The following is a 49,492-nucleotide window of genomic DNA, read 5'->3' on the forward strand; positions in this document are numbered from 1 at the left end:
CCGATTGTTCTCGCTTGTGCAGCCGGTTTCGTGCCTGCGGGGTCATGGGTGGGCTTGGGCCTACTATCGAGATTCCCAACACCATGGCTGAGCCCACGGCTAGGCCACAGGAGATGTATGCATGGCCAGTGTCCGCCTCGACAAGCTGCGCAAGGTCTACCCGAACGGCCATGTCGGCGTCGACGATGCCAGCTTCGAGATCGCCGACGGCGAATTGCTGGTGCTGGTCGGGCCCTCGGGCTGCGGCAAGACCACCTTGCTGCGGATGATTGCCGGGCTGGAAGCCATTAGCGGTGGCAGCCTGAGCATCGACGGCCGCGTGGTCAATGAGGTGGCGCCGAAGGATCGCGACATCGCCATGGTGTTTCAGAACTACGCGCTGTATCCGCATATGACGGTGGCCGAAAACCTGGGCTTTGGCCTGCGCCTGCGCGGCCAGCCCAAGGCCGAGATCGAGCGTCGGGTGCGCGAGGCTGCGCAAACGCTGGAGCTGGAGCAGCGGCTGGATTCGCGCCCCGCCGCGTTGTCCGGCGGCCAGCGTCAGCGGGTTGCCCTGGGCCGTGCCTTGGTGCGTGACCCCAAAGTGTTTTTGCTGGATGAGCCGCTGTCCAATCTCGACGCCAAACTGCGCTTGTCGATGCGGGTAGAAATCGCGCGGCTGCATCGCCAGCTCAAGGCCACGATGATTTACGTCACCCACGACCAGATCGAAGCGATGACCTTGGGCCAACGCATCGTGGTACTCAACGGCGGGGTGATCCAGCAAATCGATACGCCGATGAATCTCTACGATCATCCGGCCAATGTATTCGTCGCGGGTTTTCTCGGCAGCCCGGCCATGAACCTGCTGCGCGGCACGCTGCAGCTCGACAACGGCTTCCAATTGATGACGGCGCAAGGCGTGTTGCAGCTTGGCGAACCGCCGCAAGCCAAAGCGCTGGAAGCATGGCGCGGCCGGGAGATCGTGCTCGGCTTACGCCCCGAGGATTTACAGCCGCGCGAAAACGCCGATGGCGCGTTGCTCAGCGCACAACTCGAAGTGCTTGAGCCGGTCGGCAATGAAGTCTTTCTCAACTTGCGTTACGGCGATCTGGCGCTGGTCTCACGCACACCGCCACGTCTTTTGCCGACACCGGGAAGCACCATCCATATCGGCTTTCAGCCCGAGCGATTGCATTTTTTCGATGCAGAGCAAGGCTTGCGCATTCAAGTCGGCGGAGCTGGCGCGCGAGCCTGAGTACGTGCATTGGGCTGTTGAAGTGGCGCAGCGGTCCAGCCTAAGGTCGATCGACCCGCGCTGGGCGATGCCATAAGGCGCCGGCATGAATCAGCTGACTGTTGCCATGAAGCCGTGGGCGTTCGTTGGGTCGATCCAGCCTGGAAGATCTGCCCCCATCGCAATGGGCGTTGCCGGCATGGGCGCATCGTCGTGCGATGTTGTCGCAGCAGGGGCAACTGGGCTTCGCATTTCGCGTTGCCTTTCAATGCGATGAGTGCGTTGAGCAAGGCCTGACCGTTGGGGCTGCCCAGGCCGGTGCACGGGTCCCAGCCGACCGCTGCCTGATAGCTGCCGTTATTGCCCTGGGTGATATCGCGAAACGGCGCGCTGCCGATTTGATAAAAAGCCGCATGCGGGTCACCCAGCGCGCTGCCGAGTTGCTGGTTCAAGCGGGCGATGAGGGCGGCCCACAAGGGTGCCACCGCACTGGTGCCGCCGATGACCTGGTCCTTGCCGTCCACCCGCACTTGATAACCGGTCAGCGGATCGGCATTGCCGGCCACATCGGGTACGCCGCGACCGGCATAACCATTCGTGGCCGTTGGCACGTTGACCTTGGCCTGGAAGGCCGGCAGCGGGAAATCGACGCTGACGCCGCCACCGCTGGCGCCTTCATTCGCCGCGGTTTCGTTCCATACCACTTCGCTTTGAATATGCCCGTTGCTGGCCTTCAGCCGGGTGCCGCCGCAAGCCAGCGCGTACGGGCTGGAGGAGGGGAAATCCACATGCGGCTGACCACCGCTGACGCCATCGCTGGAACCATCGTCGCCGGCGGCGACGATGACGGTGACGCCCACTGCGGCGGCGTCTTGCAAGGCGGCCTGCATCGCAGCGAGCGACTGTGTGCTCCAGTTGCTTTCGGGGCCGCCCCAGCTAATCGAAATAATCGATGGCTTGTAGGTGGTGTCATGCGCGGCGTGCGAGATGGCGTTGTAGAAACCTTGATCGGTGTTCGGTGCGAAGTACACCACCAGCTTGGCTCCGGCGGCGAGTGCACCGGCGACTTCGATATCCAGCATCACCTCGCCGTCGGCCTGGCCTCCCGGTTGGCTTTTACCGCCATCGACCGACACCGCACTCAACGAGGGCGTAGCGATGCCCAGCCCGCTGAAGTAGTGCTGCAGATCGGCGCTGCTATAGCCGCCGCCCAGCTCGATCAAAGCGATGGTCTGGCCACTGCCATCGGTGTTGGCGGGAAACTGGTAGAGCTGACCCAGTTGCGGTGGCGTGTAGCTGGTGCTCGGCTGCGCCTGGGGTTTACGAAATTGCGCTCGGGCAATCGGCCGCAGATCCAGGCCCAGCACGGCCATCACTGCCGGCGACAAGGCCGTCGGCAGGCTCGGTGCCTGCGCACTGGCGGTGAACTGGCTGCCATCGGCGCGCTGGTAATGCCCTAGCTCCACACCGAAGGCGCGTTGCAAGGCCTGTACCGAACCTTGCAAATGCAGCGTGCGATGCGACACATGGCAGGCGGTTTCCTGCAGCCCGTGTTCGCGCGCGAAGCCGCGCAGGCTTTCCACGTCGGCCGGGTCGGCGCCGTAGTGCGCGGCGTAGGTTTCGCGCTGCCAGGACGGTGGCTGCGGCCACGCCGCGGCGGAGGGCGATTTGCCCTTGCGGCGCAAAACCACGGTCACCGCCAGCGAGGCGTGAGGATCGTGCGGGCCGAGGTAGCGGGCATCGGCTGGCAGTTTCCAGTGAGTGCGTTCGTTCATGACGGGCTCTCTTGGCGAGTGGGATGCAGGATGCGCTGAGCAGCGTATCGATGCGATGTTTCGAACGTTACGCGTTCATGCATGCGCCGCGATGCTTTCTCCCGCGCCTTGATGCGCGAGCACACCTTGCTCAGCAGCGATCTGATCATGGTGGCGTTTGTGATCGAGGGCGAAGGGCAGCGCGAGCCGGTGCCGTCGATGCCAGGGGTGGATCGGCTCTCGATCGACGAGTTGCTCAAGCTGGCCGGGGAGTGCGTGCGGCTGGGCATTCCGGCGCTGGCGTTGTTTCCATCGCCGGACCCCGCGGTAAAAACCGAAGACGCCCGCGAAGCATGGAACCCGCAGGCGCTGATGCAGCGGGCAACGCGCGAACTGAAAGCGAAATACCCCGAGCTGGGCCTGATCGGCGACGTCGCACTCGATCCTTACACCACGCACGGCCAGGACGGCTTGATTGACGAGCACGGCTATGTGATGAACGAGCCCACGGTCGAGGCCTTGATCAAAATGTCATTGGCCCAGGCTGAGGCCGGCATGGATTTCGTCGCCCCGTCGGACATGATGGACGGGCGCATCGGCGCGATCCGCGATGCGCTGGAAGAGGCCGGCTATATCCACACCCGCATTCTCGCTTACTCGGCCAAGTACGCCTCGGCGTTCTACGGCCCGTTTCGCGATGCGGTGGGTTCGGCCGCCAATCTGGGCAAGGGCAACAAGCACACCTATCAGATGGACGTCGGCAACAGCGACGAAGCGTTGCGCGAGATCGAACTGGACATCACCGAAGGTGCCGATGCAGTGATGGTGAAGCCGGGCCTGCCGTATCTGGATATCGTGCGGCGCGTGAAAGACAGTTTCGGCGTGCCGACGTTTGTCTATCAGGTCAGCGGCGAGTACGCGATGATCAAGGCTGCCTCACTCAATGGCTGGCTGGACGAGCGCGCGGTGGTGCTGGAGTCGCTCACCGCGATGAAGCGCGCCGGTGCCGATGCGATTCTTAGCTACTTCGCGATCGACGCGGCACGCTGGTTGCGCGGGGAGTAGCGGCTATTCCCGCTCGCCCACGGGCAGCAGGGTTGGCTTGAGCGGTGGCTGTATTTGCCTTGTCGCGCGGCTACCGCTAAACCGCTCCCGCAGGCGCAGAAAGGGTCGCTCCAGCACTAGGTACAGCAAGCTGCCCACACTGAGTGTGGCGACGGCATAGGTGGCAAACGCGAGTGCGCCGTGTCCTTCGAGGGATGCGGCAAAGGTGCTTTCAACCAGATGAAAGACAATCTTATGGCTGAGATACAGGCTGTAGGAGATCAGCGCGATCCAGCCGGCCCCCGGCACGCGCACGGTGCCGAGCAAGCCCTGGGCGCTGCTGGCCGCGGCCACCAGCAAGGCAAGGCCAGTCGAAAGCAGGGGGTAGCCCAGCACCGAAGGCCAGAAGCCGGTGCGGTCCTGAAACAGCCAGATCGCCGCGGCGACCACGGCCAAGCCACCCAGCATCAAGCGATTGGCGTTGGCTTGAAGGTGCGCCCAAAGTAGCGGTCGATAGGCTTTGATGGTGGCCAGGACCACCCCGGCGAGCAGGCCATCAAGACGGGTATAGGTGGGGTAATAAATGCCTTCGACAAAGCGCAACCCGAAACGCCCGTCATCCAGGTCACGCACCGGCGCCATGCTGTACTGCCAGACATAGCCGCGTAGGGCCATACCGGTGATGACCAGGGCGACGCAGATGGCGATGAATCTGGCGGTGGAGGGGCGCCGTGTCAGCCACCAGGCCAGCCACGGAAACAGCAGATAGAAATGCTCCTCGACGCATAGCGACCACAGGTGCGAGAACGCCTTGTTGTGTTGGTAGTCGATCAAAAAATTGAGCGTGAAGGTGAGGAACTGCCACAGCGGCTGGATCCCCGCTGCCTCGCGACATGCGGGCCACATGAAGTACAAGGCCAGCATCAGCCACAACACAGGCAGCACGCGGAAGGCGCGACGCAGATAAAAGTCGGTAAAAGACAGTGGCTCACCGCGGCTCAGCGGCTTGAGCAATTGTGAGCCGATCAGATAACCACTGAGCACGAAGAACAAATCGACGCCCATCCAGCCGTAGTTCTGCAGCATCGCAAAGCGTTCGCCGATGCCGCCGACGATGTACGAGTGAAACAACATCACCCAGACGATGGCGATGGCGCGCAATAGATCGAGGCCGGGCAGGCGCTGCATTGCATTCCCTTGCATAGGGTCGTAGATCGAGGACTTGAATGGATCGGCGGCGACAAGGCTCATGCCAGCCGTACGCGTCACTTTAGCGGCGATGACGAGAGCATTTATGGCTTTTATCCGGCCATGCAGGGCTTCGACGTAGGTGCGGCTGGCGCGCAGGGGCGTGCCATCGCGCAGCCGCAGCAGCACATCGCGGTTGGACAGCGCTTGCAGTTCGGCAATCCGCTCGATGCAGACAATGGTCGATCGGTGGATCCGCACAAACCGCAAGGGGTCGAGCCGGCCAGCCAGCTGATGCAGGGTTTCGCGCAGCAGGTGCAACTTGTTGCCGACATGCAGGCCGGCATAGTCACCGGTCGCTTCGATCCAGTCGATCTGCGCCACATCGACAAAGCTGATCCGGTTGCCGGTACGCACGGTAAATCGACTGGCGTAGGCGGGAGCATCGGTGCGGGCGGCCAGCCAGGCGTCGACGCCGGTGCTCGTGCGTGGGTGGTGGCGGTTGGCGTGCGTTTGCCGTGCGCGGTCCAGCGCTTCGCCAAAGCGATCGTCGTCGATCGGCTTGAGCAGGTAATCGAGCGCATGAATTTCAAAAGCGCGTATGGCGAACTGATCGTAAGCGGTCAGCAGAATCGCCATTGGGCGTTGCTGTGGCGATAGCGTGCCCAGCGCTTCCAGCCCGCTGATCCCCGGCATCTGCACATCCATGAAAACCAGGTCAGGTGTTTGCGCCAGCATGGCGGCCACCGCCGACTCGCCGTCGCCGCACTCACCGATGACTTGCATGTCGGCATGGCTGGCCAGCCGTGTGCACACGCCACTTCGAGCGAGTGGCTCGTCGTCAACGACGAGCACACGCAAGATGCCGCCGGACGTCATGGCGCTAGCGCCTGTACCGTCGTCGACGCAGCCAAGCCGGGCCGGAACGGCAGCTCGATGCTGACGGCATAACCGCCGTCATCGGTGGGTCCGTAGGCCATGTGGTAATCGCTGGGATAGAGTTTTTCCAGTCGTTCGCGCACGTTGCGCAAGCCGATGGCCGAGGGGCGATGCTCGCGCTGACTTTGCCCGGAGTTTGTGCTCGCACCGTCGTTGCGTATGCGTAGCTGCAGTCGGTCTTGCATGCGGCTGATATGAAGATCTATCCGTCCAGGTTCGCGCCGTTGCGCGATGCCGTGGCGAATGGCATTTTCGACCAGCGGCTGCAGCAATAGATAAGGCACCAGGGCGTGCAGCGAATCCGGGCCGATCTGCATGCCGATGCTAAGTCGCGATCCCAGCCTGGCTTTTTCGATATCCAGATAATGCTCGGTCAGTGACAACTCATCGGCGAGTGCCACCTCGTGGTTGTCGCCGCCCTCCAGGGTGGCGCGGAGAAAATCCCCCAGCCGGGCAATCATGCGGGTGGCGTCGCGCGAGCGCCCCTCGACCACCAAGCTCGAGATGGCATTCAAGGTATTGAACAGAAAATGCGGATGCAGCTGGTAGCGCAGCGCGCGCAGTTCGGCATCGCGGGCAAGCGAGGTGGCCATCAGCACCCGTTGCTGTTCGTGCTTGAGTTCGAAGTAATACGCGATGACGGCATGAATCGCGCAGAAGGCGATCAGCGCCAGCCAGCAGCCGTCCAGGCCACTGAAAATCCGCGACCAGAGAAACGATGGCAATTGACCCCAGGCAACGGCCATCCGCTGCGCGATCACGCTGTTGACCAGGGATAACAGGTAGGTCAACGAGAGCAAGACGAGAATCGCCAACCACCATGGCATGTGCCGTCGCCACAGGCCGCGTTGCAAGGCGGTCAGCGGTATCGTCCAGATCACATAGGCCACCGCGTAAAGCGCGCGATATGCGCCGGCATGCCCATGGCCGAGGTCGGGCAAGGCCATCACCGCCATACATAGAGTGACCGGCAGGCCAGCCAGTATCGGCAACCAGAACGGCGGTAAAGCCACGCGGCTGTCGGCGGGTGCGGGGGCTTTCATGCCGGCATCGACCCTGGTCTTGCCGAGCACCGCCGCGACGATGGCTTCATGTTCTTCTCTGCAATCTGGCTACGGGCATGTGCCGCCGAAGTGTGCCAGAAACGGTTGCCAAGAGGCCTGCAGCCTGCGCGCACTTCGCGGTGGCGCCATGCTTGTTGCAGATGGCACAAGCCCGGCCGCGTCAGGGGTTGCGGTACGGCTCAGCGCCGCATGCTTTGCGCTGAGCCGTGCCTTGTATGCGGTGAAACGGTGGCTTGTGGGCCGGCGTTACGCGGCTTACACGTACTGCGCGATGCCGTTGCCGAAGGACCAGTTCTCTTTTCCGGTTTCCAGCAAGTTGATGAAGAGGTCCTCAGGGCGCAGACCCGGATCGACGGCGAGCACTTCGGCCATACGCCGGTATAGCGCCTGCTTTTGCTCCACCGTGCGTGAGTTGTTGCAGGCGATTTGCACGATGACCAGATCATCACCGCGCGCGATGTCCATATAACTGGGGTCGTAGTCGAATTCCTCGGCGTCGTGCTGGCTGATCAAGATGAAGCGGTCGTTCTCGGGCACGTTAAATGTTTCGCGCATGGCGCGGTAAATGCCGTTGCGCAAGCCGGCAAGATACTTCGGCGATTTGCCACGGCGCAGGGCGATACGGACGAGAGGCATGGGGTTTTCCTTGAGGTGTGCTGGTTGAGCGGGCAATCAGCCCGTGACGGCAGGCAGGGATAGGTGGCCGACCTCGTATAGCTGCCGGTCTTCGCGGGCGAGGCCGGCACGTGGTTCAGCCCACAGGCGAAAGCGCAACAGCGACCAACGGGTCGGTTCGAAGGCCGTCACCGTGGCGAGGGCGCCCTGCGATACATCACGCTGCGCGACTTCGTTTTCTTGGCGGCGAAGTTCATCGAGCGAGGTATATGCCGGTATCGCGGTGATTTCACGCGTGGCGCAGACCGCCTTGGATAGATCCGGTGACAGCTTGGCCTGCCACACCGACCAGGTTTGTATCGACGGCCAGCCGAAGGCCTGGGTGAGCGCGGCGAACGTCTCGCTGCCGAGAAACGCGTTCATGCCTTCGCTGTCGTCCCAGAGATAGAACGGCGCATACAAATTGTCGCGCGTGGGCAATGTGGGCCTGTTGCGGTCGGCACTGAGGTAGGCCTTGAAGCGCAGCTTGGGAAAGCCGTCCAGCAAATGGCCCTTGCTGGCAATGCGTTGCCGGATGATGCTCATGTCGTAGTCGGCTGGCAGCACAAAGCTGTATTGCATGGCGATCATGTCGCGCTCACTCCTGCTCGGCAATCAGCGTGCGCAGCACGTTGAGCGCGGATACCGCTGCCGGCCAGCCCGCATAAAAAGCCAGGTGGGTGATCAGCTCGACCAGTTCGTCCTGGCTGATGCCGTTATCCCGTGCGCGGCGCAGGTGAAAAGGCAGTTGCTCGGTGCGGTTCAGGGCAATCAGCGTTGCCACGGTGGCCAGGCTGCGATCGCGCGGGGCCAGGCCCGGACGTTGCCAGACATCGCCAAACAAAACCTGGTCGGTCAGCTCTGCCAGTTTGGGGGCCAGGTCGCCCATGGCTTGTTGGCCGGTTGCTGCGTTGGTGCTCATCGGGGTTCTTCCTGAGGTCTTGACGCTGGCTACAGTAACCGGACAATTCGATCCTGAAAATCGGGAAATATAGAATATTCAATTCATAAAATCGGGATGATTGCCATGCGCCGGGTAACCTTCGATCTGGATGTGCTGCGCAGCTTTGCGCTGGGCATGGAGCTGGGCAGTTTTGCCAAGGCCGCCGATCGGCTGGGTCGCTCTACCTCAGCGGTAAGCGCGCAGCTGAAAAAGCTGGAGGAGCAGGCCGGTACGCCGATTCTGCGGCGGCTGGGCCGCGGCATGGCGCTGACCGAGGCCGGTGAAATCATGCTGACTTATGCGCGCCGCCTGCTTGAGCTTAACGACGAGGCCGCGGCAGCGATTCATGGCGGCGAACTGGAGGGCTGGATTCGCCTGGGCATGCAGGAAGATTTTGGCGAAGTGCTGCTGCCGGAGGTCTTGGGACGTTTCGCACGGGCTCACCCCAAGGTGCGGATCGAGGCGCGCATCGCCCGCAATACGGAGTTGCTCGATCGGGTCAGTTCGGGACGGCTGGATCTGGCGCTGGCCTGGGATGCCGGCCATGGCTTGCCGCAGGTACAGCACCTCGGCGAGGTGGCGATGTGCTGGATCGGACCGGCTCAGTCAGCGGGCCAGTGGCAGCGCGACAGTGGCGAACCGCTGCCGCTGGTGACCCTGGAAGCGCCGTGCATCTTGCGTACGGCCGCTATCGATGCGCTCGACCGCGCCGGCATTCCGTGGCGGATCGCCTTTACCAGTGCCAGCCTGGCGGGCATCTGGGCCGCGGTGGCGGCGGGTTTGGGGGTGGCGTTGCGCACCCCCATTGGCCTGCCCGCTCATGTGCGCCCATTGGCTCCGTATGAGGCCGAGCTTCCGTTGATGTCCACGCTGGGTTTGCATCTGCATCGTGCCGAAGCGGAGCCGGCTGCCGCGATCGCCCGGCTGGAAGAGATCATGCTGCAGGGCTTGCATCAGTTCGCCGGGCTTGCCCATCGATGATGATGGACGCTGCGACATAAGCTGGCGCGTGGCGTTCGTTGAGCCGCGTGCGCGTGAAATAATCGCCCTACTACGAGTCGAGCCGCGAGCGCATGGACAATCATCATTTTCTACAGACGGCGCTGGTGTTCTTGCTGGCCACGGTGATTGCCGTGCCGTTGACCAAGCGTTTCCGGCTGGGGTCGGTGCTCGGCTATTTGATTGCCGGGGTCATCATCGGTCCGCAGTTGCTGGGGCTGGTGGGCGACACCGCCGGTGTCGCCACGATCTCCGAGTTCGGCGTCGTGCTGATGTTGTTCGTGATCGGCCTGGAGCTTTCGCCGCAGCGTTTATGGGTGATGCGGCGTGCGGTTTTCGGCACCGGCATGTTGCAGGTGCTCAGCTGCAGCCTGGTGATCGGTATCGCCAGCTATTACTTTTTTGGGCTGACGGTGCACGCGGCGGCGATTATCGGCGGCTGCCTGGCCTTGTCGTCGACCGCCTTCGGTTTGCAGATTCTGGCCGAGCGCAAAGAGGCGGGCTCGGCCTATGGGCGGCAAGCCTTTGCCATCTTGCTGTTTCAGGACCTGGCGGCGATCCCGCTGATTGCCGCCGTGCCGCTGCTGGCCAGCTCCGACTCGCCGCATGGTTTCGATTTACAGCAAGGTCTGCGCACGGTCGGCGCGATTGTTGCGGTGGTGGTGGGTGGGCGTTATCTGCTGCGGCCGGTGTTTCGGTTTGTCGCACGCGCCAAGGCGGTCGAGGTTTCCACTGCCACGGCGTTGATGGTGGTGATGGGTACGGCTTGGTTGATGGAGCTGGTCGGCGTGTCGTCGACGCTGGGCGCGTTTCTGGCTGGCGTACTGCTGGCCGATTCGGAATACCGGCACGAACTGGAATCGCATCTGGAGCCGTTCAAGGGCCTGCTGCTGGGCCTGTTTTTTATCAGCGTCGGCATGTCGATGGATGTGTCTCTGCTCTTGCATCAACCGTTGCAAGTCGCGGCCTTGGTGTTGGCGGTGTTGCTGGTGAAGGGCGTGCTGCTATGGCCGCTGGGGCGCATCGTGGGCTCACTCAGCCGCGCCGATGCGTTGCGTCTGGCGGTGCTGCTGGCCTGCGGCGGCGAGTTTGCTTTCGTGGTGCTCAAGCAGGCCAGCGAGCAGGGCTTGATCAATCTGTCGCAGCACAGCTTGCTGGTGCTGGCGATTACCTTGTCGATGGCGTTAACGCCGTTGCTGGTGATGCTGACGGCCAAGCTATTCGATATGAAGGCGAAGAAGTCGACTCGCGAATACGATCAGATCGACACTGAAACGCCGCGCGTCATCATCGCCGGATTCGGTCGCATGGGACAGATTGTCGGTCGCGTGCTGCGCGCGCAGCACATACCCTTCGTGGCGTTGGAGTCGTCGGTGGAGCAGATGGATACGCTGCGCCGCTTCGATGCTCAGCGCAGCAATACCTCGATCTTTTTCGGCGATCCGGCACGTCCCGACATGCTGCGCGCCGCGCAAGCGGACCGGGCGGAAGTCTTCGTGCTGGCGACCGATGATCCCGAAGCCAATCTGCGCATCGCGCGGTTGGTGCGGCGCCAGTATCCCCATCTGAAATTGATTGCGCGGGCGCGTAATCGCCAGCACAGCTTCAAGCTGATGGACCTGGGTGTGGACGAACCCGTTCGCGAGACGTTTCATTCCAGTCTCAAGATGACCCGCAAGACGCTCGAGGCGCTAGGCCTTTCGAGCGAAATGGCGGCTGATCGGGTGGAGCGGTTTCGGCAGCACGACGTCAAAGTATTGAAAGCGCAGTATCTGGTTTTCGATGACGAAACGCGCATGGTGCAAACCACCCAGGAGTCGATGAACGATTTGCTGCATTTGTTCGACGCGGATGACGAACCCAGTGCAGAACGCGACCGTGAACAATCCACACCCGAACCGCTATCCGATCAAGGTTGAGCACGCGTTGTAACAACGCGCGCTACTGGCTCGTTGTAGGCTGTGCGCAAGGCGGCTGGATGCGGCTGAAGGGGCTTGGCGTAGCGTAAAAAATTGCGCACGAATTCGTAAGTAATCGCATGCTTGCCAGCGGATGCAAATCGGCTGGCGCGGCAAAGCGTGCGGTAAGCGAAATCAGCCATACATGGCGCTGTATTCAGCGCAATTCATCCGGGGATGTCGATGTCAATCACGCATAGTCCGGTGGTGATCCGCTTCGGTCGCCTTGGCGACGTGTTGCTTTTACAGCCTTTACTGCAAGAGCTGCATCGGCGCTATGGCATGCCGTGCCGCTTGCTCGCAGTGGGCTCGTGGCCCGCGCCGTTGTACGCCAAGCAGCCGGAAGTGTGCGAAGTGATTGCGCTGAAGGCGGCGCACCGGCCGTTGTTGTTAAGCATGCAGCGTTGCCGTGCGGTGTTGTCGCTGCGAGGCATGCTGGCCTTGGCCGGTATCCCCGACGATCACTGCGTGTTTATTACCGACATGCCGTTGCTGCGCGAGATGCATTGGGTCGACCGTTTGCTGGCATTCGGCAGGCAGACGCCTAAGGCATTTGCGGCGATGAGTGCGCCCCAGGCGGCGGCGGTGGCGGCGCCGCGATTACATGTTTGCGCAACCGAGTGTGCGGATTGCGAGCATTGGCTGGATGCCCGCGGCTTACATGGTCATCCGCTGGTGCTGTTGCAGCCGGCGAACAAGCGCACCATGCGCTGGAACGGCGTACGCCAAGCCGATGACGACGATAAATCCTGGCCGGTCGAGTACTGGGCGGGGTTGGCGCGAGCAGTGCTTGAGCGCTTACCGGGTGCGCGCGTGTTGCTATGCGGCTCACCGGCGGAAGCGGCTTACCTGGAAACCATACGCAAAAGCAGTCACGACCCGGCCGTCATCACGGTCGCTGGTGAATTGCCGTTGGGGCGCTTAAAGGCCTTGTTAGCGGTAGCGCACAGCATGATTTCGGTGGATACCGGGCCGGCGCATATGGCCGCTGCGGTGGGCTGCCCGTTAGTGGTTTTGTTCGGCTCGGGCTCGCCGGTGCAATGGACACCGCGCAGTGCTTGTGAAAGCGCGGTGACGGTGCTGGGCGGGCCGCCGCTTAGCCATCGGGTGGACGCGATCAGCCTGGAGCAAGTCGTTGCTGCATGGCAGCAACTGCCGTTGCGGATGGCGGGGTTGCCAGAGTCTGTACACCAATCGGCCGGCTTGACCGTTAGTGGACACTTCGCCGGCTAAACCGGCTGATATAGCATCGACCCTATGCATGACATGGCATTCGCACAAGTTCCGTCTAGCTCAGCTGCAAATGCTGTAAATACTGCTCTCAGCCCCGTGGTGATCCGTTTCGGTCGACTTGGCGACACGGTTTTGTTGCAGCCGCTGCTGCACAAATTACATCTGCGATACGGCCGGCCCTGCCGCTTGCTGGCATTGGGAGGCTGGCCGCCAGCGCTTTATGCCGGGCAGCGCGATGTGTCCAGGGTGATTACCTTTCGCACTCAACACCGGCCTTTATGGATGAGCCCGTTGCGCCTGCGTGCGGCCCTCGCACTGCGGCGCATGCGCGAGGCACCGTTTTACATTTGCGAGCCGGATCTGCGTACGCGGACCAAGGTGCGCCCGATGCTGGCGTTGGCCGGCATTCCCGCCGAGCATTGCGTCTTCATCGAAGACATGCCCTCGCAGCAGGACGAGCATTGGGCCGATTGGCTGGTGCGCTTCGGCGAGGCGACGCCGGCCGCTTTCCGCGAAACGCATGGCAAGAAAGTAGCTTCCGTGCGCGCTGCGCCGCAATTGCTCGCCAGTGCGGCTGAGCGCAGTGACTGTGACGCCTGGTTGTATGCGCGCGGTCTGAATGACAGGCCGCTGGTGCTGTTGCAGCCAGCGAACAAACGCACCATGCGCTGGAATGGCGTACGCCACGCCGATGACGACGATAAATCCTGGCCGACCTCGCGTTGGGCGGCGCTGGCGCGTTCGATCATCGACCACCTGCCCGGCGTGCGGGTGATGTTATGCGGCGCGCCGGCCGAGGCCCGCTATCTGGATTCGATTCAGCAGGCGGCCGCTCATGCCGCGGTTTCAGTGGCGGCCAGCGATTTGCCGTTAGGCCGGTTGCGGGCGCTACTTGAAGTGGCGCACAGCATGGTCTCGGTCGATACCGGTCCCGCGCATTTGGCCGCGGCCATGGGTTGTCCGCTGGTGGTGCTGTTTGGTTCGCGCCTGCCGTCGCAATGGGCGCCGCGCGGCAGCAACGATAACGCGGTAAAGGTACTGGGTGGATTACCCGCGATTCGCCGCGTGGATGAAATCGAAACGGCGCAAGTGATGGCCGCCTGGCGCCATTTGCCAACGCGCCGATAACTGCCCGCAATCGGCCAGAATCCGGTAAGGGGAACGCCCGCTCATCGCATCAGTATGCGCGGCACCATCCCTCATTCAACGCAAGGAAGCGCTTATGTTCCGCTCTCCCGCCCTGTCGGTTGCCGCGCTGTTGTGCGCATTCGGCGTATCCGTGGCACATGCCGAACAACTGTCGGTGCAGGTCCTCAGTGCCACGGTGAAGGACCAGAAAATCGAAAACGCCAACGTCATCGTGCAGAAGAACGGTGCGCGTTCGGTGCAGACCACTACCGATGTGCAAGGTCAGGCGCGGCTGGTCAGCGAGTTTGCCGATGATGCCAATGCGCTGATCATCGTGAAAAAGCCGGGCTATTCCGATCTGGTGGCGAAATGCCCATGCACGGGCATGACCTATGCGCTTAGCCCGGTGATGCAAAGCCTCGACGGCATGCGCATCGTGCTCACCTGGGGCGCTACGCCGCGCGATCTGGATTCGCATCTGGTCTATCCGGGCGGCAATATCTATTTCGGCAAAAAGGTCGGCGCGGATGCCAATCTCGATGTCGACAATACCCAAAGCTACGGTCCCGAGACGATTACTGTCGAGCGCAAGCACAGCGGTCAGACCTATGTTTACGCCGTGCACGATTTCACCGACATCAACCGTCCGGCGAGTACGGCGCTATCCAATAGCCAGGCCAAGATCCATGTTTATATCGGCGAGTCGCTGGTGCGCACTTACTACGTGCCGACCGGTAAGCAGGGCAATCTGTGGACGGTGTTCCGCATTACCGGCGAGGGCGAGTTTCAAGACATCAACACACTTAGCGGCGTAACGGTAAGCGATCCGGCCAATGTGCTGGGCGAGATCGATCATTACGGCGATGAGCACACGACGGTCGTTGCCGCCAATCAGCTCATCGATGAAGCCAGTGCCCGTGCGCTGAATGCGCAAGGCGAGCGGGCGTATCACGCCGGTGATTTGAATGCTGCCATCGACGCCGTACGCCGCGCGGTCGACGCCGATCCCAACTATGGTCAGGCCTATAGCAATCTGGGCTTGTTCTATCAGAAGGCCGGCCGTAGCGCCGAAGCCATCTGGGCGGCGCGCAAGGCGATCGCACTGGCCAGTGGTGCAAGCGCGTCGACGGTGCGCGCCAGCTCGTACTACAACATTGGTCGCCTGTACGAAGACGCGGGTGATTTGCAGCAAGCGCGGGATAACTACCAGTCGGCCAAACAGTCGAAAGCCAATCCGGTCTACGACAAGGCGATCGAACGCGTACGCAGTAAGCAAGCAGCTTGAATGGAAGGAGCTGCCCATGGATGGGCAGCGGGCAGGGACGCCCACACCATCATCACGGGAGGGTCAGATGAAAGCCGCCGCTGTTGTCATGCTTTTATGGTCGGCGCAAAGCTCTGCGCCCTTGCTCTATTCGGGCATAGCGGACGACCGCTCCAATGAGGTCAAGCATGGCCTTTATGACATAAGAGAAGCAGCACGCGCTTTTCTTGTCCAGCAGAATTCAAACAACAAGACACACTGGCAGGCGATGGATCCAAATCTGAAGGTTCTGGTTTCACGATGCGCCGTTCCTCTGACCGCCGCCTGGGTGCCCAGAAGCTACGGCTTGTCTCATCTCAGTGTCTGGGTCATATGCACAAAAACCGTCAATAAAGACGAGAAAGCATGGAAGGTGCCCGTGCCGGTGGCAGCGGTTGGTGGCACCGGAAACTAGCGAGATTCATCGACACCTGGCGTGTCTTTACGGGGCTGTGGTGTAGTCCCACCCATTTGTACAAGGAGTTCGCGATGCGATCGCGCTGGTTGATGATGCCGTTGCTGTTGTCGTTGTTGACTGGTGCGTTGCATGCGGCAGGGCCGCAGCTGGTCGCCGCACCCCAGCGTGATCTCTGGCCCGATTCGCTAGGCTCCAACGCCGGCTTCGATCGCGCCTCGCGCGCGGAGTTGTTGGTGTTTGCCCCTGCGCTGGCCGAAAGTGAATCCATGGATGCGGCGACCTTGATGACACGCTTGAAGATCAAGCAGGTCGATGAGGCTTCCGTCGCTCGTCTGCGCAAGCAGTGGTGGCAGCGTTTGCTGCTGAACTATCAGGCGGCATCGGCAGCTTGCGTAAGCAGCGAGCCGTTTTGCCTGCCAGTGCACGATCTGGACGGCTTTCGAAAAGCCGCCGTGGGCTTTACTGCGCCGGCCGAGGCGCGTTACGCATCGTGGTACGACAACGCGCTGACATTTCATCGCACCTATCTCGATGAACTGCTACGCCTGGCAGCCTTGTTTCCGCGCACCAATAGCGAAGTCGATGTGTTTTCGCCGCGTGAGATCACCGGCAGCGATTGGCCGGATCGCCATTTTCAGCTGAGTTTCGACGATGGCCCCACCGCGATCGGCGGCGGCACCGACCGGCTGGTGACGATGCTGCGCGAGCATCAATTGCACGCGCTGTTCTTTGTGCTGGGTGAGCGCCTCCAACCGCGTCTACAAGCCGCTGGGCGTGACGCGATGGCGCAGACCTATAAGGGCATGTGCGTGGGCGCGCATGGCTGGGAGCACAAATCGCATAGCGGTTGGCCGCAGTGGCAGGATTCGGTCATCCGCAGTACGGCATTGATCCAGGCCCAGTTGCCTGAGGTGCAGTCACCCTGGTTTCGGCCACCATTTGGTCAGCGGCGTGCCGACAGTGCGGCGTTCTTCCAGGCGCAGGGTCTACGCGTGGCGTTGTGGAATATCGACTCGCAGGACTGGAACAGCAAGGTCGATGCCGACCAGGTTCGGCAGCGCGTGCTGACCTTGATGCTGCTCTGGCGTCGTGGCGTGATTCTGTTTCATGACATTCACGACAAGGCGCAGCAGGCGGTGCCGTGGCTGTTGCAGCAGACGCATGATGCCGGGGTGGTGTGGACCGACTGCCATGATTTGGACGGCTGATTTACTGGCCTGATTTTTTGCAATGCTGATGTTTTGTCGTCAGACCCCGCCCCCTCCCCAGCCCTCCCCTGCAAGCAGGGGAGGGAGTTCATTGAGGCGGGGTTTGCTTTGCTCCTCCCCTTGCATGCAGGGGGAGGCTGGGAGGGGGTGGCGGCTTGCCGCCGTCGCTAACGCCAGACCGACATGCTCAATCCGCCGGCTGCGCCGGTTGCCGCAACATCTGCCGCACGCTAGGGATGGCCCCAGTGCGTGCAGTCAGTTCGTGCGCGATATCGATATAGCCGAGCTGACGCGCCACGTCGGCTGCGGTGCGGCCGAACGCATCCACGGCGCTGCGGTCAGCGCCTCGCGCCAGCAGCACGCGCGCTGGCGGCAACAGGGCGTGCATGGCGCAGGCATGCAGTGCGGTTACGCCGCGTTTGTCGGCGTGTTCCAGTTGCGCGCCGGCGTCCAGCAACACCGGCAGCAAGGCGCCGATATGGGTGGCATCGCAGGCGCTGCCGGGGCGTTGTTGTGCACCAAGCAAGAACAAGAGTGCGGTGGTGCCTTCGTTGTCGGCGCGATTGATCTCGGCATCGCGCTTGAGCAGCGTGTCGAACAAGCGATGCGCACGCAGGCTGTCGTTGTGCTCAAAGCCAAATTGCGCCGCGGCATGCAGGGCGGTTTGGCCGCGCGTATCGACGGCATTGATGTCGGCACCGGCGTCGAGCAGCTTCTCGACGATTTCCGGATAGCCCATGCCGGCGGCAACCATTAATGCGGTGGCTTCGCTGGGCAGGCGTTGATCGGCACTGACGCCGCGCTCAAGCAACAACGCAACCAGGGTTTCGCGCCGCGCGGCGACCGCTGCGGCCAGCGGGGTCATGCCGCTATTGGCGGTCAAGGCCGGATCGGCACCGGCATCGAGCAGGCGGATGGCAACCTCGCGATGGCCGGTGCCGCAGGCATGCAGCAAGGCAGTGACGCCTTTGGGATCGCGGGTATCCACCGGGAAGCCCAGTTCCAGTAAACGTTCCACCGCGACCACGGCGCCAGCGGCCGCCGCCGCGGGCAAATCATCGGCGCGCAGCGGGCGACGCGGGCGTGACCATTCGCCCCAATTGAGCCAGCGCTGGATCTCGCTGTGCTCCAGCGACAAACCTAGCGGGGTGACGCCATTGGCATCGACGGCTTCGGGATCGGCACCGTGAGCGATCAAGGCACGCACAAACGGCAGTGCTTTCTCGCCGTGCTCGAGCGCGGCGAATAGCGGCGTGTGGCCGTTGGGGTCGCGAGTATTGGGATTGCAACCGCGATTGAGCAAGGCCTGCAGCAGCGGCAGCTGGCCATTGATGGTGGCCAGATGTAGCGGGGTGCGTTCGCGTGCATCGGCGCCGAACGGGTCGGCGCCGCGTTCGAGCAAGGCCAGCGGCAACGCCGCATCTTGCGCACCGTCGTTGAGGCGTAACAGCGCTTGGGCCAGCAAGCCGGCGCCAGCGGGGCTGGCACCGGCCTGGAGTAAATCGTCGATGGCTTCGGTCGACGCCGGCAGCTGTTGCAGCAGCGCATCGAAAAGGCGGCGTCCGAGCGGCGCCAGCGCGTGTTCGGCGGCCTCGCTGGTTTCGGCGTCATCGATCAGCTGGGCCTGCAGGCGTGCCTCGGGGTCCAGCGCGTGATCGAGCAGCCAGCGGCGAGCCATGCTGAGGCCGGAGGCGGACAGATCCAGATACAGCTGCGCCAGCTGCGCCTGCGGCCAGTCACGCACGCGGTGCACGAAGGTGGAGGCGATCGCCCAATGGCCAAAGCGCAAGGCATCGAGCAGATGCGCCGGGGTGTCGGCGCCTTCGGGCAACGCGTCCAGGCTGAGGTTGGCGGGTAGTGGGGTTTCCGGATCGAGCAGGGCGACCAGATCCCAACGGCCTGCGGCGGCGGCATGGTCGAGCGCGCTGCGGCCATTGCTGCCGGTAGCCTTGGGTTCGGCGCCCAGGGCGATCAGGGCGCGCACGGTTTCCGCATGGGCGTGCGGTGACTGGCAGGCGAGGGTCAGCGCGTCGCGGCCGTGGCTGTCGCGTGCGCGTGCATCGGGTTGGGCTTCGGCCAGCAATTGCACGATACCTACCGCGCCGGCGCGAGCGGCTTCCATCAAGGCGGTGCTGCCGTGACGGTCGGCCAGGGTAACGTCGGCACCGGCATTGCGCAGCACGCGGGCAATTTGTTCGTGGCCTTCGGCGGCCGCAGCCATCAAGGCGCTGCGATGGCGGGCGTCGACGGCATTCACCGCGGCGCGGTGCTTGAGCAACAGCTTGACGCCTTCGACGTCGTCGTCGGCAATGCCGGCGGCGGCGACCAGGGCCGGCTCGCCATCCGGTGGAGTGGGCTTGGCGCCGTGCTCCAGCAGAAATTTCACCAGCGGCCAATTGGCGGCGTGGCAAGCGGCGGCGAGCGGGCTGATACCGGCGCGGTTCAATACGTTGGGAGAGGCTGCGGCATCCAGCAGCATGGCGGCGACGATCGGCTCGGCGCTGAGTGCCGCGCCGTGCAAGGGGCTATTGCCCTGAGTATCGGTGACCAAGGGGTTGGCACCGTTGGCGAGCAGGGTCATCACTGCTTCGGCGCGGCCGTGACGACTGTCGCGAGTTGCCGCCAGCAACGGCGTGAGGCCGCCGCTGGCGCGATTGACGTCGGCGCCCTTGGCAATCAGCGTGCGCAGCAAGCGCGTGTCGGGCAGCAGGGCGGCTAGCATCAGCACCGGCCGCTGGTCGCGATCGCCGGTAGCTGGCGCGGTGTTCGGATCGGCGCCTGCCTCGACCAGCGCGATAGCGCGCTCGATGTCGCTGTCGCGGGTAGCGTTGAGCAGCGCCAGGGCCTGTTCTGGCGTGCCGGCGGTGCGCTCCTCTTCGCTCAGTTGTGGTGGCGCTGCCGGCGGCGCCGGCGCGCGTGGTTGATCCACGTTGTTGCTCGCTGGGCTGGTAGCCGCGCGGCGCAGCGTCGGGCGGTTCTCGCATAGCAGCGCGCGCAGGGTGCGGTTGGCAATCACCAGGCAACCCAGTGGCAGCAACACCACGCCATACAGCGCCAAGGCGCTGATGCGCAGTTCACTCGGCAGTGCGCCGTACAGCCCGGTCAGCGTGATGGCGCCAAACGCCAATACCAGCAGCGCCAGGGCGGCGGGCAAGAAATGGGTGAAAAAACGTTCTTCGCGCGACAAGTGGCGACCAAACGCAATGCTGCGTGCGGTGGCGGTGAAAATCCACGAGCCGTCGCTTTGCGCGGGATAGGCGTCATCCCACACAAAAACCAGGCCGAACGCCGGCCACATGCGCCACAACGCGGCCAGCGCGAGCACCAGCGCCGCGGCCAACATCAGGGTAGCGCCAAGGCCATGCTCTTGATTGAGCTTCAACATGGGCCAGGCGATCAGCAAAAACACCAGCGCGACATAGCCGGTAAACATCACCAGGTGCGCGGCGCCGCGGCGCAAGACAGTGCGGCCGAAACGCGGCTCGGGATCAAAGCCGATCGCGTGGCAAACCGCAGCCATCGTCAGCGCATTGGCGGCCAGCAGCGGTATCAGTGCCAGCGGATGCGCGCCGAGCGCGGCGAGCGCGACAGCGATCAAACCAGGCACGAACCAGGCAAGGGCTTTGAGGAGGGTGGGTGGACGGCGGCGCGATTTGGGTTCAGACATAGGCGGCAGTATAGGAATCGTCCAGGTATAAGACGGTAATCCGTTGTTAACAGAGATCCGTTAGGGAGATCGGCGAGCGATCGGTGACAGGCGGTCGGTAATGCGAGACGTCAGTGACTGCGATCGCTTTGCGGGGCGCTCTTATAGGCGAGGTGATTGGCGCCGGCCAGGGTTTCTTTCGGCGGCAACTGCAAATGCCAGCCCTGACTGCGCAGGTGCCCTAGCACTTGCCGAGCATCTTCTTGTGGCAGCCGGCGTTGCTCGCTCAATTCCATTTCCATCACGAAGCGCAAACCGCCCAGTAACTGCGCCAATGACTCCGACATCACGTTGAAGTCATCTCGTTTGGCTAACCATAGATACGTGTCGGCCTTGCGCAGGCTGGCATAGACGAAACAATGCATGGTGTGTACCCGACCGCGGCGAAAGGCGCTGGACGCAATAGGCGTCGGCGCAGGCAGCAAAGCGTAACAGCCTGCGGCAGGGAGTAGGAGCGAAGCGTGGAAAAGTGGGAGGTCAGACGCACACAGGCAGGCGCTGATGTGCTGCAGTGCCGTGGTTTTTAACGTAGAAAATACAAGTGGCAGGGGCACAGGCGCGGCGATGAGGCAGCCACTGGCGGCGATCTCCCGGCATTCCGGATGCAACAGCGGTCAATGAACCCTATCCACGGCGAAATTGCTGCAACTGCACTTGCATGCATTTAACTGAGGCGGCACAGTGCCGGGCAGGGGTATCAAACGCACGTATGAATCCAGCCGGCGGTCAAGCCCCCAGCCCCTCGCGCATTACTCGAGCCGGATCAACGATAAGCAGGAGCAAGTCGATGCAAGTGTCCTTCCCAAACATTTCGCGCGTTGCGCGCCCATGTGCGCTCGCGGCACTGAGCCTGGCCATCGTCGGCGCCCTGGCCGCGCCGCGTAGTGCTGAGGCCAGCGCGTTTCAGCTCAAAGAGAACAGCGCCCAAAGCATTGGCCGCGCCTTTGCCGGTTCTACCACCGCAGGCGATGACGTCTCGGTTGTGGTCAACAACCCGGCCGCGATGACCCTGCTCAAGGGCACCTATTTCCAGGCTGACGTCACCGCCATCAACTTCGGCACCAAGTTCAGCGGCTCGGCCCATGACGCCCTCGGTCGCCCGATCAGCGGCGGTAACGGCGGCGATGCCGGTACCACCATGCCGGTGCCTGCCATGTTTGCCGCCACTCAGCTGGGCGACCGCTGGCATATCGGCGGCGGCCTGACCGTTCCGTTCGGTTTCCAGACCGAGTACGACCGCAACTGGGTTGGCCGCTACAACGGCATCAAGTCCAAGTTCGCCTCTTACGACGCCACGCTGTCGGTCTCGTATGACGTGACGGACACCTTCTCCCTGGGCGTCAGCGGCATCGCGCAGAAGACCACGGCGGAGCTGACCAGCGCGGTCAACTACAACATCGTCGGCCTGGGCGTGATCCAGCAGGCCGCTGCCGCTGGCAAGCTCAGCCCTGCACAAGCCGGTGCACTGGCGCAGCAGGTCAGTGCGATCGTCCCGCCGGGTTCCGATGGCATTGCGCGCATCAAGGGCGACGATTGGGCCTATGGTTATGAGGTCGGTGCGTTCTGGCGCATGACTCCCAACGACAGGCTGGCGCTGAGCTACCGCTCCAAGATTTCGCACACGCTGGAAGGCACGGCTAATTTCACCATGCCGACCAATGTGCAAGCCCTGCTCAGCAACCCGACCGTTGGCGCCCTGCTGGGCGGTGCCACGCCGTTCACGCACACCACGGGCACGGCTAATTTCACCACGCCAGCCACGGCCGGCCTGAGCTTCTGGCATCAGGACGAAAAGTTTGGCCTCGGTATGGATTTGTCCTGGACGCAGTGGAGCGAGTTCAAGCAGCTCGCAGTGAACTACGGCAACCCGGCACAGCCGCCGAGCGTGGAGCAGTATCAGTGGCGTAACACCTGGTTTGCCTCGATCGGTGGCGATTACTACCTCAACGACAAGTTCACCTTGCGCGGCGGTATTGCGATCGACACCACGCCGACGCATGCCTCCACCCGTAGCCCGCGCGTGCCCGATTCGACCCGCCAGTGGCTTTCGTTCGGCGTTGGCTACAAGGCCAGCGAGCACTTCGAAATCAATGCCGCGTACGTGCATATCTTCGTCAACAGCGCACATATGAATGGCGCTGTGAGTTCGACCGGTGATGTGCTGACCGGTAGCTCGGACGACTACGGCAATCTGCTCAGCCTGTCGGCCCAGTACAAGTTCTAATGGCTGGATGTCGCTAGTGGGTCATCCCGCCGAGCGAACGACGTAAAAGCAAAACCTCCTTGCGCAAGCAGGGAGGTTTTTTTATATGCCGGGCGATATCCCGGCCGTCGCTGCAAAGGCGCAGCTCGCTTTCAATGAATCGTCACGCAGCTGCCAGGCTGCGTCGCGATCCAAGCCTTGATCAATGCCACGCCTTCACGGTGCACGGTGCTGCGGCCGATCTCCGGCATCATCTCGCCGGGATCGGCGGATGCCATGCGATAGGCCAGGATGGAATCGTCAGGTTTGCCCGGCACAATGTCGAAGAGGTGATCGCCAGTACCGCGGCCGGCTGCCACGGGTGGCTTGCAGATGCCGAGATGGCGGTCTTGTGCCGCACTGACATCGAGCGTGAGGGCGGTGGTATTGGCGGCACCGTTCGGGTTGTGGCAGTGGCCGCAGTTGATGTCGAGGTAGGCACGTGCACGCGCGTCGAGCGAGGCGCTGCTGTCCATCCAGTTCGTGTTGCGCGGAGCCGAGGCTGGCGTGGGCGCACCGCTGAGATAGCCGGCCTTGGTCAGGCGTTCGAGTTGATTCTGGTTGCCCTCGGCGTAGTGGTAATCGCGATTGAGGTGGCGTGCCTTGGGGCCGATCGGGTGGATTTTGCGGCTGATCCAGTCTTGCGCGTGGCAACTGGCGCATTGGCTTTCATCGGGCACGACGTAATTGAAATCCTCGCGCGCGCCTTTGTCATCGATCAAGGTCAGCGGCAGCACCGCGCCGGTGCGCGCCAGCGTCGCGTCGGTTTGCGTTTCGTTCCACACATACGGCAACGCCGCCCAGCCTTCGGCGCGGCGCACCAGACTGCGCGTTTCTATAAGCCGCACCTCGGTCAGATCGAGCCCTTGCCCGGTGAAGTCGCGTGAACTGTCGTAGCTTCGCGCGACATCGCCCGGTTTGCCGCTGCCGCTTGCCGGGAGACTTTGGGGTTTGGGGTAGTAAAAGGTCTTGCTGATGATGGTGCCGACCGGAAAGTCGAAGGTATCGCTGGGGTTGTACCTGGCTGATACGCCCTTGGGCATCCAGATCGTGCGCAATTTATGTGCGTAGTCGGTGAACAGGGGGCTGTTGAGGTCGTATGGCAGCACACCCTGGTTCAACACGAGCTTGCCATCGCGTGCTTCCACGACATGCCAGTCGCTCAGCTTGAGCGGTCGCCCCTCCGGCTGAAACGCCACGGGCTGCAGGCTCTTGTGGCAGCCCGAGAAGAGCAGCGCGACCGACAGGAGGGCGGACAAGAATGCAGGGCGCAGGCGCCCGCTGAGCGAAAACCGGGCCATCGAATCCACGCTCGCCTGCCTCAACTTTTCGGTGCCGGGTCCAACGCGACGGCGGGTAACTTCGGCAGCGTGCATTGGTAAGGCTTGGTATCGGTGCTGGGGTGTTTGTACTCGTTGGGGCCGTCGGCGTTGAGCACGCCGCTGGCGCCGTCGATGCAAATACGGTCGTTTGCCGGGGGCAAGCCATCGACCAGCGTCTTGGTGTCGGCATAGCCGTCCCATAGCACGTCGGGGAAGTGGCCATTGATGCCGTATACCGCTGTCTTGAGCATCTTGAACTTCATGCCGTCGGGGATATCGCCGCCGCCGCTGAAACGATTGCCGTAGATATAAATGCCCTTGGGGTAGGGGTTGTAGTCGGCGGCAACGCCGCGGGTGTTGTAGTAATTGGTGGAGAAATAGCTGGAAATAATGACGTTGGTGGTCTGGTGATTGGCGATGTCGTTATCGAAGATCTCCACCTTGTCATTTGAGTTCACCACCACGCCGGAGCCGCGCGGCACGCTGGCTACGGCCGCACCCTTGGCGGCGAAATTGTCGGTGTTGTTGTCCCATACCTTGTTCTTGAAGACGCGTGTGGCGTAGCCGGCCTGCGACAGGTTGGGCATGTTGAAGACGAGAATGCCGCCGGTATTTTTAGTAGCGGTGTTTTCGTACACGTCGGCATTGACTGAGTTTTCGATCTCGATGCCGGCGACGTTGAACTCGGCGCGATTGCGGCGTACCACGATGTTGCGCGATTGGCCGACGTAGATGCCGGCGTCCGACGCACCGATGACGACCGAGTCCTCGATCAGCACGTTCTGCGTTTTTACCGGGTACAGACCATAGGCGCCGTTGCTGGTCTGGGGGCCGCCGGTCCATTCTACCCGCACGCCGCGAATGATGATGTTCTTGCCTTGATTGATTTTCAGCGAGTCGCCCTTGGTGTCTTCCAGGGCGAGATTTTCGATGGTGAAATCGTTGGCGTTGACCAGCAATCCTTCTGGCCCGGACACCTGCCCCTTGAATGACAGCACGGTCTTGTCCATGCCGGCGCCGCGAAGGGTGACGCCATCGGTGCGCAGGCTCAAGCCGCGATTGAGGGTGTAGTGGCCCGGAGGGATCTCGATGACGCTACCTGGCTTGGCATCGAGCAGCTGCTGTTGCAGCTTGCTTTGAAAGGCTTCGGCGGCATCGCCTTGCGCCGCTGGCGGATGGTCGTGGTTGCAGCCGCCGAGCAGGCCGCCCAGCACGATGATAAGTAGCGGGTGACGCATGGCGATCGAACCTCCCCAGGCATGGTTGACACGGTCGCGGTGCACAGCGCGGCCCAGCCATCACTGTTGCGTACAGAGGCTGGGGCGGGGAGGGCGCCATGGACGGATACAGGGGGGCAATTCGGCCAGAATGCGCTCGCCGGCGAGGTCGGCGTTGTCGCCATCGCCGATGTGGCGAGCGGAGCGGATCAGTCCGCGGCGCGGCGGGCGGCTTGCGGTGGCACCCCGGTCCAGCGTTTGAAGGCGCGGCGGAACTCGCGTGGATCGCTAAAGCCCAGTTCATTGCCGATGGCGGCCACGCTGAGCCGTCCTGTGTGCAAGAGCTCCAGCGCGCGCTCGGCGCGTACATGGTCGTGGATATCACGAAAAATGCGCCCGCTGTCGGCCAGTTTGCGACGCAACGAACGCTCGCTGAGATTCAACTCGCGAGCGACCTCGGGTAGGCGTGGATGCTCTTGCAGGCGCACTCGCAGCACACGTTCGACCGAACTGACGATTTCATCCACGGGCGCCTGATGGCCGCGTTGGTGCGAGCACAGCGCCAGCGATTGGCGTGCCGTAAGCGGGTTGTAGCCGGGCAACGGGTGATCCAGCCAGCGGTTGTCGATCAGCACGCGGTTTTGCCGGGCGCCGAAACGTACTTCGCAGCGAAAGACCTCCGCATATTCGGCGGCATAGCTGGGTGCGGGATAGCTCAGTTCAAGCCGGAGCGGCATCAGCGGCGGACCCACCAGCTCACGCACGATGGCCAGCGAACTGGCGAACAACTCCTCGCACAAAAAGGGCAGCAACTCGATCTCACCGAAGCGCGGTCGAGCCTCCACCGCTACGGTGTGCGCGTCCACCGTGGCGAAATCCACATCGAGCAGGCTGCCGCAGACGCGGTGATTGTCGATGCCTACGCGCATGGCTTCGCCGAAGGTGCGCGAGGTCATCATGGCCAGGCCGAGCACGCCGAAACTGCCGAGGGTTTCATGGTGGCCGATGAGCAATCCCAGCGAAGGCTCGTTCAGGCTGGCCAGCGCGCGGCGAACCAGGGTTCGCGCCTGTCGGTAAGAACTGCGCAGGTTGGGGTCGTCCAGTTGAGCGCGGCTCAGCATCAGTCCGGCGAACCAGTGTTCATAGGGCAGGCTGCGATGCTTGGCGCGTTCGACCAGATGGACGACGACATTCGGCGAGATATCCGCCATCAGATAGCGGGGATCATGACGGCCCGGCGATAGCTCTCGCTGCATGCCGGCCTGGGCAGTTGCCTGTGCCATCGACTCGTTGCCTGTTGCCGACCCCAGTCGACCCAGTGCGCAGTTCTATCACGCATGACGATGAGGTGGTTGGCGCGGCGCACAACGCATCGGCACCGTGGCGCCGTGGCCGTTTTCACCGTGCTATTTGGCCGCAACTGACCCTGGGGCGGTCAAGGATGGCGTGCTGAACTAAGTGGCGACGATGCTGGCGAAGGGCTCGGTGCCATAAGGGCTTTGCGCTGGTGTTCGACGATTGCACCGATGAATAGAGAAGCCATGTCTGAGCCCATCCCGTTGCCGCGTTTTCCCCCGGATTTTCTCTGGGGCGTTTCCACGTCGGCTTACCAGATTGAGGGTGCGTTGCAGGAGGATGGCCGTGGCAGGTCGGTATGGGACACGTTCTGCGACGAGCCTGGACGCATCGCCGGTGGCGATACCGCCGAAACGGCTTGCGATCATTACCGCCGCTATCCCGAGGATGTTGCCTTGATGGCCGGGCTAGGTATCGATGTGTATCGCTTCTCCATCGCGTGGCCGCGGATTCAGCCACTGGGGCGTGGTGCGATCAACAGCAAAGGCCTGGACTTCTATTCGCGCCTGGTCGATACGTTGCTGGCCAAGGGCATCAGCCCGGTGCCGACACTGTTTCATTGGGATTTGCCACAGGCGCTGCAAGATGCCGGCGGTTGGTTCAAGCGCGACACCGCCGACCGCTTTGCGGAATATGCGCGCGTCGTGGCCGAACACCTGGGCGACCGCGTGCCGCGCTGGATCACTCACAACGAAACCTTCGAGCACACGGCGCTAGGCCATGCCCTGGGCACGCATGCGCCGGGCCTGCAGCGAGGGTTGAACATTTTTGCCGTGGTGCATCACCTGTTGTTGTCGCACGGCAAGGCGGTACAGGCGCTGCGCGCGACGCTGCCGGCCAGCGCGCAGATCGGTATAGCCCAAAGCATGTCGCGTGCGCGCCCTGCCAGCGGACGCATCAAAGACCGGCTGGCGGCGTATCTGTTGGAGATCCTGCATCTGCGCATGCACACCGATCCGCTCTTGCTAGGGCGCTATCCCCGGGCACTGCGTTTGCTGGGCATCGATACCTCGGCGCTGATCGCCGGTGACATGCAGACCATCGCACAGCCGCTGGATTTCCTGGGGATCAATTTCTACAACCCGCAATATGTGCGTGGCGGACGTGGCGAGTTGCCGATCGAAGAGGCCGAGCCACCCGCGCATTTCGAGCGCACGGCGATGGGTTGGCCAGTCGATGCCAGTGGTTTCGATGCCTTGCTGCTGCATGTGCGTAAACGTTACGGAAGCAAACTGCCACCCATCGTCATTACCGAGAACGGCGCGGCGTTTCCCGACACGCTCGATGCGCAAGGTCGTGTCGACGATCCACGTCGCATCGCCTATCTGCACGAACATCTGCAAGCGCTGCGCCGGGCGATGGATGCGGGTGTCGATGTGCGCGGTTATTTTGTCTGGTCGCTGCTCGACAATTTCGAATGGGCCGAGGGATTTCGCCCGCGCTTTGGGCTGGTGCATGTCGATTACGCCACGCAGAAACGCACGCCCAAGGCCTCGTTCGATTGGTATCGCCGATTGATCGCGGCGAGCCGGTGAGCATGGATAGCGCCCGCGCGGTGGATGACCACGCAGCATCAGCGGCGCTGGCCGAGCCGGTGGTGCCGGTAAGGGCGCGCTTCTACGGCAGCATGGCGTTGTCGAACCTCGGCTTGTGGACAGCGTTTTTCGCGCCGATCCAGATCCTGCTGGCACAACAGATGGAGGTACTTGCGCCGGGTGACAAAGAATCCGCGCTGGGCTGGGTGACTGGTATCGGCGCGTTGGTGTCGCTGTTTTCCAATCCGCTGTTCGGGGCCTGGTCGGATCGCACCGTGTCGCGCTTCGGTCGGCGTCACCCGTGGAATCTCGGCGGCGCGTTGGTGGGGGCCGTGGCGCTGGTCATGCTTGGAAGGCAAAGCACGTTGGTGGGCGTCACTTGCTGGTGGTGCGTGGCGCAGCTGGCGCTTAATGCCATGCTGGCCGCGCTGACGGCGGAAGTGCCCGATCAGGTGCCTGTCGCACAGCGTGCCGTGTGCAGCGCATGGGTCGGAGTGACGCAGCCGTTGGGCGTGGTGGTGGGTGCTTTGCTAGTGACGACGTTCGGCCATGGCATCGCGCAAGGTTATGGATTGGTGGCGGTGGCCTTGGTGGCCTGCACGCTTCCGTTTGTCCTGCTGGTGCGCAATACGCCATTGCCGCGCAGCGAACGCCCGCCGTGGGATAGCGGCGCATTCCTGCGTGGTTTCTGGATCAGCCCGCGCCTCCACCCGGATTTTGCCTGGGCCTGGGCGACCCGTTTCCTGATCAATCTCGGCAATGCCATCGGCACGTTGTACATGCTGTACTTCCTGCGCGATGGCTTGCACTACGAGCGGCTTTTCCCGGGCAAGACCTCCGAAGACGGCTTGCTGATCGTCGTGGCGATATATACCGCTGGCGTGTTGGTCGGGGCTTTTGGCGGCGGCATGCTTTCCGACCGCAGCGGTCGTCGCAAAGCGCATGTGATCGCGTCCAGCGTGGTGATGACGATTGCCGCGGTGATGTTGATGTTGCCGCCGAACTGGCCCTTGCTGATGGCAGCCGCCACCGTGCTTGGCTTGGGTTATGGCGCGTATGCCGCGGTCGATCAGGCCTTGATTACGCAGGTGTTGCCGCAGGCGGCGGATCGCGGCAAGGACTTGGGCATCATCAATATCGCCAACTCCGCACCCCAGGTTGTGGCACCGGCGATTGCCGCCATTCTGGTGACGCGAGGGGGAGGGTATGCGGTGCTGTATCTCGCCACGGCTGTCGTCACATGGCTGGGTGGCATGCTGGTGCGAAAGATTCGCAGTGTTCAGTAGCCGCTGACGCCGGTTGAGTGCGCCGATGTGAGTCGCTGGCATCGAACAGATGCAGCCCCACCGGATGCGCGGCATCCGGTGGGGCTGGTGTGGCTTACTCGCCGATGGTCAGCAGCGAGGCGTTGCCGCCGGCGGCGGTGGTGTTGATGGTGAGCGTGCGCTCGCCGGCGAAACGCAGCAGGTAATGCGGGCCGCCAGCCTTCGGGCCGGTGCCCGAGAGACCTTCGCCACCGAACGGCTGCACGCCGACGACGGCACCGATCTGGTTGCGATTGACGTAGCAGTTGCCGACGCGGGCATGGCTTTGGATGAATTCCACGGTGTCATCGATGCGGCTATGGATGCCCAGCGTGAGGCCGTAGCCGGTGGCGTTGATTTCCTCCACGACCTTGCCCAGCTCGCTGGCTTTCCAGCGGATCAGGTGCAGCACCGGGCCGAACACTTCGCGCTGCAGCACGCTGAGCGAGGCGATCTCGTAGGCGCGCGGGGCAAAGAAGGTGCCGTGGCCGGTGAGGGCCGGGTCGAGCGCGACTTCGCCGATCTTCTTCGCCTCTTTGTCCATGCGTGCGGCATGGTCGACCAGCAGCTTCTTGGCGTCTTCGTCGATGACCGGGCCGACATCGGTCGAGAGCAGGCCGGGATTGCCGACCTTCAGCTCGGCCATCGCACCGGTGAGCATCGCGGCGACTTTGTCGGCAATGTCTTCCTGCACAAACAGCACGCGTGCGGCCGAGCAACGCTGACCGGCTGACTGGAACGCCGAGGCGATCACGTCCTTGACGATTTGCTCAGGCAGCGCGGAGGAGTCGGCAATCATCGCGTTCTGGCCGCCGGTTTCGGCGATCAACGCGGCAATCGGCGCATTGCGTGCGGCCAGCGAGCGATTGATCGCCCAGGCGGTGTCGGTGGAGCCGGTAAAGGCTACGCCGGCGATACGCGGATCGCGGGTCAATGCCGCACCCACGGTGGCGCCGTCGCCGGGCAGGTATTGCAACACCTCGGCTGGCACGCCGGCTTCGTGCAGCAGTTTCACCGCGGCATAGCCGATCAGCGAGGTCTGCTCGGCCGGCTTGGCGATGACCGCGTTACCGGCGGCAAGGGCCGCACTGACCTGGCTGAGGAAGATCGCCAGCGGGAAGTTCCATGGGCTGATGCAGACGAAGACACCGCGGCCGTTGAGGAATAGCTGGTTGCTTTCGCCGGTCGGGCCCGGCAATGTTTCTGGATGGCCAAACAAACGGCGCGCCATGGTGGCGTAGTAGCGCAGGAAATCCGCGGCCTCGCGAATTTCCGCAATGGCGTCGGGCACGCTCTTGCCGGCCTCATGCACGCACAAGGCGATGAACTCGCCACGGCGTGCTTCCAGTTGTTCGGCGGCGTGTTCGAGAATCGCCGCGCGGCTGGCCGCGGGCAGACGGTCCCATTGGTATTGCGCGGCGACGGCATTGGCCAGCGCCTTGTCCACGGTGGCGCTGTCGGCGGTGACGTAGCTGCCGACGGTCTGGCGGCGATCGGCCGGGTTGGTCACCTGCACGGTAGCGCCGGTGCTGTTCGCGCCGGGCACCAGCGGGCCGGCGTTCCACGGGCCGGATTTGGCGGCAACCGCTTCGGCCAGTGCTTTCAGTTCGTTATCGTTGGCAAAGTTGACGCCCATGGAATTCTTCCGAAGTTCACCGTAGAGATTCACCGGCAGCGGGATGCGCGGGTGCGGGATAGAAACAAAAGCACGAACGGTTTCGCAGGGATCGGCAACGAGTTCGCGCACCGGCACGCTCTCGTCTACCACGCGATTGACGAAGCTCGTGTTGGCGCCGTTTTCGAGCAAGCGGCGCACCAGGTAGGGCAGCAGGTCTTCGTGGCTGCCGACCGGGGCATACACGCGGCATGGCACGTTCAAGCTCTTCGGGCCGATGACCTCGGCGTAGAGATCGGTGCCCATGCCATGCAGGCGCTGGTATTCGTACGGGCGTCCCTGCGCGATGTGATGCACGCCGGCGATGGTGTGCGCGTTATGGGTGGCGAACTGCGGGTAGATCAGCGCGCTGCCGGCGTTGAACAGACGGTGCGCGCAGGCCAGATAAGACACGTCGGTGTTCGGCTTGCGCGTATACACCGGGTAGCCGGGCAGGCCGTTTTCTTGTGCGCGCTTGATCTCGGCATCCCAGTAGGCGCCCTTGACCAGGCGTACATACCAGCGACGGCCGCTGGCGCGGGCGGTTTCGACCAGCCAGTCGATCACGAACGGGGTGCGCTTGGCGTAGGCCTGCACCACGATGCCCAGGCCATTCCAGCCTTCCAGCGAGGGGTGGGCGAACACATCGCCGATGATATCCAGCGACAGTTCCAGGCGATCGGCTTCTTCGGCGTCGACCGACAGCGCGATGCCGTACTTCATCGCCAGCTGCGACAGCTCAAGCAACTTCTCGGTGAGGTCGCGGCGCGCACGTGCGCGGTTGGCGACTTCGTAACGCGGATGCAGTGCCGACAGTTTGACCGAGATCGACGGCGCATCGGTGTGGTTGGCAAACGGGCCGCGCGCGCCGATGGCGGCGATCGCGTTGCGGTAATCCTGCTGGTAGCGCTCGGCGGTTTCGCTGGTCAGGGCCGACTCACCGAGCATGTCGTAGGAGTAGCGATAGACCGCGTATTCCTTCTTGGCGCAGCGGTCCAGCGCTTCGTTGATGGTGCGGCCCATCACGAACTGATGACCCATGATGCGCATGGCCTGGCGCACCGCCAGGCGGATCGCCGGCTCACCGGCGCGGCCGACCAGCCGACGCAAGGCGCTGGCAAAGTCGTGGCGGGTGTCTTCGGCCAGATTGACCAGCTTGCCGGTCAGCATCAGGCCCCAGGTGGAGGCGTTGACGAACAGCGACTCGCTTTGGCCGAGATGTTTTTTCCAGTCGGCGTCGCCGAGTTTGTCGCGGATCAACTTATCGGCGGTGACCGAATCGGGAATCCGCAGCAGCGCTTCGGCCACGCACATCAGCAAGACGCCTTCCTCGGAAGACAGGTCGTACTGGCGCATAAAGGATTCGACTGCGCTTTGATCCTTGGCGCGGGTACGCACCCGGCTGACCAGGTCGGCAGCGAGGTCGATGACCTTTTCGCGTTCGGCGGGGGGCAGCGTCGCCTGTGCGAGCAGGTCGTTGACCGCCTCGGTTTCATCGCGCAGCCATGCGGCGGTAATGCGCGCGCGGGCCGGCTCGGTGCCGGTCGGGAGTTCGGGAAAGATGATCTGGCTCACAGCGGGGAAGTCATCCTGCACAGGCGGAGGGTGAGGTGTGGGGGTGAAGCGAAGCTGCCTAGTGTAATGTCGCCGGCGCGCCAAGCCATAGCAGGGGGGTTGGATGGCGCCCCGGATATTTCTCTCTCCAATGGAATAGGACCTTTTTCTTTATGCGTATGACCCATATGAAGCCGCTGTCGCTCTCGCTGCTGGCCCTGACCTTGGCCGGCCTGGCGGCTTGCTCGAACAAGGATGCGCCCGCGCCCGCCGCGACTCCGGCCGCCGCGCCGCAAGCCGGCGCGGACAGCAAGGCGCCGGCCGCCGCCGCGGCAGAAACGCCGGCACCGGCCGCCGTCGATAGCTCCGCCTCGGACAAGCTGGGGCTGTATATCGAGTGCTTTAACCGCCTGGACAATAGCGCACACAACAGCATCAGCCGTTACAGCAGCTGGGTAAAAGACATGAAGGCAGGGCCTACGGGCAAGGAAACCGTTGTCTACGGCCTGTACAAGATCGACCCGGACGCCACTCAGTCCTGCAAAAAAGACTTTGCCAAGGCAGCCGGCCAGTCGCCGGCCATGGCTAAGCTCGACGCTGAGGGTCAGACCTATATCCAGGCTCTGGATGCGCTCAGCACGGTGGTGCTGGAGGCCGACACCTACTACGACCGCGGCAATTACAAGGACGACGGCTTCGCCAAGGGCAAGCAGTTGCATCCGCAGTTGGTCGAGCGGATGGATGCGTTCGAGGCCGCCAGCGAAAAGTTCTCTGACGAGCTCGATGTGCAGAACGATCAAGTACTTGAAGCGCGCATGCAGCAGCTGGAGAAGGAGCAGGGCCGCACCTTGCCCTATCTGCAGATGGCCACCATGAGCCGGGCCAAGCAGCTGGTCGGCTTGATCCAGGGCGAGACCTTCGATGTGGCCAAGGCCAGCGAACGGATGGATGCCTACGAGAAAAGCGCTGACGAGCTGCTGGCGTATGTCAGCGCTCATAAGGACGCCGCCCCGGGCATGTGGGGCCGCTACAACAGCACCCTGGAGGATTTCCGCAAGGCGGCCAAGGGGCGGATTCGCCGTATTCGCGACCATGTCGCCTACACCGAAGGCGAGAAAATGATGCTCGAGCCCGCGTCTTCGTGGATGGTCGAAGGTAGCGGCGGCCAGGTGACCAAGGCCTATAACAGCCTGGTCGAAGCCGGCAACGCATTGAATTGATCGCGGTTGGCCTGCATGGAGCAGGCCGCAAGCCAGGGGTGGGTGATCGCCCATCCCTGGCTTTTTCCAGCGACTTTGTTCAAGGGTCTGGCTTAAGGCGGTGCATTCATTCGCACGCAGTACGTGGGTCGGGTCTGCTCGCGGCACGCTCTTGCGATTTGTCGGTGATGGCCGCCGCGGCATCACGTTGTGATGCCTGATTCGCGTCAAGTGGGTGCGTCATTCTTGCCCGTTTGGGCGCCGCGGCCTATCATTCCCGCGTTCCAGGCACGCCGGATCCCCATGATCGTGCTTCGACCAGCTGCTGCCGGCTTGCCGTGCGTGACGTTGTGGCTCAAGCCCAATCGCGCGCTCAGTCGGCGCGGGCTGCGTTGTTTGATCGGGGGAATGGCGGCGCTGGCGCTGATAACGGCCGGGCTGGGTGCGTGGCAGGGGAATGTATTTGCCCCGCTGTTCGCCCTGGTCGAGTCTTCCGCAGTAGCTTTCGCGCTGGGCGTAGCCTGGCGAGCCGGCGACCGCAGTGAGCGCATCACCCTCGACGAGTCGTCGCTGGAGGTGCAATTTCTGCCGGGTCGGCGCTGTATGCGTTTCCAGCCTTACTGGGTGCGCGTGCGGTTCGAGCTCAATGGACGACTCGGTCACGGACATCGTCTGCTGCTGTCGTCGCATGGGCGTGTGTTGGAGATCGGGGCTTTCCTCGCTGATGAGGAGCGTGCCGAGCTTTCGAGGAAACTCATGGTGCTGCTGGCCGATTTAAACCGCCAGCCGCGCAGGTAGGTTCAACAAAGGTGCAAGACATGACATCTGGCGGCATCAGGCCTGGCGGCATCAAACGAGCAGTTACAGCGTTGGCGGTGGCCGCCTTTGCGTTGTTCGGCAGTGTGGTTCAAGCGAACCCGGAACCCGGGCAGCTGAATATGCCGCGCGGCGTGACCACGTATTCAAACGTGCCGTATTTCCTCAACAACGTCGCCTTCGGTGTCTGCGTTGTGATCGGCATCCTGGTGTTCGGCGCGATGTTCATCGCCATGTTCCGCTTCCGCAAGTCGCGTGGCGCGGTGGCGGAGAAGTGGTCGCACAACACCACGGTGGAAATCATCTGGACCACGATCCCGGTGATCATCCTGGTGGTGCTGGCTTATCTGGCCACCAATGGCCTGAAGATGTTCGCCGATACCACCGGTTCTGAAATGACCGTGAAGATCACCGGTTACCAGTGGAAATGGCGTTACGACTACGTCGATTACAAGGGCAAGCCGATCGACAAGGTCGGCTTCATGTCCAAGCTCGATCGCGAAAGCGACGAGACGCGCCAGCTGAAGTCAGGCCTGGACCCGAACGCGGTCAAAGTCGACGGCTACAACACTTATCTGATCAACGTTGACGAGCCGCTGGTGCTGCCGATCAACACCAAGGTCCGCTTCGTGATTACCGCCGGTGACGTGATCCACTCTTGGTGGGTGCCGGCGCTGGGCTGGAAGATGGATGCCATTCCGGGCATCGTCAACGCGGCCTGGACCAATATCAATGAGCCTGGTGTTTACCGTGGCCAGTGCGCCGAGTTGTGCGGCCAGGATCACGGCTTCATGCCGATCGTGGTGAAGGCGGTAACGAAGGACGAGTTCAATAAGTGGCTGGCTGAGAAGCAGGCACAGGCGTCGCAGCCCGCTCCGGCTGCCGCGCCAGCGGCTGCTTCCACCGTCGCCGCGCCGGCGACTGCGCAAGCAACCTCGGCAGTAGCAACCCCGGCAACGGACAATCACAAGGGCTGAGCGGATTTCCGCTCACTCATGTTCACGTAATTCGCATTTAGGTAGAGGTGCAAGGCCATGGCCCACGCAGCCACCCACGATCACCACGACGATCATCACGGCGCGCCGAAGAATTTCTTCACGCGCTGGTGCATGTCCACCAATCACAAGGACATCGGCACGCTGTATCTGATCTTCTCGTTGGCGATGTTCTTCATTGGCGGTAGCTTCGCCATGGTCATCCGCGCCGAGTTGTTCAAGCCGGGATTGCAGCTGGTCCAGCCGTATTTCTTCAACGAAATGACCACCATGCATGAACAACCTGTCGTTCTGGATTCTGCCGTTCGCTTTCGCGCTGCTGCTGTCCACCTTGTTCATGCCAGGTGGTGGCCCGGCCGGTGGCTGGACCATGTACCCGCCGCTGTCGCTGCAGGGTGACTCGGTAGCCTACGTGGTGTTCGCGGTCCACTTGATGGGTATCAGCTCGATCATGGGCGCGATCAACATCATTGCGACCATTCTCAATATGCGCGCGCCGGGCATGGATCTGCTGAAGATGCCGGTGTTCGTGTGGAGCTGGCTGATTACCGCCTTCCTGCTGATCGCCGTGATGCCGGTGTTGGCCGGTGCGGTGACCATGCTGCTCACCGACAAGTATTTCGGCACCAGCTTCTTCAATGCGGCTGGCGGCGGCGACCCGGTGTTGTTCCAGCACATCTTCTGGTTCTTCGGGCATCCCGAGGTCTACATCATGATCTTGCCGGCGTTCGGCTTGGTCTCGGAGATCATCCCGACCTTCGCCCGTAAGCCGATCTTCGGTTACAAGGCGATGGTGTTCGCGATTGCCTCGATCGCCTTCCTCTCGTTTATCGTGTGGGCGCATCACATGTTCGCGGTGGGTCTGCCGCTGGGCGGCGAGATCTTCTTCATGTACGCGACGATGTTGATCGCGGTGCCGACCGGCGTGAAGGTGTTCAACTGGGTCAGCACCATGTGGGGCGGCTCGATGACCTTCGAGACGCCGATGCTGTGGGCGATCGCGTTCGTGATCCTGTTCACCATCGGTGGCTTCTCCGGCCTGATGCTGGCGCTGGCTCCGGCCGACTTCCAGTATCACGACTCGTATTTCGTGGTGGCGCACTTCCATTACGTGCTGGTGACCGGCGCTATCTTCGCGATCATCGCGGGCAGCTATTACTGGCTGCCGAAGTGGACTGGCCGCATGTATAGCGAAACCTGGGGCAAGATCCATTTCTGGTCCAGCGTGATCTCGGTCAACGTGCTGTTCTTCCCGCAGCACTTCCTGGGTCTGGCCGGCATGCCGCGCCGTATTCCGGATTACAACGTGGCCTTCGCCAACTTCAATATGATCAGCTCGATCGGCGGCTTCTGGTTCGGCGCCTCGCAGTTGATTTTCCTCGGCGTCATCATCCATACGGTGTGGTTCTCGAAGAAGAAAGCCACGGATCGCGTATGGGAAGGTGCCAAGGGTCTGGAATGGACAGTGCCGTCGCCGGCGCCGTTCCATACCTTCGATGTGCCGCCGATCATCAATGACGATGAACTGGCTCACGGTCACACTGACGATTGATTAAGTGTCCCGGCTGTTGACGAGTCGGGACATGCGGAACGGCAAGCGATGACGCAACAAGTGAAAGATCCGATGCAGCAGGCGCGTCTCAAGAGCGCACGGCGCACCGCCCTGGCGGTTACCGTGGTGGCGGTGGCGATCTTCCTGCTCTCGATCCTGCAGATGTTGAAGTTCTCGTAAGCCGGTTACGCAAAGCGGTATCCCTCCGCGCCGCCGAGTCGGGCGACGCGGGTTGAAGTGTCTCGCGCGGTCCGGCGAGGCGGATGGAAACAAGAATATCCACGGGGTCTCACCATGGGTCACCAGCAAGACGCTTATTTCGTACCGAGCAAGAGTTATTGGCCGATCGTGGCCGCTGTGGTCATGTTCGTCACCGTATTCGGTGCCGCACACTGGCTGAATGCACAGCCGGGCGAGGAGTTTTTCGGCAGCACGACGCTGAAAATCGGCGTGGCCGGCATCCTGCTGATGTTTTTCGGCTGGTTCCGCTCGGTTATCCGCGAATCGCTGGCCGGCAGCTATAACAGCCAGGTGGATCGCTCGTTCCGCATGGGCATGATGTGGTTCATCTTCTCCGAAGTGATGTTCTTCGGAGCGTTCTTCGGTGCCTTGTTCTACGCCCGCATGTACTCGGTGCCGTGGCTGGGTGGCGAAGGTCATGGCGTACTGACGCACCAGTTCTTGTGGAGCGACTACGCCGCGGCGTGGGGCGCCAATGGCGGCGGTGGCCCGGACCGTATCGGCGGTAGCTTCCAGACGGTGGCGGCCTGGGGCCTGCCCCTGCTCAATACGCTGATCCTGCTGACTTCCAGCGTGACCATCACCATCGCTCACCATGCCTTGAAGGCAGGTCATCGCGGCAAGATCCTAGTGTTCCTGGGCCTTACCGTGCTGCTTGGCGCGACCTTCCTGTACTTCCAGGCGCACGAGTACATCGAGGCTTATCGCCAGCTCAACCTGACCCTGCAGAGCGGTGTCTACGGCTCGACCTTCTTCATGCTGACCGGTTTCCACGGCATGCACGTGACCTTGGGCACGATCATGTTGGCGGTGATCTGGCTGCGTTGCGCCAAGGGTCACTTCAGCAAGGATCACCACTTTGGTTTCGAGGCGGTGGCCTGGTACTGGCACTTCGTCGACGTGGTCTGGCTGGGCCTGTTCATGTTTGTCTACATTCTCTGATCTGCCCGGTCGGAGCCAACAAAAAGCCCGCCATTGGCGGGCTTTTTTTTGCTCGACTTTGGCGGCAGCCGAAAGCCAGAGAGGGCGATGCTGGCCCTGGCCGCTGACCACCCTAACGGCGCTGCAGCCTCGACGGGTTGTCGCGGGCAAGGCGTAAACCCCGGCGGGCCGCTACAATCACTGACCCACGTCGTGTGGGTGCAGCCAGCCCATCCAGATGCCGAGTACGACCATCAGGATCAGCAGGATCGATAGGCCGATGCGACGGGTTAGCGCCCATACCGTGCGCTTGCTGCCGTCTTTGTCGGTCATCATGAAGTACAGCGCTTGACCGAGATTGAACAGCACGACCAGCAGCAGGATCACCAGCGCATATTTATAGACGGTTTCCACGTGATTGATCCGAACGATGATGACATCGGCAGTATAACGGCCGTACGCGGTGGCTCCGCGTGAACGGACTGCGCCGTCCTTCCTGGTGGGCCGTGTTGCTGACCCTGGCCGGAACCTTGCTGTTCCTGCATTTAGGCGTCTGGCAGCTGCATCGCGCCGACGAGAAAGAGGAAATTCTGCGACGGTATGCCACAGCGGCAACGGCACCTCTGCGCGATTTTGCCGCAGTAGCCGATGCACCGCCGAATGATGCCTTTGCACGCGTGCAAGTGCGTGGCGAATATCTAAGCGATCGGGTCTATCTGCTCGACAATCCCAAACACGATCAACGCGGCGGCGTCGAGGTTTTCGTTCCATTGCGGATTGCCGGCAGCGATCAACTGTTGCTGGTCGATCTCGGATTTCTGCCGGGCAACGGCACCGACCAGGCGCCGCAACTACCGCCGCTAGCCAGCGGCGAGCAGCGCTTGCAAGGTCTCTACTTGCCGCCGCCCGGCGTCGGCTACGAGATGGGCGGCAATGCGCTGGCGCAACAGGCACATTGGCCCAAGACCACCATTTACTTCGACGCGAAGCAGTTCGCGTCGGATCTTGCTCGCCCGGTGTACCCGCTGGTGCTGGCCCTGGATGCCGACCCGGCATCGATTTATGTGCGCGAGCACACGCTCGATTTCTCCTCGATGCCGCCGGCCCGGCATCGTGCTTATGCCTTTCAATGGTTCACGTTTGCGCTGGCGGCGGTGGTGATCTTTGTGGTCCTGCATCGTCGCCGCAAGCCGAATCGACGTCATTCAAAAAGTACGGATAGTCCATGAACAAGCCAGCCAACCCGGCGCTGCGCAATAGCCGTCTAAAACTGCTTTTAATCATGGCGGTATTCGCTGCGCCGATGATCGCCGCAGGTATTCTCACCTTTACCGGCTGGCAGCCCAGCGGTAAGGCCAATGGCCAGCCCATTGCCCCGCAGCGCAATTTCGCCGACGAAAATCTGCGCGTGCAGTTGAGCGATGGCCAGTCATGGGCATGGCGCGCCGCCGAGCCGCAGCTTACCTTGATCGCCCTGGCCGGGCCTGATTGCGCCGCGCAGTGCGTGGATACCTTGACCAAGATGGCGGCGGCGCGCATCACCTTGAATCGCAATGCCCCGCGCCTGCGCCTGCTTTATCTCGGCACGCCGCCGGTAGATTCCGGGCAGGACGGCATGAAGAATTATTGGCAGCTCGGCACCGACTCTGACGGCAAGCTCGCCCGTTATCGGCCAAGCGAGCCCGACAGCGTGGCTGCCTTGTTGGTGGAATCCAACGGCACGGCGTTGTCGCTGTATGCCGCGGGTTTCGACCCCACCGGTTTGCGTAAAGATTTGCAAAAGGTCATCCGCTGATGTCCGCCGGCATGGTGAAAATGCTGCGTGGGCTGGCCTTGCTTGCAGCGGTGTTCGCGTTTGGGGTGGTGATGTTCGGCGCCTTTGTGCGGCTGTCCAATGCCGGCTTGTCTTGTCCGGATTGGCCGACCTGCTACGGCAAGGTAAGTTGGCCGGAGCACGCGCATGAAGTCGCTCAGGCGAATCAGGCTTTTCCGGATCGCCCTTACGAAACGCATAAGGCATGGCGCGAACAGGTACATCGTTTTCTTGCCGGTACGCTTGGCGTGCTGGTGCTGGCGCTGGCCTTGATCGCCAGCTGGCGCAAGCCGTGGGCGCGCTACGCGGTGATAGCCGGGGCGGTCTTCGCAGCGCTGGGCGTTGGGCTGTATATGCGCGGAGAGCACGCGTGGTCCACACTGCTGTCGGTTTTCGCCATTGGCCTGCCGATGTGCGCCGCCGTGGGCTTAAAGCAGCCGGGCGCGTGGAGAATCAGTGTGCTGGCGTTGGCGGTGATTATCTTCCAGGCCATGCTGGGCATGTGGACGGTGACCTTGCTGCTCAAGCCCATCGTAGTGATGGGGCATTTGCTCGGAGGTATTACGACGTTCGCCTTGCTGGCCTATGTCGCGCTGCGATTTGCTGGTGTCGGTGCGCGCGACGATGCATATGCCGGGCTGCGCAAGCTGGTGATCTTCGGCATCGTGCTGCTGCTGGCGCAGATTGCTTTAGGCGGCTGGACGTCCGCCAACTATGCGGCCTTGGCTTGCGGTACTGATTTTCCGCAATGCCTGGGACAATGGTCGCCGCCTACCGATTTCAAGCAAGCTTTTGTGCTGTGGCGTGGCATTGGCGTCAACTATGAGGGCGGGGTGCTCGATATGGCGGCGCGTAGCGCCATCCAGATCGCGCACCGTATCGGCGCCCTGGTGGTGTTCTGTTATCTCAGCTGGCTGGCTTTCAAGACATCGCGCCGTGGCTTGCAGGGTTACGGTTTGGCGATCTTCCTGGTGCTGCTGGTCCAGGTGTTGCTCGGCGTGAGTAATGTGCACTTTGGCCTGCCGCTGCCAGTGGCCACCTTGCATAATGGCGTGGCGGCGTTGTTGTTGTTCACGCTATTGGCCAGCTTGGCGCGCACGCAGCGCCGTCCTGATGAATCGAGCTTTCGCTACCTGGGGTCGAACTGAGATGGCGAAGAAAACTCAAGCTGGCCCAATGAAATCGAGCCAGATGAAATCGGGTCCAATGAAATCAGGACAAACGCAGTCCAGCGTATTTCGCGAATATCTCGAGCTGACCAAGCCGCGCGTGGTTGCCTTGCTGGTGTTCTGCGCCATCATCGGCATGTTCCTCGCGGTACCGGGTATTCCGCCGTGGCGCGCCTTGCTCTTCGGCACCATCGGTATCTGGATGGCTTCGGCTTCGGCTGCCGCCTTCAATCACCTGATCGACCAACGCATCGACAAATTGATGGCGCGCACCGCACATCGGCCGCTCGCCACCGGACATCTCACGCCACGACAGGTACTGCTGTTCGCACTGACCCTGGGCCTGGTATCGATGCTGGTCCTGGTGCTGCTGGTGAATCCACTGACCGCGCTGCTTACCTTTGGCGGCTTGATTGGGTACGCCGTGGTCTACACCGCGTATTTGAAACGTGCGACGCCACAGAACATCGTCATCGGCGGCCTTGCCGGGGCGATTCCGCCGGTGCTCGGCTGGACCGCGGTAACCGGTTCGCTGCATCCTTTTGCGCTGCAGCTGTGCCTGATTATTTTCGTCTGGACACCGCCGCATTTCTGGGCCTTGGCGATTTTTCGCCGCGACGATTATTCGCGCGCGCAGGTGCCGATGCTGCCGGTGACTCACGGCGTGGTCTACACCCGCTGGCACGTGTTGTTCTACACCATCCTGCTCGTGCTGGTGACGCTGTTGCCGACACTGACGGGTTATAGCGGCCTGCTCTATCTCGGTGGTGCCGTCGTGCTCGGCGGCGGTTTTCTTTACTACGCCGTGCGTTTGTTGAATCCGCCGGACGAGCTGTTCGCGATGAAGGTATTCAACTATTCCATCGTCTATTTGATGGCATTGTTCGCATTCCTGCTGGCCGACCATTGGTTGTTCGAACCGCTGGTGCAGCAAGGGCTGGTGTTTCAGCCGGCGAGTTGATCGGCTGACGCAGGTAGCGTCATGCACCCACCGCGGCGCGTGGATAAAGACACGCCACGTTGTCCCACAGGATGCGTGATTTTGTCCGTGAGGATAAATCGTCACGCGCGATAAAGCTGCTGACCGTGTCGGGGAACATGCTGTCGCGGTGCGGGTAATCGGTGGCGATGACGATGCGGGTATCGCCTATGGCGGTGATGACCTCGGCGAGATACTTTTCGCCGGCATCGACGGAGACGAAACATTGGCGGCTGAAATATTCGCTGGGTCGTAGTGGCAGCGGGATGTCGATGTCCTCGGGGAATTTCTCCCAGGTATCGTCCAGGCGCCACAGCCACCAGGGAAGCCAGCCGCATCCGCCTTCCAGAAAGGCGCATGTCAGCCGCGGGTGTCGCTCAAAAACCCCGCCTGTCGCCAGGCTGGCAAAGGCGAGCATCAGCTCGAACGGATTGCGCGCGGCATTGGTGATCATGTGTGCGCCGGTGTGATCGATAAAGCGGCGGCCGATATCGTCGTGCAAGCTCCAGACGCCGGTCGGATGAAAACATATGGGCACCCCGAAATGCGCGGCAGCCTCCCATAACGGCTCGAAACAGGCGTCGTGAATATGCCGGCCATTCACCGGGTTGGGGTTGCCGATCACCGCTACGGCGCCAAGTTTTTCAACGGCACGCTCAACTTCACGCACGGCGAGCGATACGTCGTGATAGGCGATTTGCGCGGCAAATTTCAGCCGTTGCGGATCGTGCGCGCAAAAGTCATGCGTCCAATCGTTGTGCGCACGCGCCATGGCATCGGCAAAAACCGAGTCAAGATCGTCATGCATTTGCACATGCCTGCCGCGGGTGCCGAACAGCACCGCGATATCGATGCCTTCGATGGCCATGGCGCGCAGATGCGATGCTGGGTCGTAACCCGCCGCAGCGGCGGCGCGGTAGTGCTGGTGTCGTGGTGTTTGCGATAGGTATGCGGGCGCCGACACGGCCGGCCTGGGCCGGGGTGCCTGCGCCCTGAACGGTGCATCCAGATAACGCGACCACAAATCATCGGGCTCGATGGTATGCAGGTCGGCATCGAGGATGCGGTAGCCGCTTTTCATGGCGGCCTCTTCAGAGATATTTCCGGGTCAACGGGCCGGCATGGAAGGCGGCGCGCTCGGGTTCGCAGATGCTGGGTTTCTCCGGTGCGCAATCGGGTGGCGGAATCTCTGGTCCGCATTTCCCCGGATCGCGTTCGGGCGAGCACGGTGGTGCCGGCTCCTCGGGTGAGCATGCCGCCGCGATGGCAGGGTGTTGCGCCGGCGCGTGCGCATCGATCAGTGCATCGCGAAAATCATGTAATGGACGTCCATAAAATACCTGTTCGAGGCCGTGGCTCTTGATATGCCCCAGCGGGCTGAATCGGGCGAATACGCAGGGATAAATATCGCCACTCGAACTGACGCACAGCTTGCCGTCGCCGCAGCGTCCGCAGAGCTCCTTTAACGGCGGCTGCGAGGGACGTTCGTGCGAGCCACGGCCAAGGCCGCGAAGCCGATCGGTGTGCACGGCCGAGACGCCCGCTTCGTGCAGCATGCGCTCGGTTTGACCAACGTCGTCGGCATTGATGCTCATGGCAATAATGCTGGCGTGCACGGGCAGGCCAGCGGCGCTGGCCCAGCGCAGCGCGTGCTCGGTTTTGGCGAAGCTGCCTTTGCGCTGGGTAACCTGGTCGTGCACCGCGCCGCTGGAGCCATAGACGGAGAACGCCAGGCTGACGCGATGGGTAAGGAAAACGCTTTTCAGCTGGTCGGTGAAATGGGTGCCGTTGGTATAGACGCACAGATGTTCAAAGCCGCTAAGGCGCGCGTGTTCGATCAACTGGGGCAGGCCGGGGTAGAGGGTCGGTTCGCCGCCGATGAACTGGACGCTTTTGCAGCCTAGTGCGGCGGCCTGATCAAGTGCGTCGATCCAGTCATCAAGCCGCATGCCATCGTTCAGCGCTCGGGTCGGGCCGGAGTCTGCATAACAGTGGACACATTCCAGATTGCAGCGTGCGGTCAGCTCCAGCCAAATGAAATCGAGTCGCTGACGTTGATCGATAGCCTGCTGATGCATAGCCCTTCTCCTCTTCACTGCGATGACGTCGGTGGAATAACGAGGCAGGTCCGGCGAGCGAGATGCGGTAGATACACATGCTGACGGCCAGAGCATAGTCCCATGCGCTGGCAGGGCTATAACAGGGTGTCGGCTGGGGTCTATGCCAGCGCTGGCGGCAGCTCGTGAGCATGCGGAGAAGCCGCAGAAACTTTCGTGTTAAAGCCTTTGTTTCCATGGGTTGACACTCCCGCAGTGCAGCACGACAATACGCCGGCTGCCGGTCGCGTCCTGCGACCGTTGGCTTCCTGTCTTACCAAACCAAGGCATATGGACGTTTACCCTAGTCGCAACGTCGACATCCGCGAGCATCGGGTGCCGGCATTGCATAACAAGCTGATTGTCTGCGGCGACCGCCTGCGGTCGGCTGGCGCTTTCCTCGACTAGGGAAGTCCGGCCCACCCCTGACGACGCCGTTGGCGTCGTTACGAGGAGATGGGCTATGAAGCTCCTTCGCGATTTTTTCCGTCTGCGTACCGCGGCTCGTTTGCCGCTGCTCGGTCGCCGTGACGCTGTGCGTCGCTCTTTCACCATTACCGTGCCCGAACCGCTGCTCAAGCCGAGCGGCGCGAACGTGATCGATATGCATTGGGACGCCGATGCGGCCCATGGCCGGCCGGTGGCACATTGGCATGACCATGCCGTGTCACAAAATGCGTCATCGCAAACGCACGGTCATCTACAGCTGGTATCTAGTCGATAGATAAAGCAGCGTGAAGCCCGCAGGGGTTGGTTTGTGCCGGCCCCGCGGTGCTTATTCAGGGTCATTCTGCTGAAGATCAGCCAGTGATCGGGTTAAAGGTGTTGGCGTCGCGTGTGGGTTGACCCCACCGGCTCGCTGGTCCGCCGCAAGTGTTATCGAAATCCACGGAAGCGAGTCATGAATAAGCATTCCACCCAGACCGTTGCAAGCAAGGCGGCCGGCAAGGGCGCACCCGCCCCGGTTCGTATTGCCGTGGCGATGGAGGCGTTCCGTCATAACGAGGCGCTGTTGGCCGCGCTCGATACCAGCGTCGCCGGCCTCAATGAGGAGCAAATCGCCGAGCGGCTGGACCGCGACGGTTTGAACGAGGTATCGCACGAGAAGCCGCCGCACTGGACGCTGCAGCTACTGCATGCTTTCAAGAACCCGTTCATCGTGGTGTTGCTGGTACTGGCGGGCGTGCAGCTGGCGACCGATCACACGAATCTGACCGGGCCGACGATTATCTCGGCGATGGTGTTGATCAGCGTGCTGCTGAGCTTCAGCCAGGAATACCGTTCGTCCAAGGCGGCCGAGAAACTGAAGGCGATGGTGCGCAATACCGCCACGGTGACACGACGGGCCTCGGACGGCCATAGCGAGCGCATCGAAGTGCCGGTGGCCGAGCTGGTGGTCGGTGACATCGTGCACCTGGCGGCCGGCGACATGGTGCCGGCCGATCTGCGTCTGCTAAGCGCGAAAGACTTGTTTATCAGTCAGGCCATTCTCACCGGCGAATCGCTGCCGGTGGAGAAGTCGGCACCGCTGCGCGGGCCGGCCAACGACGAGGCGGCCGAGCAAAGCGCACTGGATAACCCGCTAGACCTGAGCACCGTCTGCTACATGGGCACCAACGCGGTCAGCGGCACCGCCACCGCGGTGATCGTGGCCACCGGTCCGCGCAGCTATCTGGGTTCGCTGGCGCGTACGGTGGTGGGGCAGCGGGTGCAGACCAGCTTCGATCGCGGCGTCAAAAGCGTCAGCTGGCTGTTGATCCGCTTTATGGCGGTGATGGTACCGATCGTCTTCGTCATCAACGGCCTGGACAAGCACGACTGGGTGCAGGCGTTCCTGTTTGCGTTGTCGGTGGCAGTCGGTCTGACGCCGGAAATGCTGCCGCTGATCGTGACCGCGAACCTGGCCAAGGGCGCTATCGCGATGTCGCGCCGCAAAGTGGTGGTGAAGCGCCTCAATGCGATTCAGAACTTCGGCGCGATGGACGTGCTGTGCACCGACAAGACCGGCACGCTGACGCTGGACAAGATCGTGCTGGAGCGGCACCTCGACCTGTACGGCGAAGAGTCCGACGAGGCGCTGGAATACGGTTACCTCAACAGCCGTTTTCAGACCGGCCTGAAAAACCTGATGGACAAGGCGGTGCTATCGCATCGCGACTTGGAGCCCACCGCCGCGCATTACCGCATCGTCGACGAGATCCCGTTCGACTTCCAGCGCCGGCGCATGTCAGTGGTGGTGGCCAATGGCGATGGTCACGAGCTGCTGGTGTGCAAGGGCGCGGTCGAGGAAATGCTGTCGATCTGTGCCTACGCCAAGGCTGGCGACGAGATTCTGCCGATGGACGAGGCGCAGCGCGCCGACATCAAGGCGATGACCCGTCACCTCAACGAGGACGGCCTGCGCGTGCTGGTGGTGGCGATCAAGCGCCAGGCGCCGGCTGATCGCGCCTATGGCGTTGCTGACGAAACCGATCTGATCGCCGTTGGCTGCCTGGCCTTCCTCGATCCGCCGAAGGACACCGCCGGCACCGCCATCGCTGCGCTGAATCACCATGGCGTGGAAGTGAAGGTGATTACCGGCGACAACGAGGCGGTCACTCGCAAGATCTGCCGCGAGGTTGGGCTTAACGTCGAGCATTCGGCGCAGGGCAAGCACATCGAGCCGCTGGACGACGCCGAGCTGGACGAGCTGGTCAAGCGCACCACGGTGTTTGCCAAGATGTCGCCGCTGCAGAAGGCACGCGTGGTGAAGTCACTGCAGCGCCAGGGCCACACCGTCGGCTTTCTCGGCGACGGCATCAATGACGCGCCGGCATTGCGCGAGGCGGACGTGGGCATTTCGGTGGATACGGCCACCGATATCGCCAAGGAGTCGGCCGACATCATCTTGCTCGAAAAGAATCTCATGGTGCTTGAAGAGGGGGTGATCGAAGGGCGCATCACCTTCGGCAACATCATCAAGTACATCAAGATGACCGCCAGTTCTAACTTCGGCAACATGTTCTCGGTGCTGGTGGCGAGCGCGTTCCTGCCGTTCCTGCCGATGCTGCCGCTGCAATTGCTGGTGCTCGACCTGCTGTATCACGTTTCGCAGTTGTCGATTCCGTTCGATCGCATGGACGAGGAATACCTGCGCAAGCCGCGTAAGTGGGACGCCAGCGATATCGGTCGTTTCATGGTGTGGATTGGTCCGGTCAGCTCGATTTTCGATATCACGACGTATCTGTTGCTGTGGCATGTGTTCGGCGCCAACTCACCCGACCATCAGGCGTTTTTCCAGACCGGCTGGTTTGTCGAGAGCTTGCTGACCCAGACCTTGATCGTGCACATGATCCGTACCCGCAAGATCCCGTTCCTGCAAAGCATCGCGGCCGCGCCGGTACTGGCCTTGACCGCCGCCGCCATTGTGATCGGTATCTTCTTGCCCTTCACCGGGCTGGGCGCGAAATTCGGCATGGTGGCGTTGCCGCCGGTGTACTTCGCCTGGGTGGCGCTAACCGTGTTCACCTACTGCGTGCTGACCCAACTAGTAAAGCTGATCTACATTCGCCGGTACGGACGCTGGCTGTAACGTCAGCCCGCTTCCCCATGGCCATTGCTTGGGGGAGCGGGTCGAGGCAGGGCCGTCGTGTGGCTTCGCTGCATAGGAGCGTAGATCGAGCAGTACTCCCGCAGGCGGCCGTCTATTCCAGCGATCTCTCACATGGAGAGGCTGGAAGATAGATAGCCAATATTTATCTGGAGCTGGATATGAAAGGCACGTTCGCCTTACTCGACATTGCCGGCTACGTCGCCCTTTTGTTGTGGGGCACGCATATGGTTACCAGCGGCGTGTTGCGTGGTTATGGCAGCGCGTTGCGCCGTTGGCTGGGCCGTTATCTCGGTCGGCGCCCGGCTGCCTTTGCTTTCGGCGTGTGCATTACCGCCGTGCTGCAGAGCAGTACCGCTACCGGCTTGATGGCGGCTTCGTTCGCGGCCAGCGGTTTTCTTGGCCTGGCACCAGGGCTGGCGGTGATGCTGGGCGCCAATGTCGGTACCACCTTGATCGTGCAGGTGATGTCGTTCGACATCTCGGTGATTGCGCCGGTATTGATCCTGCTGGGCTTTGTGGTGCATCGGCGCAGCGACGACGCTCGCTATGAAAATCTCGGCCGGGTGGCGATCGGCCTCGGCCTGATGCTGCTCTCCCTGCATTTACTGGTGCTTTCGCTGGCGCCGGTAGAAAGTGCGCAGGCCTTGCATGCGGTACTGCAAAGCCTGGCCGGCGAGCCGGTGCTGGCAGTGCTGGTGGCGGCGTTGCTGTCGTGGGCCTGCCATTCCAGCGTGGCGATGGTGCTGCTGATCGTCTCGCTGGCCAATGCCGGTGTCATCAATGCGCCGGGTGCGCTGGCCCTGGTCCTGGGCGCCAACCTCGGTGCCACGTTGCCGGCATTGTTCGATGCCAATAGTGCGGTGGCCCGCCGCCTGCCCTTGGGCAACCTGCTGGTGCGCTTGTTTGGCTGCATTGTCTGCCTGCCGTTGCTGCCGCTGATCGCTGGCTGGATGACCCCGCTGGGTGCCTCGCCCGCGCGCATCGTGGTGAATTTCCACACCGCATTTAATCTGGCCCTGGCGCTGGTGTTCATCCTGCCGGTAGAGCGTTTGGCGCGGTTGCTGGTGCGGCTATTGCCGGAGCCGCCGCAGCCGTCCGATCCCGGCGTGCCGCAGTACCTCGACGAGGCGGCGCTGGATACGGCCAATGTGGCGTTGGCCAATGCCGCGCGCGAGTCCATG

40 protein-coding genes and 2 pseudogenes are annotated in these 49,492 nt (G+C 62.4%); 25 read left to right on the forward strand and 17 right to left on the reverse strand.

Going from position 1 to position 49,492, the window contains the following annotated elements:
• Positions 1-121: 121 nt before the first annotated feature.
• Entirely contained in the window at positions 122-1,237 is a 1,116-nt protein-coding gene (locus OUZ52_RS01410; RefSeq protein WP_266156516.1) for an ABC transporter ATP-binding protein, read from the forward strand.
• Here OUZ52_RS01410 and OUZ52_RS01415 read toward each other — a convergent pair.
• Positions 1,207-2,991 (reverse strand): S53 family peptidase, encoded by a 1,785-nt coding sequence (locus OUZ52_RS01415; RefSeq protein WP_266156517.1) that lies wholly within the window; start codon positions 2,989-2,991, stop codon positions 1,207-1,209. The two genes, OUZ52_RS01410 and OUZ52_RS01415, sit on opposite strands and share 31 nt — an antisense overlap.
• Before the next feature lie 81 nt (positions 2,992-3,072).
• On the opposite strand from OUZ52_RS01415, the gene hemB reads away from it, so the two are divergent.
• Positions 3,073-4,035, forward strand: coding sequence for a porphobilinogen synthase (gene hemB / locus OUZ52_RS01420; protein WP_266156518.1), 963 nt, complete (start codon positions 3,073-3,075; stop codon positions 4,033-4,035).
• A gap of 3 nt (positions 4,036-4,038) precedes the next feature.
• Here the strand turns inward: hemB and OUZ52_RS01425 are convergent, their stop codons facing one another.
• The 6 genes and pseudogenes from OUZ52_RS01425 to OUZ52_RS01450 form a co-directional block, all read right to left on the reverse strand.
• Positions 4,039-5,202, reverse strand: coding sequence for an acyltransferase family protein (locus tag OUZ52_RS01425; protein WP_266156555.1), 1,164 nt, complete (start codon positions 5,200-5,202; stop codon positions 4,039-4,041).
• A gap of 132 nt (positions 5,203-5,334) precedes the next feature.
• Positions 5,335-6,081, reverse strand: a pseudogene (locus tag OUZ52_RS01430) (LytR/AlgR family response regulator transcription factor); the annotation flags it as partial.
• The gene (locus OUZ52_RS01435; RefSeq protein WP_266156519.1) at positions 6,078-7,184 is read right to left on the reverse strand and encodes a sensor histidine kinase; all 1,107 of its coding nucleotides are present in this window, start codon (positions 7,182-7,184) and stop codon (positions 6,078-6,080) included. The gene OUZ52_RS01435 and the pseudogene OUZ52_RS01430, both read right to left, overlap by 4 nt.
• A gap of 276 nt (positions 7,185-7,460) precedes the next feature.
• The gene (locus tag OUZ52_RS01440) at positions 7,461-7,841 is read right to left on the reverse strand and encodes a tautomerase family protein (RefSeq protein ID WP_266156520.1); all 381 of its coding nucleotides are present in this window, start codon (positions 7,839-7,841) and stop codon (positions 7,461-7,463) included.
• A gap of 36 nt (positions 7,842-7,877) precedes the next feature.
• On the reverse strand, positions 7,878-8,450 hold the full coding sequence (locus OUZ52_RS01445; RefSeq protein ID WP_266156521.1) for a DUF4865 family protein: 573 nt from the start codon (positions 8,448-8,450) through the stop codon (positions 7,878-7,880).
• Positions 8,451-8,457: 7 nt separating this feature from the next.
• Positions 8,458-8,781: a carboxymuconolactone decarboxylase family protein gene (locus tag OUZ52_RS01450; protein ID WP_266156522.1), complete on the reverse strand. Its 324-nt coding sequence runs from the start codon at positions 8,779-8,781 to the stop codon at positions 8,458-8,460.
• A 105-nt stretch (positions 8,782-8,886) separates the two neighbouring features.
• Between OUZ52_RS01450 and OUZ52_RS01455 the strand changes: the two genes are divergently transcribed.
• The 7 genes from OUZ52_RS01455 (at position 8,887) to OUZ52_RS01485 (ending at position 17,049) form a co-directional block, all read left to right on the forward strand.
• Positions 8,887-9,783, forward strand: a complete 897-nt coding sequence (locus OUZ52_RS01455) for a LysR substrate-binding domain-containing protein (protein ID WP_266156523.1) — start codon at positions 8,887-8,889, stop codon at positions 9,781-9,783.
• A 92-nt stretch (positions 9,784-9,875) separates the two neighbouring features.
• Positions 9,876-11,720 carry a monovalent cation:proton antiporter-2 (CPA2) family protein gene (locus OUZ52_RS01460; protein WP_266156524.1) on the forward strand — a complete coding sequence of 615 codons (1,845 nt, stop codon included), beginning with the start codon at positions 9,876-9,878 and terminating at the stop codon, positions 11,718-11,720.
• Between the two features lie 222 nt (positions 11,721-11,942).
• A complete protein-coding gene (locus OUZ52_RS01465) occupies positions 11,943-12,992 on the forward strand; it encodes a glycosyltransferase family 9 protein (protein ID WP_266156525.1) in 1,050 nt (349 codons plus the stop codon).
• Between the two features lie 96 nt (positions 12,993-13,088).
• A complete protein-coding gene (locus OUZ52_RS01470) occupies positions 13,089-14,120 on the forward strand; it encodes a glycosyltransferase family 9 protein (RefSeq protein WP_266156526.1) in 1,032 nt (343 codons plus the stop codon).
• Positions 14,121-14,214: 94 nt separating this feature from the next.
• On the forward strand, positions 14,215-15,405 hold the full coding sequence (locus OUZ52_RS01475; RefSeq protein WP_266156527.1) for a tetratricopeptide repeat protein: 1,191 nt from the start codon (positions 14,215-14,217) through the stop codon (positions 15,403-15,405).
• A 67-nt stretch (positions 15,406-15,472) separates the two neighbouring features.
• Positions 15,473-15,838: a hypothetical protein gene (locus OUZ52_RS01480; protein ID WP_266156528.1), complete on the forward strand. Its 366-nt coding sequence runs from the start codon at positions 15,473-15,475 to the stop codon at positions 15,836-15,838.
• A gap of 74 nt (positions 15,839-15,912) precedes the next feature.
• The gene (locus OUZ52_RS01485; RefSeq protein WP_266156529.1) at positions 15,913-17,049 is read left to right on the forward strand and encodes a polysaccharide deacetylase family protein; all 1,137 of its coding nucleotides are present in this window, start codon (positions 15,913-15,915) and stop codon (positions 17,047-17,049) included.
• Positions 17,050-17,236: 187 nt separating this feature from the next.
• Here the strand turns inward: OUZ52_RS01485 and OUZ52_RS01490 are convergent, their stop codons facing one another.
• Complete coding sequence (locus OUZ52_RS01490) at positions 17,237-20,716, reverse strand: ankyrin repeat domain-containing protein (RefSeq protein WP_266156530.1); 3,480 nt, start codon at positions 20,714-20,716, stop codon at positions 17,237-17,239.
• Between the two features lie 110 nt (positions 20,717-20,826).
• On the reverse strand, positions 20,827-21,120 hold the full coding sequence (locus OUZ52_RS01495) for a YcgL domain-containing protein (protein ID WP_266156531.1): 294 nt from the start codon (positions 21,118-21,120) through the stop codon (positions 20,827-20,829).
• 422 nt (positions 21,121-21,542) lie between these two features.
• Here OUZ52_RS01495 and OUZ52_RS01500 point away from each other — a divergent pair, with 422 nt between their 5' ends.
• On the forward strand, positions 21,543-22,979 hold the full coding sequence (locus OUZ52_RS01500; protein ID WP_266156532.1) for an OmpP1/FadL family transporter: 1,437 nt from the start codon (positions 21,543-21,545) through the stop codon (positions 22,977-22,979).
• Between the two features lie 131 nt (positions 22,980-23,110).
• Here the strand turns inward: OUZ52_RS01500 and OUZ52_RS01505 are convergent, their stop codons facing one another.
• From OUZ52_RS01505 to OUZ52_RS01515, 3 genes are all read right to left on the reverse strand, one after another.
• Entirely contained in the window at positions 23,111-24,298 is a 1,188-nt protein-coding gene (locus tag OUZ52_RS01505) for an SO2930 family diheme c-type cytochrome (protein ID WP_266156533.1), read from the reverse strand.
• A gap of 20 nt (positions 24,299-24,318) precedes the next feature.
• Positions 24,319-25,557, reverse strand: coding sequence for a parallel beta-helix domain-containing protein (locus tag OUZ52_RS01510; RefSeq protein WP_266156534.1), 1,239 nt, complete (start codon positions 25,555-25,557; stop codon positions 24,319-24,321).
• Positions 25,558-25,745: 188 nt separating this feature from the next.
• Entirely contained in the window at positions 25,746-26,819 is a 1,074-nt protein-coding gene (locus OUZ52_RS01515) for an AraC family transcriptional regulator (protein ID WP_266156535.1), read from the reverse strand.
• Positions 26,820-27,077: 258 nt separating this feature from the next.
• Between OUZ52_RS01515 and OUZ52_RS01520 the strand changes: the two genes are divergently transcribed.
• A complete protein-coding gene (locus OUZ52_RS01520; RefSeq protein ID WP_266156536.1) occupies positions 27,078-28,427 on the forward strand; it encodes a GH1 family beta-glucosidase in 1,350 nt (449 codons plus the stop codon).
• A gap of 2 nt (positions 28,428-28,429) precedes the next feature.
• Positions 28,430-29,713, forward strand: a complete 1,284-nt coding sequence (locus OUZ52_RS01525; protein WP_266156537.1) for an MFS transporter — start codon at positions 28,430-28,432, stop codon at positions 29,711-29,713.
• Positions 29,714-29,807: 94 nt separating this feature from the next.
• Here the strand turns inward: OUZ52_RS01525 and putA are convergent, their stop codons facing one another.
• A complete protein-coding gene (gene putA / locus OUZ52_RS01530) occupies positions 29,808-32,960 on the reverse strand; it encodes a bifunctional proline dehydrogenase/L-glutamate gamma-semialdehyde dehydrogenase PutA (RefSeq protein WP_266156538.1) in 3,153 nt (1,050 codons plus the stop codon).
• 152 nt (positions 32,961-33,112) lie between these two features.
• On the opposite strand from putA, the gene OUZ52_RS01535 reads away from it, so the two are divergent.
• The 3 genes from OUZ52_RS01535 (at position 33,113) to coxB (ending at position 35,931) form a co-directional block, all read left to right on the forward strand.
• Positions 33,113-34,159 carry a YiiG family protein gene (locus OUZ52_RS01535; RefSeq protein ID WP_266156539.1) on the forward strand — a complete coding sequence of 349 codons (1,047 nt, stop codon included), beginning with the start codon at positions 33,113-33,115 and terminating at the stop codon, positions 34,157-34,159.
• A gap of 282 nt (positions 34,160-34,441) precedes the next feature.
• Positions 34,442-34,936, forward strand: coding sequence for a DUF2244 domain-containing protein (locus OUZ52_RS01540; RefSeq protein ID WP_266156540.1), 495 nt, complete (start codon positions 34,442-34,444; stop codon positions 34,934-34,936).
• Between the two features lie 20 nt (positions 34,937-34,956).
• Entirely contained in the window at positions 34,957-35,931 is a 975-nt protein-coding gene (gene coxB / locus OUZ52_RS01545; protein WP_425493753.1) for a cytochrome c oxidase subunit II, read from the forward strand.
• 12 nt (positions 35,932-35,943) lie between these two features.
• Here coxB and OUZ52_RS01550 read toward each other — a convergent pair whose 3' ends face one another.
• Positions 35,944-36,225, reverse strand: coding sequence for a hypothetical protein (locus OUZ52_RS01550; RefSeq protein WP_266156557.1), 282 nt, complete (start codon positions 36,223-36,225; stop codon positions 35,944-35,946).
• On the opposite strand from OUZ52_RS01550, the pseudogene OUZ52_RS01555 reads away from it, so the two are divergent.
• The 3 genes and pseudogenes from OUZ52_RS01555 (at position 36,118) to OUZ52_RS01565 (ending at position 38,683) form a co-directional block, all read left to right on the forward strand.
• Positions 36,118-37,501, forward strand: a pseudogene (locus OUZ52_RS01555) (cbb3-type cytochrome c oxidase subunit I). The gene OUZ52_RS01550 and the pseudogene OUZ52_RS01555 overlap by 108 nt on opposite strands.
• 48 nt (positions 37,502-37,549) lie before the next feature.
• The gene (locus tag OUZ52_RS01560; RefSeq protein ID WP_266156541.1) at positions 37,550-37,681 is read left to right on the forward strand and encodes a hypothetical protein; all 132 of its coding nucleotides are present in this window, start codon (positions 37,550-37,552) and stop codon (positions 37,679-37,681) included.
• A 114-nt stretch (positions 37,682-37,795) separates the two neighbouring features.
• Positions 37,796-38,683 (forward strand): cytochrome c oxidase subunit 3, encoded by an 888-nt coding sequence (locus OUZ52_RS01565; protein ID WP_266156542.1) that lies wholly within the window; start codon positions 37,796-37,798, stop codon positions 38,681-38,683.
• A 177-nt stretch (positions 38,684-38,860) separates the two neighbouring features.
• Here the strand turns inward: OUZ52_RS01565 and OUZ52_RS01570 are convergent, their stop codons facing one another.
• A complete protein-coding gene (locus OUZ52_RS01570) occupies positions 38,861-39,076 on the reverse strand; it encodes a twin transmembrane helix small protein (protein WP_266156543.1) in 216 nt (71 codons plus the stop codon).
• 59 nt (positions 39,077-39,135) lie between these two features.
• On the opposite strand from OUZ52_RS01570, the gene OUZ52_RS01575 reads away from it, so the two are divergent.
• From OUZ52_RS01575 to cyoE, 4 genes are read left to right on the forward strand one after another with little or no spacing between them, the layout of a single operon-like run.
• Complete coding sequence (locus OUZ52_RS01575; protein WP_266156544.1) at positions 39,136-39,891, forward strand: SURF1 family protein; 756 nt, start codon at positions 39,136-39,138, stop codon at positions 39,889-39,891.
• Complete coding sequence (locus tag OUZ52_RS01580; RefSeq protein ID WP_266156545.1) at positions 39,888-40,457, forward strand: hypothetical protein; 570 nt, start codon at positions 39,888-39,890, stop codon at positions 40,455-40,457. The genes OUZ52_RS01575 and OUZ52_RS01580 overlap by 4 nt, the downstream gene beginning before the upstream one ends.
• Positions 40,457-41,623 (forward strand): COX15/CtaA family protein, encoded by a 1,167-nt coding sequence (locus tag OUZ52_RS01585; protein WP_266156546.1) that lies wholly within the window; start codon positions 40,457-40,459, stop codon positions 41,621-41,623. Before OUZ52_RS01580 ends, OUZ52_RS01585 begins: the two co-directional genes overlap by 1 nt.
• Before the next feature lie 58 nt (positions 41,624-41,681).
• Positions 41,682-42,605, forward strand: coding sequence for a heme o synthase (gene cyoE / locus OUZ52_RS01590; protein ID WP_266156547.1), 924 nt, complete (start codon positions 41,682-41,684; stop codon positions 42,603-42,605).
• A 19-nt stretch (positions 42,606-42,624) separates the two neighbouring features.
• On the opposite strand, the gene OUZ52_RS01595 is transcribed toward cyoE, so the two are convergent.
• Together OUZ52_RS01595 and OUZ52_RS01600 are read right to left on the reverse strand one after the other, a co-directional pair.
• A complete protein-coding gene (locus OUZ52_RS01595) occupies positions 42,625-43,704 on the reverse strand; it encodes an amidohydrolase family protein (RefSeq protein WP_266156548.1) in 1,080 nt (359 codons plus the stop codon).
• 10 nt (positions 43,705-43,714) lie between these two features.
• Positions 43,715-44,701, reverse strand: coding sequence for a radical SAM/SPASM domain-containing protein (locus tag OUZ52_RS01600; RefSeq protein ID WP_266156549.1), 987 nt, complete (start codon positions 44,699-44,701; stop codon positions 43,715-43,717).
• Between the two features lie 481 nt (positions 44,702-45,182).
• Between OUZ52_RS01600 and OUZ52_RS01605 the strand changes: the two genes are divergently transcribed.
• The 3 genes from OUZ52_RS01605 to OUZ52_RS01615 all read left to right on the forward strand — a co-directional run.
• Positions 45,183-45,443: a hypothetical protein gene (locus OUZ52_RS01605; RefSeq protein WP_266156550.1), complete on the forward strand. Its 261-nt coding sequence runs from the start codon at positions 45,183-45,185 to the stop codon at positions 45,441-45,443.
• A 177-nt stretch (positions 45,444-45,620) separates the two neighbouring features.
• Positions 45,621-48,290, forward strand: coding sequence for a magnesium-translocating P-type ATPase (gene mgtA / locus OUZ52_RS01610; RefSeq protein WP_266156551.1), 2,670 nt, complete (start codon positions 45,621-45,623; stop codon positions 48,288-48,290).
• A gap of 179 nt (positions 48,291-48,469) precedes the next feature.
• Positions 48,470-49,492: Na/Pi cotransporter family protein (locus tag OUZ52_RS01615; protein ID WP_266156552.1), on the forward strand; the 1,023-nt coding region annotated here is incomplete at its 3' end.

It is taken from the genome of Dyella silvatica (genome assembly GCF_026283955.1).
GTDB lineage: Bacteria > Pseudomonadota > Gammaproteobacteria > Xanthomonadales > Rhodanobacteraceae > Dyella_C > Dyella_C silvatica.

Bases quoted from the DNA above. Each gene is read 5' to 3' on its own strand.
- OUZ52_RS01595 (WP_266156548.1), bottom strand. From the start codon at position 43,704: ATGAAAAGCGGCTACCGCATCCTCGATGCCGACCTGCATACCATCGAG.
- OUZ52_RS01560 (WP_266156541.1), top strand. From the start codon at position 37,550: ATGACGCAACAAGTGAAAGATCCGATGCAGCAGGCGCGTCTCAAGAGC.
- OUZ52_RS01465 (WP_266156525.1), top strand. From the start codon at position 11,943: ATGTCAATCACGCATAGTCCGGTGGTGATCCGCTTCGGTCGCCTTGGC.
- OUZ52_RS01520 (WP_266156536.1), top strand. From the start codon at position 27,078: ATGTCTGAGCCCATCCCGTTGCCGCGTTTTCCCCCGGATTTTCTCTGG.
- OUZ52_RS01605 (WP_266156550.1), top strand. From the start codon at position 45,183: ATGAAGCTCCTTCGCGATTTTTTCCGTCTGCGTACCGCGGCTCGTTTG.
- OUZ52_RS01525 (WP_266156537.1), top strand. From the start codon at position 28,430: ATGGATAGCGCCCGCGCGGTGGATGACCACGCAGCATCAGCGGCGCTG.
- coxB (WP_425493753.1), top strand. From the start codon at position 34,957: ATGACATCTGGCGGCATCAGGCCTGGCGGCATCAAACGAGCAGTTACA.
- OUZ52_RS01580 (WP_266156545.1), top strand. From the start codon at position 39,888: ATGAACAAGCCAGCCAACCCGGCGCTGCGCAATAGCCGTCTAAAACTG.
- OUZ52_RS01435 (WP_266156519.1), bottom strand. From the start codon at position 7,184: ATGAAAGCCCCCGCACCCGCCGACAGCCGCGTGGCTTTACCGCCGTTC.
- OUZ52_RS01585 (WP_266156546.1), top strand. From the start codon at position 40,457: ATGTCCGCCGGCATGGTGAAAATGCTGCGTGGGCTGGCCTTGCTTGCA.
- OUZ52_RS01515 (WP_266156535.1), bottom strand. From the start codon at position 26,819: ATGGCACAGGCAACTGCCCAGGCCGGCATGCAGCGAGAGCTATCGCCG.
- OUZ52_RS01600 (WP_266156549.1), bottom strand. From the start codon at position 44,701: ATGCATCAGCAGGCTATCGATCAACGTCAGCGACTCGATTTCATTTGG.
- cyoE (WP_266156547.1), top strand. From the start codon at position 41,682: ATGAAATCAGGACAAACGCAGTCCAGCGTATTTCGCGAATATCTCGAG.
- OUZ52_RS01490 (WP_266156530.1), bottom strand. From the start codon at position 20,716: ATGTCTGAACCCAAATCGCGCCGCCGTCCACCCACCCTCCTCAAAGCC.
- OUZ52_RS01480 (WP_266156528.1), top strand. From the start codon at position 15,473: ATGAAAGCCGCCGCTGTTGTCATGCTTTTATGGTCGGCGCAAAGCTCT.
- OUZ52_RS01450 (WP_266156522.1), bottom strand. From the start codon at position 8,781: ATGAGCACCAACGCAGCAACCGGCCAACAAGCCATGGGCGACCTGGCC.
- mgtA (WP_266156551.1), top strand. From the start codon at position 45,621: ATGAATAAGCATTCCACCCAGACCGTTGCAAGCAAGGCGGCCGGCAAG.
- OUZ52_RS01445 (WP_266156521.1), bottom strand. From the start codon at position 8,450: ATGATCGCCATGCAATACAGCTTTGTGCTGCCAGCCGACTACGACATG.
- OUZ52_RS01550 (WP_266156557.1), bottom strand. From the start codon at position 36,225: ATGCATGGTGGTCATTTCGTTGAAGAAATACGGCTGGACCAGCTGCAA.
- OUZ52_RS01460 (WP_266156524.1), top strand. From the start codon at position 9,876: ATGGACAATCATCATTTTCTACAGACGGCGCTGGTGTTCTTGCTGGCC.
- OUZ52_RS01535 (WP_266156539.1), top strand. From the start codon at position 33,113: ATGCGTATGACCCATATGAAGCCGCTGTCGCTCTCGCTGCTGGCCCTG.
- OUZ52_RS01495 (WP_266156531.1), bottom strand. From the start codon at position 21,120: ATGCATTGTTTCGTCTATGCCAGCCTGCGCAAGGCCGACACGTATCTA.
- OUZ52_RS01485 (WP_266156529.1), top strand. From the start codon at position 15,913: ATGCGATCGCGCTGGTTGATGATGCCGTTGCTGTTGTCGTTGTTGACT.
- OUZ52_RS01425 (WP_266156555.1), bottom strand. From the start codon at position 5,202: ATGCAGCGCCTGCCCGGCCTCGATCTATTGCGCGCCATCGCCATCGTC.
- OUZ52_RS01510 (WP_266156534.1), bottom strand. From the start codon at position 25,557: ATGCGTCACCCGCTACTTATCATCGTGCTGGGCGGCCTGCTCGGCGGC.
- OUZ52_RS01410 (WP_266156516.1), top strand. From the start codon at position 122: ATGGCCAGTGTCCGCCTCGACAAGCTGCGCAAGGTCTACCCGAACGGC.
- OUZ52_RS01505 (WP_266156533.1), bottom strand. From the start codon at position 24,298: ATGGCCCGGTTTTCGCTCAGCGGGCGCCTGCGCCCTGCATTCTTGTCC.
- OUZ52_RS01565 (WP_266156542.1), top strand. From the start codon at position 37,796: ATGGGTCACCAGCAAGACGCTTATTTCGTACCGAGCAAGAGTTATTGG.
- OUZ52_RS01500 (WP_266156532.1), top strand. From the start codon at position 21,543: ATGCAAGTGTCCTTCCCAAACATTTCGCGCGTTGCGCGCCCATGTGCG.
- OUZ52_RS01440 (WP_266156520.1), bottom strand. From the start codon at position 7,841: ATGCCTCTCGTCCGTATCGCCCTGCGCCGTGGCAAATCGCCGAAGTAT.
- OUZ52_RS01455 (WP_266156523.1), top strand. From the start codon at position 8,887: ATGCGCCGGGTAACCTTCGATCTGGATGTGCTGCGCAGCTTTGCGCTG.
- hemB (WP_266156518.1), top strand. From the start codon at position 3,073: ATGCGCCGCGATGCTTTCTCCCGCGCCTTGATGCGCGAGCACACCTTG.
- OUZ52_RS01475 (WP_266156527.1), top strand. From the start codon at position 14,215: ATGTTCCGCTCTCCCGCCCTGTCGGTTGCCGCGCTGTTGTGCGCATTC.
- OUZ52_RS01540 (WP_266156540.1), top strand. From the start codon at position 34,442: ATGATCGTGCTTCGACCAGCTGCTGCCGGCTTGCCGTGCGTGACGTTG.
- OUZ52_RS01415 (WP_266156517.1), bottom strand. From the start codon at position 2,991: ATGAACGAACGCACTCACTGGAAACTGCCAGCCGATGCCCGCTACCTC.